The sequence below is a fragment of the Streptomyces araujoniae genome (assembly GCF_050871195.1).
GTDB classification, from domain to species: Bacteria; Actinomycetota; Actinomycetes; order Streptomycetales; family Streptomycetaceae; genus Streptomyces; species Streptomyces bacillaris.
In genome coordinates this window covers 2,461,459-2,519,129 of the sequence record NZ_CP194070.1, presented here as the reverse complement: position 1 = coordinate 2,519,129, position 57,671 = coordinate 2,461,459, and the positions used below count along the sequence as shown (strand labels likewise).

Genomic DNA, 57,671 nt, shown 5'->3' with positions numbered 1-57,671 from the left:
TGAACCTGACCGGCGGGAACGGCAGGGGGACCAAGGCGACGGGCATCTCCTTCCTGGGCCTGGCGACGAACGGCCCGTCACAGGGCATGGCGAGGGTCGAGTACGAGGACGGCTCGACGCAGAACGTGGCGGTGCAGTTCACGGACTGGACGCCCGGCACCAACTACCTCTACGGAAACGTCCCGTTGGTGGTCACCGAGGGCCGCAACAAGGTGAACGGCACGTCGGACACGACCCGTACGGTGGTCTTCGGCACGGTCCCGCAGGTGCTGGACGCGAAGAAGCGCGTACGGTCGGTGGTCCTGCCGCAGGGCACGGACCGCGGCATCATGCACATCTTCGACGTGGCCCTGACGGTGAACCCGGACCTGGAGGCGCCGGGCGTGGCCCCGGAGCGCATCGTCCTCACCCCGACGGCGACCCCCGCCACCTCCCAGGCGGTGACGTGGCGGACGGGCAGCGGGACGACGAGCGGCGAGGTGCGGTACCGCGAGGCGGGCTCCGACGCCGCCTGGCGCAAGGCGGAGGCGGTGACGAACGAGGAGCTGCTGAGCAGCGGGGTCCCGACGCGGACGCACTCGGCGGTGATGGAGGGCCTGAAGCCGGGGACGCGGTACGAGTACCGCGTGGGCACGGGCGACAGGCTGAGCGAGCAGCACGCCTTCACCTCGGCCGGCCGCCCGGGCGAGGAGTTCACGTTCCTCTACTTCGGTGACGCCCAGAACGACCTGAAGGCGAAGTGGGCCCCGGTCGTCGACCTGGCCTACCAGCGCTTCCCGAAGGCGGTCGGCAGCGTCAACGCGGGCGACCTGGTGGACTCGGGCGGCAACGCGGGCCAGTGGGACGAGTGGTTCGGCGCGATGAACGGCCGCAGCCAGACGACGAACGTGATCGCGGCGCCGGGCAACCACGAGTACAACGCGGACCTGTTCCTGAAGACGTGGAAGTCGACGTTCGAGTACCCCGCCAACGGCCCGACGCCCGTCCCCGCGAAGGACGAGACCCCGGCGGAACGCCAACGGGCCGCCTATGAGGCCCACATGGCGAAGTCCCTGACGGAGACGGCGTACTACACGGACTACCAGGGAGTCCGCTTCATCACCCTCAACGCGAGCACGCACGACGCCCGCGAGCTGATGACGCCGCCCAACCTCCCTGCCTGCACGGAGGGTTGCCCGGACCCCCAGAAGCTCTGGCTGGACCTCCAGGCCCGCTGGCTGGACCACATCCTGGCGGACAACCCCAACAAGTGGTCGGTGGCCACCTTCCACCAGCCGGTCTTCTCGGCGGCGGTGGGCCGCGACGAGAAGCCCGTCCGGGACGCCTGGCTCCCGGTCTTCCAGCGCAACGACATCGACCTGGTCCTGATGGGCCACGACCACGTCTACGCCCGCGGCTACGTCGACGCGGACGCGACGGACACCCCGGGCGTGACGACGGGCCCGGTCTACGCGGTGGCGATGTCCGGCCCGAAGTACTACGAACTCTCCCCGGCCGACGACAACGTCTGGACCCGCAACGGCGCCACGCAGGTGGCCCGCGCGGCCCACACGTCGACGTTCCAGGGCATCACGGTCACCAAGGACACGATCCGCTACGAGTCCGTGGTGGCGGCCAAGTGGGACGACCGCTCGACGACGGACAAGGCGGTGGGCGAGGTCCTGGACGCGTTCACGATCACGAAGAGCGACGCGGGGGTGAAGTACGTGACGGAGGACGGCGTGAGGGTGCCGGGGGGTCGGTAGGGGACGGTTCCGGGGTCCGTGGCGCCGCCTCCCTGACCGCCCCGGGCCCCGGGCCACCGGCCGGTGGCCCGGGGCTGCCACCCGCCCCGGGCCACCACGCGCTCCGGGGCGTTCAGGAGCCCGTCCCGGCCGGGCCCGGCATCACGTGCGGCCGCGTCCTCGCCCTGGTCACCGAGCGCGCCGACGCGGAACCGGCGGTACCAGCCGCCCTACCGCTCCTGTTCATCCCCCCGCCGGTGATCGAGGTCATGCGTACTCCTCGGTGCAGGGGAGGGACGGGGCGCTGCCCGGGGCGCTACGTGATCGGCCGAGCGGTGGCCCCGCCCCCGACCACCGGGCGCGGTGGAAGATGACCGCCCCTGCCGCCCTGGAGCGTTCCAAGGCGGCAGAGGCGGTCATGTCGGCACAGCAGACAGCAGACAGCGGACAGCAACCAGCAGACAGCAGCAGGCTCAGCCCGGCAGTCCCAGCTCCCGGGCGATCAGCATCCGCTGGACCTCCGACGTGCCCTCGCCGATCTCCAGGATCTTCGAGTCGCGCCACATCCGGGCCACTGGGTACTCGTTCATGAAGCCGTAGCCGCCGTGGATCTGCGTGGCGTCGCGGGCGTTGTCCACCGCGACCGTGGAGGAGTACAGCTTGGCGATCGCCGCCTCCTTCTTGAACGGTTCGCCCGCCACCAGGCGGGAGGCCGCGTCGCGCCAGCCGATGCGGGACATGTGGGCGCGCATCTCCATGTCGGCGATCTTGAACTGGATGGCCTGGTTGGCGCCGATCGGCTTGCCGAAGGCGTGGCGTTCGGCGGCGTACTTCACGGACTCGTCCACGCAGCCCTGCGCCAGGCCCGTGGCGAGGGCGGAGATGGCGATGCGGCCCTCGTCCAGGATGCGCAGGAACTGGGCGTAGCCCCGGCCCTCCTCGCCCAGGAGGTTGGCGGCGGGGACGCGGACGTCGGCGAAGGACAGTTCGCGGGTGTCCGAGGCGTTCCAGCCGACCTTGGAGTAGGGGGCCGCGACCGTGAAGCCGGGGGTGCCGGAGGGGACGATGATCGCGGAGATCTTCGGGCGGCCGTCCTCCTTGCGGCCCGTCACGGCCGTGACCGTGACCAACTCGGTGATGTCCGTGCCCGAGTTGGTGATGAAGCACTTCGATCCGTTGATCACCCACTCGTCCGTCGCCTCGTCCAACACCGCCGTCGTCCGCGTGCCGCCCGCGTCCGAGCCGCCGTCCGGCTCGGTGAGGCCGAAGGCGCCCAGCGCCTCGCCCGCGCACAGCTTCGGCAGCCACCGGCGCTTCTGCTCCTCCGTGCCGAAGAGGTGCAGCGGCATCGCACCCAGGGAGACCCCGGCCTCCAGGGTGATCGCCACCGAGGAGTCGACCCGGGCCAGCTCCTCCAGGGCGATCCCGAGCGCGAGGTAGTCGCCGCCCATGCCGCCGTACTCCTCCGGGAACGGCAGCCCGAACAGGCCCATCCGCCCCATCTCGCGCACGATCTCGTACGGGAATTCATGGCGCTCGTAGAAGTCGCCGATCTTCGGCGCGACCACGTCGTGCGCGAACTCCTCGACCGTGCGGCGCAGTTCCTCGTGCTCGGCGGTCAGCCGGTGGTCCAGGGGCATGGGGTCACTCACTCCTTGTGGGAGAGGAAGAAGGGGGAGGGGTCAGGGCGCGGACCGTGCGGGATGGGCTCGGCCGGCCCAGGTGTTCGGCCAGCCAGGCGCTGGTGGCGGTGAGGGAGGCCAGGTCGACGCCTGTCTCGATGCCCAGGCCGTTCAGCATCCAGACCAGGTCCTCGGTGGCGAGGTTGCCCGTGGCGCTCTTCGCGTACGGGCAGCCGCCCAGGCCGCCCGCCGACGCGTCCACCGTGGTCACCCCGTGCTGGAGCGCCGCCAGGGTGTTCGACAGCGCCTGGCCGTACGTGTCGTGGAAGTGGACGCCGATCGAGGACGTCGGGACGGCGGAATCGTTCAGCGCTGTCAGCAACTCCCTTACGTGGCCCGGCGTCGCCACCCCGATCGTGTCGCCCAGCGACAACTCGTCGCAGCCCAGGTCCATCAGGGCCTTGGCGACCTTCACCACCCGGGCGACCGGCACCGCGCCTTCCCACGGGTCCCCGAAGCACATTGACAGGTACCCGCGCACGTGGACCTGGTCCGCCTTCGCCCGCGCCACCACCGGCTCGAACATCGCCAGCGACTCGTCGACCGTACGGTTCAGATTCCGGGCCGCGAACGTCTCCGTGGCCGAGCCGAACACCGCGATCGACCGGGCCCCGAGCGCCAACGCCCGTTCCAGGCCGCGCTCGTTGGGCACCAGGACCGGGAGGGCGACCTCCCGCGCCTCCGCGATGTCGCCGAGGAGGGGGAACAGCGCCTCCGCGTCCGCCAGTTGGGGAACCCACTTGGGGTGGACGAAGCTCGTCGCCTCGATGGTCGACAGTCCGGCGGCCGCCAGGCGGTGGATGAACTCCGCCTTCACCTCCGTCGGGACCGTCTCCTTCTCGTTCTGGAGGCCGTCCCGGGCGCCCACCTCGTGGATGCGGACCCGGGCGGGGAGGCCGGGAGCCGGGACCTTCATGGGGAGATCCTGAGCGCTCATGACGGGTCCTGCCCCTCGGCCAGCGGGGCCACGACCGCCAGGATCTGGTCCATCGCCACCGTCGCTCCGGCCGTGACGTCCAGCTCCGTCACCGTCCCCGCGTGCGGGGCCGAGATCACGTGCTCCATCTTCATCGCCTCCACCACGAGCAGGCTCTGCCCCGCCTCGACCTCGTCACCGACGGCCACCTTCACCACCGTGACCGTGCCCGGCATCGGGGCCGCCAGCGTGTCCGCCCCGGCCCGGCCCGCCCCGCTGAGCGACGCCTCCACCGGGTCGTGGTCCTGGACGTGCCAGGTGTCGCCGTCCCGGCCGAGCCAGTCGCCGTCACGGTGGAAGTGGTGGGTCACGCCGTCGAGTTCGACCGTGACCCGGATGGGGGTGACGGTCGCGACAGCCGGGGCGCTCTGCGTGACGGGTTCAACTCCCGCTACGCGCAAGGGGAAGAGCAGCGGCGCCCGCACACCCCCCGTACGCCACCCGCTCGGCACCGAGAACGGGTCCGTCCAGCCGCCCGCGTCCGGCCGGGGCGCCAGCGTGTCGAGGCGGGCCGCCGCCGCGGCCGCGTACACCTCGTCCGGGACGCCGTCCGGCACCAGGCCCTCCGCCTCGCGCGCCACCAGCCCGGTGTCCAGGTTGCCGGAGACCACGTCCGGGTGGGCGAGCAGGCGGCGCAGGAAGCCCGCGTTGGTCGGGACGCCCAGGATCACCGTGTCCGCCAGGGCCGCCCGCAGCTTGCGGATGGCGGTCGCCCGGTCGGGGCCGTACGCGATGACCTTCGACAGCATCGGGTCGTACAGGCTGCCCACCGGCACGCCCTCGCTGAGCCCCGAGTCCGTCCGCACCCCGCCGCCCTGCGGCTCGCTCAGCGCCAGCACCGTACCGCCGGAGGGCAGGAAGCCGCGGGAGGGGTCCTCGGCGCAGACCCGCGCCTCGATCGCCCAGCCGGTGAGGGTGATGTCCTCCTGGGCGTACGGGAGTCGCTCGCCGGAGGCCACCCGCAGCTGCCACTCCACCAGGTCCAGGCCGGTGATCAGCTCGGTGACCGGGTGCTCGACCTGGAGGCGGGTGTTCATCTCCATGAAGTAGTACGAGGACGGGTCGCTGCCCGGGACGATGAACTCCACCGTCCCCGCGCCGACGTAGCCGCAGCTCCGCGCCGCCTGGACCGCGGCCTCGCCCATCGCCGCCCGGGTCTCCTCGTCGAGGAGGACCGAAGGGGCTTCCTCGATGATCTTCTGGTGGCGGCGCTGGAGCGAGCACTCGCGCTCGCCCAGGTGCACCACGTTGCCGTGGGCGTCGGCCAGCACCTGGATCTCGATGTGGCGCGGGCGGTCGATCCACCGCTCGACGAGCAGCGTGTCGTCGCCGAAGGAGGCCCGCGCCTCCCGCCGCGCCGCCGCGATCTCCTCGCCCAGCACCGCCGCGTCCCGGACCAGGCGCATGCCCTTGCCGCCGCCGCCCGCCGAGGGCTTGAGGAGCACCGGTGTGCCGATCTCCCTTGCCGCTTCCTCCAGTTGGGTGTCCGTGAGGCCGCTGCCCGAGGAGCCGGGGACCACCGGGACCCCGTACGCCGCGACCGTCTCCTTCGCCCGGATCTTGTCGCCCATGAGCGCGATCGCGGAGGCCGGGGGGCCGATGAAGGTCAGGCCCGCGTCCGTGCAGGCCTGCGCGAACTCGGCGTTCTCCGCGAGGAATCCGTACCCCGGGTGGACCGCCTGCGCGCCCGTGCGGCGGGCCGCCTCCAGGAGCGCCGGCACGTTCAGATAGCTCTCGGCGGCGGGCGGCGGGCCGATCCGGACCGCCGTGTCCGCCTCCCGTACGTGCCGGGCGTCCGCGTCCGCGTCGCTGAAGACCGCGACCGAGCGCACCCCCAGCTCGCGCAGGGTCCGGATCACCCGGACGGCGATCTCGCCGCGGTTGGCGACCAGCACGGTGTCGAACATCGTCGTCATCTGTTCCTCACATCCGGAAGACGCCGAAGCCGGGCCCGGCCGGGTCCTTCTCGGGCAGCGGGGCGTTGGCGCAGGCGGTCAGGGCGAGGCCGAGGACCTGGCGGGTGTCCACGGGGTCGATCACGCCGTCGTCCCAGAGCCGGGCGGTGGCGTAGTACGCGCTGCCCTGGGTCTCGTACTGGGCGCGGATCGGGGCCTTGAACGTCTCCTCGTCCTCGGCGCTCCACCCGTCGCCCAGCTGGTCGCGCTTGACGGTGGCCAGGACCGAGGCCGCCTGCTCGCCGCCCATGACGGAGATCTTGGCGTTGGGCCACATCCACAGGAAGCGGGGGCCGTAGGCCCGGCCGCACATCGAGTAGTTGCCCGCCCCGTACGAACCGCCGACCACGACCGTCAGCTTCGGGACGCGGGTGGTGGCGACCGCCGTGACCATCTTGGCGCCGTGTTTGGCGATGCCGCCGTGCTCGTAGTCCTTGCCGACCATGAAGCCGGAGATGTTCTGGAGGAAGACGAGCGGGATGCCGCGCTGGTCGCACAGCTCGATGAAGTGCGCGCCCTTCTGGGCCGACTCCGCGAACATGATGCCGTTGTTCGCGACGATGCCCACCGGGTGGCCGTGGACGCGGGCGAAGCCGGTGATCAGCGTCTGGCCGTACTCCGCCTTGAACTCCTGGAAGCGGGAGCCGTCCACGACCCGGGCGATCACCTCGCGTACGTCGTAGGGGGTACGGGAGTCGACGGGCACTGCCCCGTACAGCCCCGCCGGGTCCACCTTCGGCTCCTCGGCCGGCTCGACCGGCCAGGGGAGCGGGCCCCGGTCCGGGAGGGTGGCCACGATGTTGCGGACGATGCGGAGGGCGTGCGCGTCGTCCTCCGCGAGGTGGTCGGTGACGCCGGAGATCCGGGAGTGCACCTCGCCGCCGCCCAGCTCCTCCGCCGTGACGACCTCACCGGTCGCGGCCTTCACCAGCGGCGGTCCGCCGAGGAAGATGGTGCCCTGGTTCCGGACGATCACGGCCTCGTCGCTCATCGCCGGGACGTACGCCCCGCCCGCCGTGCAGGAGCCCAGCACCGCCGCGATCTGCGGAATCCCGGCCGCCGACATCCGGGCCTGGTTGTAGAAGATCCGCCCGAAGTGGTCCCGGTCGGGGAACACCTCGTCCTGCATCGGCAGGAAGGCGCCGCCCGAGTCGACCAGGTAGAGGCAGGGGAGACGATTCTCCAGGGCCACTTCCTGGGCGCGGAGGTGCTTCTTCACGGTCATCGGGTAGTACGTGCCGCCCTTGACGGTCGCGTCATTGGCGACGATCACGCACTCCCGGCCCGAGACCCGCCCGATCCCCGCGATGACCCCGGCGGCCGGGGCCTGGTCCCCGTACATCCCGTCGGCCGCCAGCGGGGCCAGCTCCAGGAACGGCGAACCCGGGTCCAGGAGGGTGTCCACCCGGTCCCGGGGCAGCAGCTTGCCGCGCGCCTCGTGGCGGGCCCGGGCCTTCTCACCCCCGCCCAGCCGCGCCGTGGCGAGGCGCCCCGCCAGCTCGTCGGAGAGCGCCTGATGCGCCGCCTCGTTGGCCTGCCAGGCCTCCGAGGCGGGATCGGCCGCGCTCGCCAGGACCGGTGCCTGCTGCATCGTGTCGAGCCCCCTTGCCCGTACCGCGATCATCTGCGCTCCGTTAATGAGCGTTAACGCGTTTCCCTCAGGTTAACGAGCGCTAACGGCCCTGTCTAGAATGAATCCTCATGAGCACCCATGCCGCCGCCCGCGTCGCGGCCCCCACCCGCCGCGAGCAGATCCTGCGGGAGGCCGCGCGCCTCTTCGCCGAGCGCGGCTTCCACGGTGTCGGCGTCGACGAGATAGGCGCGGCGGTCGGGATCAGCGGCCCCGGCCTCTACCGCCACTTCCCCGGCAAGGACGCGATGCTCGCCGAGCTGCTGGTCGGGATCAGTGAGCGGCTCCTCGAAGGCGGCCGTCTGCGGGTGTCGGAGGACGCGGCCCGGGGCGACGGCTCCCCGGAGGCGCTCCTGGACGCGCTCATCGAGGGCCACATCGACTTCGCCCTCGACGACCGCCCCCTCATCACCCTCCACGACCGGGAGCTGGACCGGCTGCGCGACACGGACCGCAAGCGGGTGCGGCGCCTCCAGCGGGAGTACGTGGAGGTCTGGGTCGGCGTCGTCCGCGCCCTCTACCCCGCCCTCGCCGAGAACGAGGCCCGTGTCACCGTGCACGCCGTCTTCGGCCTGCTGAACTCCACCCCGCACCTGGCCCGGCCGGAGACCCGCCCCGAGGCGCGCCCCGGCCGCGAGGCCACCGCCGCGCTGCTGCACCGGCTGGCGCGCGGCGCCTTCGCGGCGGCCGCCGCGGAACCGGCCTGAGCGGGCGACGGCCGGCCTGAGCGGTACATCCCCGGGCTTGAGCGGGACATCCCCGGCCTGAGCGGGAGGCGCCCGGACCAGGGGGGGGAGCCGCCCGGCCCGAGGGGGAGGGGCCGGCCCGAGCGGGTGGCTCCCGGACCGAGTGGCAGGCGCCCCGGCCGAGGGGGAGGCGCCCGGCCCGAGCAGGAGACGCCCGGACCGAGTGGGGGCCGGCCGCCCGCGCACCCGTTCTGAGCAGGAGTTTCACCCGGCGGGCAACCCTTGTCCCGTTCTTCACGTCTGTCCGGTCAGAACCACGAGGGTGACAGAGAGTGAAGAGAGCACGGGGGAGTTCCGCCATGGCCGTCTCGCTGGGCGAAGAGATCATGCTGCTGTCGCTGGACGACACGACCGGCGCGGCGAAGGGGGAGTCGGCGGCCCGCTGGGGCGTGGCGGCCGGGATGCTCCTGGAGCTGGTGATGGCGGGCCGCGTCACGGTGAAGGGCGGCCGCGTCGAGGTCTTCGACCCGACGCCCACCGGTGACCCCCTCCTGGACGGGCGGCTCGACCGGCTGGTCCGCTGGGTCCACGGGGCCTCCAGCAGCCGCAAGGTCGTCGACTGGCTGACCCGGGAGCATGTGAAGGGCTCCCAGGACGTCGTCGACAGCCTCTGCGCCCGCGGTCTGGTGACCGAGGAGCGGCACCGGGCCCTCGGCCTCTTCCCCGTACGCCGCTATCCGGAGGCCGACGGGTCCGTCGAGCGGGAGCTGCGGGCGCGGCTCGCCTCGGTGGTGCTGGACGGGGCGGTGCCGGACGCCCGGACCAGCGCCCTGGTCGCGCTGGTGCACGCCACGGGGATGCACCCGCAGACCTTCCCCGGGCTGCCGAAGAAGCAGGTGGCCCCGCGCATGGCGGAGATCTCGGACGGTCACTGGGCGGGGGTGAGCGTGCGGGAGGCCATCCGCAACCTCCAGGCCGCCATCTCCACGGTGACCGTGGTGACGGTGCTCTCCGTGGTGCCGTGAGCTGCCGCCGGGCATCGGTGCGAACTGCCCCTGAGTAGAAGAGAATTCTAGAAAATCATTCGACTCCGTGCCGTGCGTGGGGGGATACTTCCGGTACGACGGCTCGCGCGGGTCCCCAGTGCAACGGGGGAGGGACCCGCGCGGGGCCGATCCCTCCGCACGGCCTGCCGCGCGCAGCCGAAGGACCGGCGGGACGACCGGACGAAGCCCTGGTCAGAGGCCTCGACCGACGAGGTCCCGGGGAGAGGGGCCTGCGCTAGGCTCGCCGACATGAACGTGACGGCTCCCGAGCGCGACTCCTGATGCATGACTCCTAAGCAGCAGCGCGGCGAGGCCACCGCCGACCGGCTCCTGACCACGGCCCTCCAGGTGCACACCAGTTGCGGCCGCCAGGGCTTCACGGTGAACGCGGTCACGGCGGCCAGCGGGGTCAGCCTGGGGAGCCTCTACCACCACTTCGGCAGCTTCGACGGGCTCGCCGCCCAGCTCTACCTGCGCTGCATGGGGCAGTTGTGCGACGAGGTGTTCGCCGGGCTGCCCCGTACGCGTACGGTACGGGCCGGCGTACGGGTCATCGTCCGGCACTACCTGAGGTTCACCGAGGAGCACCGCGACGTCGCCCTCTTCCTCCACGCCTCGGCGTACTCCGGCCATCTCACCGCCCACGCCCAGGAGATCCGCTCGTTCAAGGAGACCAGGTTCGCGGCGGTCGCCGACTGGCTGCGCCCGCACGTCGAGTCCGGCGCGGTGCTGCCCCTGCCCGACCCGATCCTCGAAGTGCTCGTGATGGGCCCGGTGGAGGAGACCGCCCGCCGCTGGCTCTCCAGCACGTACGACATCGACCTCCGGCAGGCCGCCCGCATCCTCCCGGACCGGATCTGGGCCTCCCTCCGCCCGCTCCCGGACGGTGCGGAGTCCGAGCCGGTCTGACGCGCGGCGGTGAGCGCCGACCCGGTGCGGCCCGGCACGCGCCGGGCGAGGCCGGCCGTACGACCGTGGCCGTGGCCCGCCCGGCACGGGAACGTGCGAGCCGGGTCCACGGCCTCCGACGGCCGCGCTCAGCCCTCCCTGGTCCGTACGGCGACGTGGTCGACCCGCATCGGTCGGCCCGGCTCGGTGGCGGGTCCCGCCGTCGCGCCGTCCGCCAGCGGGAGCGTGCCGCCGATCGCCACGTTGAGGATCAGGAACACCCCGTGGTCCACGGTCTGCCGCCAGGTCCGCCGGTCCATCTGCTCCGCCCGCACCCGGAAGTACCCGCGGTCGTCCAGGTACCAGCGGACCTCGTCCGCGCCGAGGTCGACCTCCACGGCGTACGTGTGGAACTCCGTACGGCAGGACGCGCACGGCTGCGGACCCGAGGTCAGCCCCACGGGCTCCCGGCACGGGCCGCCCTCCAGCACCCCGCAGTGCATCGAACCGAACACGGAGTCACGGCCGTTGACGGACTCCATGATGTCCAGTTCACCGACGCCCGGCCAGCCGGTGTACCCGTCGCGCAGCGAGGCGCCCAGGGTCCAGAACGCGGGCCAGTACCCCGCCGCCCCGGCCCCGGTCACCTCCGGCAGCGCGATCGACGCCTCGATCCGCAGCACCCCGCCGGGCGGTGGCGCGAAGTCGGAGCGCACGGTCGTGATCCGCCCCGAACTCCACTGCTCACCCTTCCTCGTGGGGACGATCTCCAGCACGCCCCGGCCGTCCAGGCGCACGTTCTGCGTGGAGTCGGTCATGGTCGTGATCTCGCCCGTCCCCCACCGCGGGGCCGGGCAGCCGGGATAGCAGGTGCCGAGGTCGTACTGCCAGTGGGCGGGGGAGGGGCGGGTGCCCGCCGGGCCGTCGAAGTCGTCCCGCAGCAGCTCGGTCCAGCCGTCGGGCCCGGGGGCGGGGGCGGCCGGGGGCGTCGTGGTGGCGGGCAGCGCGCCCGCCTCCGTCAGCAGCCGCTCCAGGCGCGGGGTGAGCACGACGGCCGCCGCGTTGGTGAGGTGGGCGTCGTCCCGGTAGAGCAGGATGCGCTCCCGGACCGCCGGGCAGGTCGGGCCGTCCCCCGGGCACAGGACCTGGTTCACACCGATGGTCCGCACGCCCGGCACCGCGCCCGCCGCGATCCGCCGGGCCAGCGGATCGTCCCGGACCGCCTCCGCCCGGTCGAACGCGCAGGCGGCCGCGTCGGCCGGGGCGCCGGAGACGCAGGCCGGGATGTCCGAGCCGGGGACGGGGGTGTCCTCGATGTAGACGATCGGGGCGCCGGTCTCCCGCAGCGGCCTGAGCGTCTTCTCCCAGGCAGTGGCGAGGAGTTCACGGTCGGTGGTGTACCGGTTGAGCGAGGCGATCACGATGAGCCGGGGCTTCGGCCCCGTACGCAGCCGGTCCAGGGCGTCGGCACGCCAGGTGTCGCACTCCCGGTAGGCGCGGCCCAGTTGCGGGCTGGTCACCGCCAGCTCCGGGAGCGGGCAGCCCTGCTTGACCAACTCCTGCAGCGCCCAGCCGCGTCGGGCTGCCAGCGCCAGCATCGGGGAGAACCACTGGCCCGCGTGCGAGTCACCGAGCAGCACGATCCGGTCCGGGCTGTCCACCGCCCCGAACAGGCACTTCGGGCTGCTGGTCACCTCCGGGGCGACCTGGCAGTCCCCGTCCGGCGGGAAGTCCTCGCGGGCCTGCACCGGGTTCGGCACCACCGGGCCGTCCGCCGCCGCGCCCCCGAGCAGCGAGGGGCCCGAAGCGGCCCCCGGCGGCAGCCCCTTGACGTCGACCGGGGTGGCGGGGCCCATCAGGTGCAGTGTCGCGGTGCCCACGACCAGGGCGAGCGCGACCGGCAGCACGATGGCGGAGACGCCCACCGCCAGTCCGCGCCGGGGGAGTTCGGAGACCGTACGGCTGCGGCGCAGCGGCTGCTCGACCCAGCGCATGGTGGCGATGGCGGGGAGGACGGCCGCCAGCGTCCACGCCGTCCGCGCGGGCCAGCCGAGCGTGCCGAGCCGGGCCTCCGCGAGGACGAGCACCGGCCAGTGCCAGAGATAGAGGGTGTAGGAGAGCCGGCCGATGGCCCGGGGCGCCCGTCCCGCGAGCAACCGGCCCACCCCGTAAGCGCCTTGGGCCTCCCGCTCGCCCCGCCCCGGTATCGCGGCGAGGATCACGGCGGCGGTGGCCAGGGTCGGGACGAGCGCCGCCCGGCCGGGGTACGGCGTCGACGCGTCGTACGCCACCACGCACCAGCCGATCGCCACCGCCCCGCCCCAGCCGCACAGCAGCCGCAGTGGACGCGGCCCGCGCAGCAGATGCCAGGGCAGCAGAGCGAGCAGCGCCCCCACCCCGAACTGCCAGACGCGCGAGGGCGTTCCGAGGTACGCGAGCGAGGCCGAGTCCGCCGTCCAGCGCAGCGAGAGGGCGAACGAGCCGAGGACCAGCGCCCCGGTGGCCACCGCCACGACCGCCCGCACGGCCCGCCCCCGCCGCACGGCACGGGTGGTGAGGAGGGCGGCCACCGCGAGCAGCGGGGCCCAGAACAGATAGAACTGCTCCTCCACGGCGAGCGACCAGAAGTGCAGCAGCGGGCTCTGGTCGTGCCCGGCCGCCAGATAGTCGGTCTGCTGGGAGACGAAGCGCCAGTTGGCGACGGAGAGCGCCGCCGCGAGGACGTCGTACTCCAGGTCCGTGCGGCGCAGCGGTACGGTCAGCCAGGCCCCGGCCACCGCGACCGCCGCGAGCACCACGGCGGCCGAGGGCAGCAGCCGCCGGGCCCGGCGGGAGAAGAAGTCGCCGAGCCGGATGCGGCCGGTGGAGACGGCCTCCCGGACCAGCAGCCCGGTGATCAGATAGCCGGAGATGACGAAGAAGACGTCCACGCCGACGAACCCGCCCGCCAGGCCCGGGATTTCGGCGTGGAAGGCGAGGACCGCGAGGACGGCGACCGCGCGCAGCCCCTCGATGTCGGGCCGGAAGGCGGAGCGGTGCGGGCTCGGCCCGGACTCACCGCCCGTGCGTCCGGCGGGCGGTGCGGGCGGCGGCGGGGCGGCGGGGCGCTTTGGGCGGGGGCCGGGAGCGAGGAGGAAGGGCATGGTGGTGAGGCCTTTCGAGGCGGCTCGGGGCGGCGCGGCTCAGCTCGACCAGGGGAGCATCGGGTTGACCCATCCCGAGGCGAGCAGCCCGGTGAGCAGGAGGAGGGCGGAGGCGGCGAGGGTCTCGGGCCAGCGGCGGGGGAGCACCCCGGCGGGGGAGGAGCGGAGCCGGTCGAGCAGACCGCTCGCCCCCGGTCCGGTCCCCGGCCCCGTGCCCGCCACCGCCCCCGTCGGGGCCGCTGCCTTCGCCTCCGCGCCGGTTCCCGCTCCCGGACGCAGCTCGGTCCACAGGTCCCGGATCAGCGGCACATTGATCTGGAGCTGCACCGCCAGGTAGAGCAGCAGCCCCCAGTTGGGCTCCCAGCCGTTACGGGCCACGGCCAGCGCGAGCCCGGCCGCGGCGGCCCCGTTGGAGAGGGCGAGCCAGACCAGCGAGACGCCCACCACCCGGCGGGCCATCGACCCCGAACTCCCCCTGGTCCGCACCCCCGTGGGCACCCACGCGGCGCTGCGGCCCCGCAGGGTGTGCCAGAACGCGGTGGCGGCCGCCACGCTGGTCAGCACGTTGGCCCGGATCACCTCGAGACGCCAGCGGGTCCGGCTGATCCGGGGCAGCAGCACGTGCCAGAGCCAGAGCGGGGCGAGCAGCGGCAGCACGTGCCAGGGCCGGATGTGGTCCGGGTACCAGAACATCATCACCAGCGGCGGCAGGGGCGCGGCGAAGGTGTTCACGGCCGTGGTGAGGTAGCCGACGACACCTTCGTAGAAGCAGAGCCGCATCCGCCAGGGCGCCCGCATCCGCTTCAGGACCGGCGTCCCGAGGAGGTGGAGGTTGCCCATCGCCCACCGGTACTGCTGGTTGACGTAGGAGGTCAGCTCGTCGGGCGAGGTGCCCTTGGCGACCAGGACGGGGACGTACAGGGTGCGGAACCCCTGCTCGTGCAGGGCGAGTCCGGTGTACAGGTCCTCGCTGTGGTCGAGCCGGGCGAAGCCGCCCGCCAGGTCGATCGCGGTGCGCCGGTAGACGGCGTTGGAGCCGCAGCAGATCGCGGCGTCGCTGGCGTCCCGGGACGGCTGGATCCAGCGGAAGAACCACTCCTGGGCCGAGCCGGCGGCGCGCTGGATCCACCCCATCGTCCCGTCGGTGTCGAAGCACTGGGGACTCTGCACGATGCCGACGGCGGGGTCCGCGAGGTACGGGACGAGGTGGCGCAGGAAGTCCGGGCGGGGTGCGAAGTCCGCGTCCAGGATCGCGATGAACTCCGAACTGCTCAGCTTCAGCGCGTGGTTGAGGTTGCCCGCCTTCTTCAGGTGCCCCCGGTCGGGGCGGACGACGTAGGTGTAGCCGTGCCGGGAGGCCAGTTCCGCGACCTCGGGCCGGTCGCCGTCGTCCAGCACCCACACGGTCAGCGCGCCCGGCCAGTCCAGGGCCGCGACCGCGCGGTAGGCGTTGTCGAGCACGGGCAGGGGTTCGCCGCAGGTCGGCAGGTACAGGTCCACGGTGGGCATCTCGGCGGGCTGCCAGGCCCGGACGAGGACCTCGTGCGAGGCCCGGGTCAGCCGCCGCTGGCGGAGGCTGTTGACGGAGGAGAGCGCCAGCGCCACGACGTTGAGGGCGAGGACCGCGAGGAACGCCCAGAGGGCCGGGGTGCGTAAGGCGAAGGCGAACATCGTGGCGGCCGTGAAGACGAAGGCCAGCGAACTGCTCACCAGCACCCAGCGGCGCTGCGGCCCGAAGTACCAGTACAGCTCGTCGTCGGACGGAGGTTGCGGAAGGTGATGCACGGTCATATAGCCCCCCACGGCTGCGTATGTACCCGTTTCAGGTGGCCCACCCTACTGCCAAAGGTATAGACCACTTGCGCGAGACCGAGGCGGTGAACGGGAATGAGACAGCGGATTGGCGTATCTCAATTGGTCCAGACCTCTTGGTGTTCCCATTCGACCCGCCCCGCCGTCCGGCCGGGGAAGGGCCAGGTCACACGTGGGTGAACAGACCCGGAAGACTTTCCGGGAGAGCCCCCGGAGGGGTTACGGGCCCCGGCGGGCGGGGTGGGGCCGGACCCGGGCGGAGGTGTCCGCCGTACGGGACACCGGGCACACCCGGCACCCCGGACGGCACAATGGACGCATGCCGATACCCAGCCGCGCCGCACTCGTCGACCACCTCGTCCGTACGCGTATCGCGGGGGACGTGGCCACGCCTCGCGACAACAACCTCTCCCACTACCGCAAGCTCGCCAACGGCGACCGCCACTACTGGCTGGGCCTGGAGCTGGGCGACCGCTGGACCGACGAGCAGGACGTGCTCGCGGTGATGGCCGAGCGGTGCGGGGTGAACGACGACCCCGCGCACCGGGCGGGCCAGGACACCATCGACCCCGAGCTGACGGTCGACGCCCTGGAGCGGATGGCGGCCCGGCTGCGCAAGGCCGCCGGCGCCCGGGAGCGGGTCCTCTTCGCCACCGGCCACCCCGGCGGCCTGCTGGACGTGCACCGGCGCACGGCGGACGCGCTGCGCCGCGCGGGCTGCGAGATCGTCCGCATCCCGTCGGGGCTGATCGCGGACGAGGGGCTCGTCGTCCAGTTCGCGGACGTCGCGATGCTGGAGCGCGGGGCCACCCTCTGGCACACGCACTCCCCGGCCCCGATGGCGGCCATCCTGGACGCCATGGCCCACCGGGGCCGCCCGCTGCCCGGCCTCGTCGTCGCGGACCACGGCTGGGCGGGGTGCGCGGGGCAGCGCGGGCTGGACGCGATCGGTTACGCGGACTGCAACGACCCGGCCCTCTTCCTCGGCGAGTCGGAGGGCACCCTCCAGGTCACCGTCCCGCTGGACGACCACGTCACCGACCCGCGCTCCTACGAGCCGATGACGGAGTACCTGCTGCACGCGGCGGGGCTGCTGGAGGACGGCGACGCGCCGGTGCGGGAGGAAGCCGAGCCGGCCGCGTAAGGACCGGGAGCCCGCCCTCAGCGCGCGGGGGGCCGCCGCTGTCCGCGCCCCGGCGTCGGGTCCAGATAGACCCGCCGCACCGACGGGAACCGCTCCCTCAGCCGCGCCTCCGCCTCCTCGCAGGCCCACTCGACCTCCGCCGCCGTGGCCATGTCCCGGAAGTCGACCTTCGCGGCGATCAGGATCTCGGCCGGCCCCTGGATGAGCGTGGTCAGCTCCAGTACGTCGACGATCTGCGGGACCGACCGCAGCTCCTCGCGCACCCCCGCCCGCATCGCCGCCGGCAGCGGGCGCCCGATGAGCAGCTGCGCGTTGGACCGGCCGAGCACCCAGGCCACGTACACCAGGAGCAGCCCGATCAGACAGGACGCGATCCCGTCCCAGACCCCGGACCCCGTCAGCTGCCCGCCGAGCAGCCCGCCCGCCGCCAGCAGCAGCCCGATCAGTGCCGCCGAGTCCTCCATGACGACGGCCTTCACCGCGGTGTCGGGGGTGTGGCGCAGATAGTACGAGTCCGGCACCCGCAGCCGGGCCGCCTCGCGCCGCACCTGTCTGACGCCGGTGCGCAGGGAGAACCCCTCCAGCAGGAAGGCGATGCCGAGGACGACGTACGAGGCGAGCGGGTCGCCCAGCTCCTCGCCCGCGACCAGCGTGTGCACCCCGTCGTAGACGGCGAAGACCGCGCCGCCGACGAAGGTGGCGATCGAGGCGAGCATGGCCCAGATGTACCGCTCGGGGCCGTAACCGAGCGGATGGTCCTCGTCGGCCGGCTTCCCGCTCCGCTTGAGCGCGGCGAGGAGCATGACCTCGGTGACGGTGTCCGCGACCGAGTGGGCCGCCTCGGAGAGCATCGCGCTCGATCCGCTGATCAGCCCGGCGACGGCCTTCGCCACGGCGATGCCGAGATTGGCGAGGGCCGCCACGACCACGGTGAGGGTGGACTCCTCACCGTCGGCTGTCCCGTCCGCCCCGGCCGCCTTCGTGTGGCTCATGGTGCGGAGTATGTCCGAAAAGGGGCGTCAGATGGCGCTCATCCCCGGGGCACGCGGACGACACCCTCCTGGATGACCGTGATCGCGAGGCGCCCGTCGGCGGTGTAGATCCGGGCCTGGCCCAGCCCGCGCCCGCCGGAGGCCGACGGCGACTCCTGGTCGTACAGCAGCCACTCGTCCGCCCGGAACGGCCGGTGGAACCACATCGCGTGGTCCAGACTCGCCCCGACCACGTCCCCGACCGCCCAGCCGCCCCGCCCGTGGGCCAGGAGCACCGAGTCCAGCAGGGTCATGTCCGAGACGTACGTGGCCATGCAGACGTGCAGCAGCGGGTCGTCCGCCAGCTTGCCGTTGGTCCGGAACCAGACCTGCGAACGCGGCTCGCGCGCCTCGCCCACGGTCCCGAACGGCGGCTCGTCCGCATACCGCAGATCGACGGCGGCCCGCGCCTCGCTCAGCCGCTCCGCCATCCCCGGGTCCGCGAAGAGGTGCGCGTACCGGGGGAGCATCTCGGCGGCGGTGGGCAGGGTCTCCGGATCGGGCGACGCGGGCATGTCCGCCTGGTGCTCCAGCCCCTCCTCGTAGGTCTGGAAGGAGGCGGAGAGGTGGAAGATGGGCTGCCCGTGCTGGACGGCGACGACCCGGCGGGTGGTGAAGGACTTCCCGTCGCGGATGCGGTCCACGGTGTAGACGATGGGCGCGCCCGGATCGCCCGCCCGCAGGAAGTACGCGTGCAGCGAGTGGGCGCCCCGGTCCGGCGGGACCGTCCGGCCCGCGGCCACCAGCGCCTGGGCCGCGACCTGCCCGCCGAACACCCGGGGCACGACCGCGCTGCGGCTCGTGCCCCGGAAGATGTCCCGCTCGATCCGCTCCAGGTCGAGCAGATCGAGCAGGGAATCGAGTGCTGCGCTCATGGAGAGAACGCCGTCCTTACCGAACCGATTTCCGGAGCGTTCACAGCCCCATCGACTTGGCGATGATCGACTTCATGACCTCGCTGGTGCCGCCGTAGATGCGGTTGACCCGGTTGTCCGCGTACAGGCGGGCGATCGGGTACTCGTTCATGAAGCCGTAGCCGCCGTGCAGCTGGAGGCAGCGGTCGATCACGCGGTGGGCGACCTCGGTGCAGAACAGCTTGGCGGAGGCGGCCTCGGCCGCCGTCAGCTCACCGGCGTCCAGCGCCTCCAGCGCGCGGTCCGCGACGGCCTGGGCCGCGTCCACCTCGGCCTGGCAGGCGGCCAGCTCGAACTTGGTGTTCTGGAAGGAGGCGACGGTCTTGCCGAAGACCGTGCGGTCCTGCACGTACTCCTTGGCGAACCGGACGGCCGCGGCGGCCTGGGCGTACGCGCCGAAGGCGATGCCCCAGCGCTCGGAGGCCAGGTTGGTGCCGAGGTAGCCGAAGCCCTTGTTCTCCTCGCCCATCAGGTCCTCGACCGGGACCTTGACGTCGACGAAGGCCAGCTCGGCGGTGTCGGAGGTGCGCAGACCCAGCTTGTCGAGCTTGCGGCCGACCGAGTACCCCTCGGACTTCGTGTCGACGGCGAAGAGGGAGATGCCGAAGCGGCGGTCGTCCTCGCGCGGGGCGGCGGTACGGGCGCAGACGATGACGCGGTCGGCGTGGACACCACCGGTGATGAAGGTCTTCGCGCCGTTGAGGACGTAGTGCGTGCCGTCCTCGGAGAGCTTGGCGGTGGTCTTCATGCCCGCGACGTCGGAGCCGGTGCCCGGCTCGGTCATCGCGAGGGCCCACATCTCCTCACCGGTCGCGAACTTCGGCAGCCAGCGCTTCTTCTGCTCGTCGGTGGCGAGCATCTTGATGTACGGGAGACCGAGCAGCGTGTGCACGCCGGAGCCGCCGAAGGTGACGCCCGCGCGGGCGGTCTCCTCGTAGATCACGGCCTCGTACTTGTGCGAGTCGATGCCCGCGCCGCCGTACTCCTCGTCGACCTCGATGCCGAAGACGCCCAGCTCGCCCAGCTGGAGGTAGAAGTCGCGCGGCGCCTGGCCGGCGGCGAACCACTCGTCGTAGACCGGCACGACCTCGGCGGCGATGAAGGCGCGGATGGTCTCCCGGAACGCCTCGTGGTCCTCGTTGAATACCGTACGGCGCACGGGGTGCCTCCCTGATCGGCTGGTGTGTCGGTCGCTCGCGCACGCCCACCGGAGATGGCTAAGCGCTTGCTCATTCCCCATCGAAGTTACCGGTCGGTCACGGAGCTGTCCAGGGTGATGCCGAGCACGCGCGAGCGGCACTGTACCGGCTTCCCGGAGGGGTGGCCGGGGAGCGGATCGAGAGGGCGGGGCCGGAGGGGTGGCCGAGGAGCTTCGCCGCCCGGACGCACGGCTTCGCGGACGCGGGCGGGCGGGAGCGCGGGCCGGGAGCGGTGGGGGAGTGGGGGTGCGCGCGTGTGGGGGTGGGCAGGGGACGTGCGCAGGGGTAAGTGCGCGGGGGAGTTGCGCAGGGGTGGGTCTCGGACGAGGGCGGGCTGCGGGCCGGGGGCCGGTCCGGGCCTGTCATGCGGTGTTCGGATACGTGCTGCCCGGGGAAGGGCCGGTGTCGTGCCGGCTGTGGTCGGCCGCTTCTCCGTCACGTCGGCCCGAGGGGGTCGGATCGGCGCCCGTGCGGCCCGCGCGGTGCGGTTCCGGGTCGCCGGGGGCGTAGGAGTGCGTCTCCTTCCCGCCGGGGTCCGGGGCGGGCCGGGCCGGCTGTCCCCGGCTGCCGTCGGGCGGGTCGTCGGCTTCCCGGACCCGCCGCTCCGGCCCGCCCCGCCCGCGTGGACCGAGGCGGCCCTGCTGCCCGGTGCCGGGTGCGGGACCGCCGGCCCGGGCCATCACGAGCGCGGACCGGATGACCTCCACGGCATCGGCGAGCCGGCTCCGGGCGTCCGGGGCTATCCGCGCCAGGACGAGGGCGAGCCGTTCCTCCCGCCGGGCCCGCAGCCGGTCCAGGTGCGCCCGTCCCTGCGGAGTGAGGCGCAGCTCCACCTCGCGCCGACTGGCCGCGCTGGAGGAACGCTGGACGAAGCCGAGCGCTTCGAGCCGGTCGCACAGCCGGCTCACCGACGAGGGCGCCGCGGCGAGCTCCGTACCGAGCTGCCGCAGATTGATGCCCTCGCGGTCCTCCAGCACGTAGAGCACCCGAAGCTGCGGGGCGGACACGGTGACGGGGGACGACCCGTCGGGGATGCGCGTCCAGTAGACCTCCAGCAACTCGATCACCCCGCGCATGGCCCTCGCGACATCGTGAAGCCTCTTGTCAGGGCCGGAGTGCTCTACGCCCATGCTGGGACACCCTTGGTCGAGCTCGGTCGGCTTGCAGGCCCTGAGCGCACCGCGTCGTCCGGCACTGCGGCGGCCACCACCGCGACGGCGCAGCTCAGGGCACATCTTTCTTAGCGTTCACGCTTACGGCGTTCCGAAACCCATCAATTTTTCCGGCCTCAAATGGTCTACACCAAGGTTCGCGCCCCCGGGGCGGGCGGGCGTGTCGAATTCCCGCGAAATGGTTTGAAAAACACATGACTTCGCGGACATGCGCCCGATGACCAGGGGCACGAGGCTGTCAGCGGTTGCTCAGGAAGAGGGCAGCCCGCCGGGATCGCAGGTCAGCCTGCCCGGCATGCGGCGCCCGATCTTTCGGATACCCGGAAATGGGCACGGTGGATGCCGCCTTTTCGGAGGCGTGCGGGCCGCCGGACACAACCTCATCTGTCCGATATTTCTCATGCTTCCCATGTGAACGAAGCGAACGAAGGAGCTTTCCATGAGCGAGAACCTGTGGGGCTACCAGCCGACCGCCGGCCACACCGTCGGCACCGACCTCATCGGCTACAAGGTCGAGGCCACCGACGGCAGCATCGGCAAGGTCGACAAGCACTCCGACGACGTCACGTCCTCGTACCTGGTGGTCGACACCGGCGTATGGATCTTCGGCAAGCACGTCCTGCTCCCGGCGGGCACGGTCAGCCGGATCGACGCGGGCGAGAAGAAGGTCTACATCGACCTCACGAAGGACCAGATCAAGGACGCCCCGGAGTTCGACAAGGACAAGCACATCGGCGACGCGGACTTCCACCGCACGACCGGTGAGTACTACGGCCGCCACCGTCGGGTCTGATCCGACGGCCTGACGCCGAACGGGCGGGGGCGGGACGCGCATCAGCGCGTCCCGCCCCCGCCCGTGTGCGCGTGTACGGGGCGCAGGCCGGTCAGGGGGCCAGGGCCCCGTTCCGTACGGCGGTGACGAAGGCGGACCAGCCGGGGGCGGGGATGAGGAGCGTGGGGCCGTCGGGGATCTTGGAGTCGCGGACGGGGACGGAGGTGGGGTGGTGGTCCTGGACCTCAAGGCAACTGCCCGACTCGCTGCCGCTGTAGGAGGACTTGCGCCAGCCACTGCGGGGCGACGTCGCGTGGGTGGTCTTCCTAGCCATGTCCTCTGTAGCCCTTCGATGTCGCTTTCAGCGCTGCCAGAGACTCCTGCAGAGGCAGTGCGTCGCTCAGGGCCAGAGTGTAGTCGGCCTCGAACGCCTCGACCACGGACGGCGAATCGTGCAGCCTGCCTACCCGCAGCCCTTCGCTGTAGGCGACCGGCGGCTGGTCGTCGAACCACATCGGCGTCAGCATGCCGTCGAGTAGCGGGTGATATCCGAGTCCCAGCGGGATCACATGCGCGCGGATGCGTTCGGACTCGGTCAGAGCCACGATGTGATCGATCTGCTCGGCCATGACTTCGGCTCCGCCGATCGGACGTCGTAGCACCGCTTCGTCAAGCACCGCCCAGACCACGGGGGACGCCTGATTCTTCAGGATCCGTGCACGCTCCAGCCGTGCGACAACTGCCCTGTCACGTTCGGCTTGACTGAGAGAGGGGAACGACCGGCCGAGAACAGCCCGTGCGTACGCCTCGGTCTGGAGAATGCCCGGAACCAGGGAGGGTGCGAATTCACGGATCGCGGTGGCCTGCTGTTCGAAGTGCCGCACCGGTGCGAAGTAGTCCGCGATCGCGTCGCCGTCCGCGCCGGGCCGGAAACTCGTGAGTACATTGCCCGTGCCCAGCGCCAAATCCAGTCGCCGCGCGTCCTCCTCGCTCGGCACGCGGCGCCCGGCCTCGATGTGAGAGATGTGCGACCGAGTCATGAGAGCCAACGTCGCCAACTCCTGCTGGGTCAGGCCCGCCGCTTCACGCTGTGCCTTCAACCATTTGCCATAGGTGTTACTCACAGCCAACTCCCGTGCGACAAGGGCGATATCACTCCGAACCCTCTGGCGAGCCTATCCGCGCTCGTCTCACTCTGTGAGTGGATCGCTACGCAGCGAAGAATTCACCCTCACATGTCACGGAGTTGACTTCTCATGAGCGAAAAGGCGCCGAACGAAGCCCGTCTGCTTCCCTGGACCGGCCTGGGAGGCCGGCCCTGCTACGTCGTCGGCAACGGCACGGGCAAGGTCTCGCGGTCCGCCGACAAGGTAGAGGCCCTCCAGCTCGGGATGGCCCTCGAACTGCTGGACCACGCCGACGACATGCTGGCCGACGCGCAGGCCACCGAGCCCCAGCTCCGCCATGTCGGCGAGGCTCTGGTCCACTCGCTGCGGGACGTGCACCGGGTCGCCCGGAGCCGGGGGCTCAGGCTGGGGATCCCCGACGACTCCGGGGAGGAGCACCCGTCAGGGCAGGGGCTTGTCCGGCTGCTGCCCTGACGGTCCCGGCGGGGGTTCGTGGCCGGCCGGTTCGGTGAGGCGGAGGACGGAGCGGTGCTGCCCGGGGGAGAGGCCCGTGGGGTTCTGGCCGGCCATCCGGTCCCGCTCGTGGCGCTGCCGCTGCTCCTCCGCGTACGACCGCATCGCGCCGCGGGCCTTGGCGTATTCCGCGCAGTGGGAGCAGGGCGGCGAGCGGACCGAGGACGGTCGGTGCGGTCCGGTACAGGCTGTGCCGACCCGGCGCCCCGCCGTAGCCGTAGGGGTGCAGGCCGTGCCGTCCGCCTGGTCCCCCTACTCCCGCCGCAGCGCGAACCACAACTCCGCCCGTACGTCCATGTCGTCCAGGTCCATGCCCAGCAACTCCCCACACCGCCGGATGCGTTGGCGCACGGTGTTGCGATGGACGGCGAGGGCCACCGCCGTGCGGTCCCAACTGCCGTGCAGGGAGAGCCAGCAGCGCAGGGTTTCGGCGAGGGGCGGGGTGAGCGGGGCGAGCAGGGCGCGGGCGTGGGCGGCGGCCTGATCGGGCGGGATCAGGGCGGCCAGGCCGGTGACGGGGGCGTCCACCGCCAGAGGGGTGCGGGTCGCCTCCGCGTGGGCCAGGGCGCGGGCGGCCCGGAGGTCGGCTGCTGCCAGGTCGGAGAGGAGGGTGGGGGAGGACGCGCCCAGGGTCCAGCCGGGGTGCGGGGCAAGGGAGGGGGTCTCACGTACAGAGTTCCCGGGCTCCCGTGCCGCGCCCTGGGACCCACGTACGGCGTTCCCGGACTTCCGTACCGCGCCCTGGGGCTCCCGTACCGCGTCCCCGGGCTCCCGTACCGCACCCTGGGGCTCACGTACAGCCTTCCCGTGCTCCCCTACCGCACCCTGGGACTCCCGTACCGCGCCCCCGGGCTCCCGGACGGCCCCCGGGAGCAACACCCGTACCGCTCCACCCTCCTGACCCGCGTCCACCAACACCGATCCCAGCGACGCCCCCAGCGCCCCGGCCGTGAGCGGGTCCGCCCTCGTGCCGTCCGTGCGGCGGGCGTGCACCACGGTCCAGTGGGTGCCCTCCTCCCGGCGGGCGTGGACCACGGGCCGGGAGGTGTCCCCCTTCTTGGGCCCCGCGCCCGTACCGTCCAGCAGCGGGGCCACCTCGGCGGGCGGGGCGCCGAGCAGCAGCCGGACGAGCGCGGCCGAGCGGTCCGCCGCGTCGGCCCCCTGGTGCGGGGCCGTCAGCAGGGAGAGCAGCACCACCGCGATCCCCGCCACCGTGTGGTCGCCCGGCTCCCGCCGGCCGGTCGCCAGAGCCAGTGCCAGGCCCTCGCCGCCGCCCAGCGCGTACGCCGACAGGTGGGTGCCGCCCGCCGCGTCCGTGTCCGTGGCCGAGGCGGGGGCGCCGGGGCGGTCGCGGGTGACCAGACCGGCCAGCCGTACCAGCGCCGCCGCCGTCTCCGGGGACGGGCCGCGGCCCGCCGCGTGGAGCTCCTCGCCGCTCGCCGTCAGCAGGACCGCCCGGCCGTCCAGGTGGGCGGCGAGCTGGTGGAGGACCGCCGGTACGGGGCCGGGGCGGGCCGCCGCCGTCGCCAGGGCCTGCTGGGCGCGGGTCACCCGGCGCAGCTCCCGGTGGCGGGCCTCGGCCATCAGCCGCCACACCGCCCGGGCGATCGTCGTGAACGGGGTCTCCGGCGGCACCTCCAGCAGCGGCAGGCCGTGCCGGTCGCACGCCTCGACCAGCGCCTCCGGGACGCTCTCGTGCACCGGCCGCACCCCGAACCCCAGCGCCGCCGCCCCCGCCTCCACCAGCCGCGCCACATAGCGGTCCGGGTCCGTGAGCAGCACCCCGGCGCTCAGCAGCAGCTCACCGCCGAGGAGGTACGGATAGGGGTCGGCCATCTCCGAGGTGTGCACCCAGAGCAGATCGGCGTCGGCCGGGCCCGCGATCCGGCGCAGGCCCAGCTCCTCGCGGGCGAGCAGGGCGGCGAGCGGGACGGGGGGTGTGGGCGGGCCCGGGGCGGCCACGGAGGGCGATGGCATGGATGATTCGTCCATTCGGGACGGTGCTGGTGGAGGAAACGTACACTTCTGCCCCGCCCCCGGGCCACCTACCGTTTTCCTCGCACCCGTGTCCGCCCGCACCCCGCACACTGGACACCGTACGAACCCGAAGGAAGGCGCACCCTCCATGAGCAGCAGCACCGCATCGCCGCGCGGCCCCGTCGACTCCTCCCGCGTCCCGCGGTACGCCGGGCCCGCGACGTTCGCCCGGCTGCCCCGGCTCGACGAGGTCGGCCGCACCGACGTCGCCGTCGTCGGCGTGCCCTTCGACAGCGGGGTCTCCTACCGGCCCGGCGCCCGCTTCGGCGGCAACGCCATCCGTGAGGCCTCCCGGCTGCTGCGCCCGTACAACCCGGCCCAGGACGCCTCCCCGTTCGCCCTCGCGCAGGTCGCGGACGCCGGGGACATCGCGGCCAACCCCTTCAACATCAACGAGGCCGTGGAGACCGTCGAGGCCGCCGCCGACGACCTGCTGGACACCGGCGCCCGCCTCATGACCCTCGGCGGCGACCACACCATCGCCCTGCCGCTCCTGCGCTCCGTCGCCAAGAAGCACGGGCCCGTCGCCCTGCTCCACTTCGACGCCCACCTGGACACCTGGGACACCTACTTCGGCGCCGAGTACACCCACGGCACCCCGTTCCGCCGGGCCGTCGAGGAGGGCATCCTCGACACCTCCGCCCTCTCCCACGTCGGCACCCGCGGCCCGCTCTACGGCAAGCAGGACCTCACCGACGACGAGAAGATGGGCTTCGGCATCGTCACCTCCGCCGACGTCATGCGGCGCGGGGTCGACGAGATCGCCGACCAGCTGCGCCAGCGCATCGGGGACCGGCCGCTCTACATCTCCATCGACATCGACGTCCTGGACCCGGCGCACGCCCCCGGCACCGGCACCCCCGAGGCCGGCGGCCTCACCTCCCGCGAGCTGCTGGAGATCCTGCGCGGCCTCTCCTCCTGCCATCTGGTCTCCGCCGACCTGGTCGAGGTGGCGCCCGCGTACGACCACGCCGAGATCACCTCCGTGGCAGCCTCCCACACCGCGTACGAGCTGACGACGATCATGTCCCGCCAGATCGCGGCCTCCAGGAGCCCGAAGAGCGCCGAGGACGCCCGGTGAGCCACGACCACGACGACCGGCCGCAGCTCACCGCCGCCCAGGCCGCCGCCGTACTGACCCCGCCGCCCGGCCGCACCGGCGGCGACCTCGTCGTCGAGTCGCTCCAGGGGCTCGGCGCCACCACCGTCTTCGGCCTGCCCGGTCAGCACGCGCTCGCCATGTTCGACGCGCTGCGCCGCTCGTCGCTGCGGTACGTCGGACTCCGCGTCGAGAACAACGCCGGGTTCGCCGCCGACGCGTACGGCCGGATCACCGGCGAGGTCGCCCCGCTCCTCCTCTCCACCGGGCCCGGTGCGCTCACCTCGCTCGCCGCGCTCCAGGAGGCGGCCGCCGCCTCCGCGCCCGTCCTCGCGATCGCCAGCCAGGTCCCCACGGCGGGGCTCGGCGGCGGACGCCACGGCTATCTCCACGAGCTGCGCGACCAGCAGGCCTCCGTCCGCGACATCGTGAAGTCCGTGCACACCGTGCGGGCCGCCTCGCAGATCCCGTCCGCGATCGCCGCCGCCTGGGAGTCCGCGCTGACCGCCCCGCACGGGCCGGTCTGGGTGGAGATCCCGCAGGACGTGCTGCTGGCGGAGACCACGCTGCCGGTCGTCAGCGCCATGGACGCCACCCCGCGCGAGCTGTACCCGCGCCCGGAGCTGACGATCGCCGCCGCGCACCTGCTCTCCGACGCCGAGCGGCCGGTGATCATCGCGGGCGGCGGAGTCGTGCGCTCCGACGCCTCCGGCAAGCTGCGCGCGCTGGCGGAGCGGATCGACGCCCCCGTCGTCACCACCTTCGGCGGCAAGGGCGCCTTCCCCTGGGAGCACCCGCTCTCGCTGCGCTCCTGGCTGGAGGACCGGCACACCACCGACTTCCTGGAGGACGCGGACGTCCTGCTCGTCGTCGGCTCGGGGCTCGGGGAACTCTCCTCGAACTACCACACCTTCCGCCCGCGCGGCCGCGTCATCCAGATCGAGGCGGACGCCGGGAAGCTGGAGTCCAACCACCCCGCGCTCGGCATCCACTCCGACGCCCGCGAGGCCCTGTCCGACCTGCTGGAGACGGTCGGGCGGCGCGAGGACCCGGGGGCGGCGGAGCGTGTCCGTACGGTGCTGGAGAAGGTACGGGCCCGGATCGACGCCCAGGAACTCACCCTGGAGCAGCAGGTCCTCGCCGCCGTCCGCCAGGCGCTGCCGGACGGGTCACCCAGCTTCTGGGACATGACGATCCTGTCCTACTGGGCCTGGTCCGCCTTCGACGCCCGGCGCCCCAACACCATGCACTCCGCCCAGGGCGCTGGCGGCCTCGGCTACGCCTTCCCGGCCGCCATCGGGGCCGCCGCCGCCGACCCGACGACCCCGGTGCTCGCGGTCTCCGGGGACGGCGGGGCGATGTACTCCCTCGCGGAGCTGGCCACCGCCCGTCAGTACGACGCGCCGCTGACCTGGCTGATCGTGGACGACGGGGGGTACGGCATCCTGCGCGAGTACATGACGGACGCCTACGGCGAGACGACCGGGACCGAGCTGACCCGCCCGGACTTCGTCGCCCTCGCCGAGTCCTTCGGCGTACCGGCCGTCCGTACGACCCCGGAGTCCCTCGCCGCCGACCTCACCAAGGCCCTGGCGACCCCCGGACCGTCCGTCGTCGTGCTTCCGGCGCTGCTGCGGATGTTCGAGCCGACGCATCTGTAGGACGCCGCCGCGTCTGCCGTGCGCCGACGCGTCCGCGGGGCGCGGGGGAAGCCGGCACGCACCGCCTGCCGGCTACCCCTGTGCCACCCGCGGAGCCCGGTCCTCGACTGCCTCCGGCTCCTCCGGGCCCCGTCCCGCCGCCTCCGGTGCGTCACCGTCGAGATCGGTGAACCTCACGCGGGCGCTGCTCCCGAACAGCTCCATCCGGAACACGGCGTCCATGGCGCGGGCCAGCCGCGCCAGCAGCGGCACGGTGGGGACCGTACCGCCGAGTTCCAGCTTCGACACCTGAGGTTGAGTCATTCCGGCCCGGCGGGCCAGCTCAGTCTGGGAGAGCCCGAGCGCGACCCGACGGTTGTACACGGCCTGTCCGAGGTCGAACGCGAGAGAGATCTCCTCGCGGCGCCGCTCCACCTCGGGGCTCTCGGCGATCCCCTGGGCGACCTTCTCGTCGCGGGCGAACTTCCAGCGTGCGTGGCTGACCATTACCGCTTCTCCTTCTTCTCCTCGTCGGCTGTGCGCGTGTACACATCGTGAGCCGGTCGGTGCTCGGTCTCGCAGAGCACCTTGGCGCGCTTGGCACGGGCGACCTCGGCGGTCTCCCGCTGACGGGTCTTGCGGAAGACCGTAAGCAGAACGATGCGGCGGTCCGGAGCGAGCCAGTACGGAATCCGGGTCGCGAGCCCCTGCCTTCCCAGGCTGAACCGCAGCTCGCGCACGCCGTCGCCGAGGTGCCGGGAGTAAGGCTCCCCGAGCGTGGTGGGGCGCTCCCGCAGCAGCTCGGCAACGTGCTCGACCACCAGGAAGTCGTTGTACGGCAGGTTCATCAGCCACAACCGAACCTCGGGTTCGATCTCGATCACATAGGGCGCATTCATACGTCGAAACGTATAGATGCTCCAGTGTATGACCCTGGCCTTCATCGCGCAGCCACCCGGACGAGTGGCCCTGCCCGGACGGTTGTCACGGGCCCCTTTTGTTGCGGAGGGATGAAATCCGCTCCTCGCCGCGTTGGTGCCTTCCGGAAGATCAGGCAGAGCAGCTGGATCAGCGGAACGGGAGGCGACGCGTGGCGGGCGCAGAGGGACAGGGGTGGGGCCGGCGGCTGACCGGGTACGCGTGGCGGTACCGGCGCAACGTCGTGCTCGCCCTCGGCTCCTCGCTCGCCGGGATGGCGGTCATGGCCCTCGTCCCGCTGATCACCAAGGTGATCATCGACGACGTCGTCACCGACCGCTCCCGCTCGCTCCTCCTGTGGACCGGCCTCCTGGTCGGCGCCGCCGTCCTCGTCTACGTCGCCACCTACATCCGCCGCTACTACGGCGGCCGGCTCGCCCTCGACGTCCAGCACGACCTGCGTACGGACATGTACGCGACCATCACCCGGCTCGACGGCAAGCGTCAGGACGAGCTGTCCACCGGGCAGGTCGTCGGCCGGGCCACCAGCGACCTCCAGCTGATCCAGGGGCTGCTGTTCATGCTCCCGATGACCATCGGGAACGTCCTGCTCTTCGTGATCTCCCTGGTGATCATGGCGTGGCTCTCCCTGCCGCTCACCCTCGTCGCCCTCGCCGTCGCCCCCGCCCTCTGGTTCATCGCCCGCCGCTCCAAGGCCCGCCTCTTCCCCGCCACCTGGTACGCCCAGGGCCAGGCCGCCGCCGTCGCCGGAGTCGTCGACGGGGCCGTCTCCGGGGTCCGGGTCGTCAAGGGGTTCGGGCAGGAGGACCAGGAGACCGGGAAGCTCCGCGAGGTCAGCAGGCGGCTCTTCGCCGGGCGGCTGCGCACCATCCGGCTGAACGCCCGCTACACCCCCGCCCTCCAGGCCGTCCCCGCGCTCGGCCAGGTCGCCATGCTCGCCCTCGGCGGCTGGCTGGCCACCCGGGGCGAGATCACCCTCGGCACCTTCGTCGCCTTCTCCACCTACCTCGCCCAGCTCGTCGGCCCGGTCCGGATGCTCGCCATGGTCCTCACCGTCGGCCAGCAGGCCCGCGCCGGTGTGGAACGCGTCCTGGAGCTGATCGACACCGAGCCCTCGATGCGGGACGGTACGAAGGAGCTGCCGGCCGACGCCCCGGCCGGGATCGAGTTCGACGACGTACGGTTCGGCTACGACGACGACCGGCCCGTACTCGACGGGTTCTCGCTCACCGTCGAACCCGGCGAGACCGTCGCCGTCGTCGGCGCCTCCGGCAGCGGCAAGTCCACCGTCTCGCTCCTGCTGCCCCGCTTCTACGACGTCTCCCACGGCGCCGTCCTCATCGGCGGCCACGACGTCCGCGAGCTGACCCAGGCCTCCCTGCGCGCCGCCATCGGACTCGTCCCCGAGGACAGCTTCCTCTTCTCCGACACCGTCCGCGCCAACATCGCCTACGGCCTCCCCGGCGCGACCCGGGAGCAGATCGAACAGGCCGCCCGCGCCGCCCAGGCCCACGGGTTCATCACCGAACTGCCCGACGGCTACGACACCACCGTCGGCGAGCACGGCCTCACCCTCTCCGGCGGCCAGCGCCAGCGCGTCGCCCTCGCCCGCGCCATCCTCACCGACCCCCGGCTCCTCCTCCTGGACGACGCCACCTCCGCCGTCGACGCCCGCGTCGAGCACGAGATCCACGAGGCGCTCAAACAGGTCATGGAGGGCCGCACCACCCTCCTCATCGCCCACCGCCGCTCCACCCTCCAGCTCGCCGACCGCATCGCCGTCCTGGACGGCGGGAAGCTCGCCGCCCTCGGCACCCACGAGGAGCTGGAGCGCACCTCCGCCCTCTACCGCCGCCTCCTCACCGACCCCGACGAACTGGGCGGTACGTCCCCGGGCCACCGGCCCCCGCGCGGGGAGACCGACCCCGACGGCGACCGGGCCCTCCAGCAGGAGCTGGACGCCGAGTTCGACGCCGAGCGCGGGGTCACGCCCCAGCTCTGGATCCGCGAGGAGGAGGAGCGGGACGCCTCGGTCGCCGGGATGCCCGCCACCCCCGAGCTGATCGCCCAGGTCGAGGCGCTGCCGCCCGCCTCGGACACCCCGCAGATCGACGAGGCCCGTGCCGTGCGCCCCGAGGGCTCCTACGGGCTGCGCCGGCTGCTGCGCGGCTTCGGCGGGGCCCTGCTCGTGGCCCTCGGGCTGGTCGCCGTCGACGCCGGGGCGGGCCTGCTGCTGCCGGTCCTCATCCGGTACGGCATCGACGAGGGCGTCAACCGGGTGGCGATGGGCGCGGTCTGGGCCGCCTCCGCGATCGCCCTGGCCACCGTGCTCGTCCAGTGGGTGGCCCAGACCGGCGCGATCCGCGTGACCGGCCGGACCGGCGAGCGGGTCCTCTACTCGCTCCGCCTCAAGATCTTCGCCCAGCTCCAGCGGCTCGGCCTCGACTACTACGAGCGCGAGCTGACCGGCCGGATCATGACCCGGATGACCACGGACGTGGACGCGCTCTCCACGTTCCTCCAGACCGGCCTGGTCACCGCGTTCGTCTCCGTCGTCACCTTCTTCGGCATCATGGTCGCCCTGCTGGTCCTGGACATCCAGCTCGCCCTGGTCGTCTTCGCCACCCTGCCCGTGCTGGTCGTCGGGACCTTCTTCTTCCGCCGCAGCAGCGTCAAGGCGTACGAACTGGCCCGGGAGCGCATCAGCGGGGTCAACGCCGACCTCCAGGAGTCCGTCTCCGGCCTCCGGATCGTCCAGGCCTTCGGCCGGGAGCACGACGGCGCCGCACGGTACGCCGAGCGCAGCGACGGCTACCGCCAGGCCCGGGTCCGCGGCCAGTGGCTGATCTCGGTCTACTTCCCCTTCGTCCAGCTCCTCGCCTCGATCGCCGCCGCGGCCGTCATCATCGTCGGCGCGGGCCGGATCGAGGCCGGGACCCTCACCACCGGCGCCCTGGTCGCCTACCTCCTCTACATCGAGCTGTTCTTCGCCCCCGTCCAGCAGCTCTCCCAGGTCTTCGACGGCTACCAGCAGGCCACCGTCTCCCTCGGCCGCATCCAGGAACTGCTGCGCGAACCCACCTCCACCGCCGACCCGGACGAACCCCTCGACGTGCCCTCCCTGCGCGGTGAGATCGCCTTCGAGGACGTCTCCTTCGCGTACGGTGGCGACGAGGAGGCCCTCACCGGCATCGACCTCCGCATCCCGGCCGGACAGACCGTCGCCTTCGTCGGGGAGACCGGCGCGGGCAAGTCCACCCTGGTCAAGCTGGTCGCCCGGTTCTACGACCCGACCGGCGGGCGCGTCACCGCCGACGGCACCGACCTGCGCCGGCTCGACATGACCGCCTACCGCCACCGCCTCGGCGTCGTCCCGCAGGAGGCGTACCTCTTCCCCGGCACGGTCCGCGACGCCATCGCCTACGGGCTCCCCGACGCCACCGACGCCCGGGTGGAGGCCGCCGCCCGCGCGGTCGGCGCCCACGAGATGATCGCCACCCTGGAGGGCGGCTACCTCCACGAGGTTGCCGAGCGCGGCCGCAACCTCTCCGCCGGGCAGCGCCAGCTCATCGCGCTGGCCCGCGCCGAGCTGGTCGACCCCGACATCCTGCTCCTCGACGAGGCCACCGCCGCCCTGGACCTCGCCACGGAGTCCCTGGTCAACCAGGCCACCGACCGGCTCGCCGGCCGCCGCACCACCCTGGTGGTGGCCCACCGCCTGACCACCGCCGCCCGCGCCGACCGGGTCGTGGTGATGGACCAGGGGCGCGTCGCGGAGGACGGCACGCACGACGAACTGCTGGCCCGGGACGGACGGTACGCCCGGCTGTGGCGCACGTTCATAGGGCAGGACATAGGCGAGGGCGAGACGGCGGACGTCTGAACCGGGGGAGGCCTGAACCGGCCGAGGTCCGAACCGGGCCGTGGCCGGTCCGGTCCGGTGCCGCGACGGGTGACGACCGACGGCCGGCGGGTGTCGGGTGACGACCGACGGGTGGCGGCTGGCGGCCGACACCAGGACCGGCCCCTCACCCGCCCCGTGCAACCCTCCAGGGCTCCGCTGCGTCGTAGGCAGAGACGCACCGGTGCGTACGGATGTCAGGTGGGGGCGGAAGTGTTCGACAGGACGGTCAGATCCGGGCAGCGGCAGCGGGGGCATCGGCGGCGGCAGTCCCGGCCCTGGCCCCGGTCCCGGCCCGGAGGAGTGGCGGCACGCCTGCTCGTCCTGCCGCTGCTGGCCGGACTCGTGCTCCTCCTCGGCACTCCGGCGACCGCCGCCCAGGCCGCCCCGGGCTGCTCCGGCCGCCCCGCGAAGACCGTCGCGTTCGCCACCGGTGAGCTGCGCGTCTACAAGAGCCGCACCCAGGCGTGCGCGGTCGCCGTGGCCAAGGCGCCGGGCAAGAAACGGGCCATGAGCGTCACGCTCCAGCCGCGCGGCGGACGCGTGGTCAAGGACAGCGGCTCGTTCACCACGATGGCCGGTCCGGTGACGGTGGACGCCCTCAACCGCTGCGTACGGGCCACCGGAGCCGTCGCCGGGAAGTCGGCCTCCACCGGCTGGATCCTCTGCTGACCCGCCACCGGTTCGCCCGTACGGGAATCGTGTGAGCGCGCAGGACACACCCAACCGGGTCTGGCGCCCGGCACGTTGACCTCGCTAGGTTCACCGCGACTGTTGTGAATCAAGGGGAGGGTGTATGCGCAAGGCGCTCACAGGGGTTCTCTCGCTCGCGGTGCTCATCGGCACCGTCACGGCGGCGGGAGCCTCGGCCGGTGCGGCCACCGCCGCGGAACCGGACGCGAAGAGCAGCGGCACCGCCGCCGTACGCGGTGGTGACACGAGCGGCAAGGACATCAAGGACCGCATCCTGGCGATCCCGGGAATGAGCCTGATCGAGGAGAAGCCGTACTTCGGCTACCGCTACTTCGTCCTCAACTACACCCAGCCGGTGGACCACCGGCGCCCGTCCAAGGGAACGTTCCAGCAGCGGATCACCGTGCTGCACAAGGACACCGCCCGCCCGACGGTCTTCTCCACCGGCGGCTACCACGTCTCCACCAACCCCAGCCGCAGCGAGCCGACGCAGATCGTCGACGGCAACCAGGTCTCCCTGGAGTACCGCTTCTTCACCCCGTCCCGCCCGGCGCCCGCCGACTGGTCCAAGCTCGACATCTGGCAGGCGGCCACCGACCAGCACCGGGTGTTCACGGCGCTCAAGAAGATCTACCCGCAGAAGTGGCTGGCCACCGGCGGCTCCAAGGGCGGGATGACCGCCACGTACTTCGAGCGGTTCTACCCGAAGGACATGGACGCCGTCGTCGCCTACGTGGCGCCCAACGACGTGGACGACCGCGAGGACTCCGCGTACGACCGGTTCTTCCGGAACGTCGGGACCAAGGAGTGCCGCGACAAGCTCCAGGCGGTGCAGCGCGAGGGGCTGATCCGCCGGGGTCCGCTCCTGAAGAAGTTCAAGGAGCACGCCGCCGCCAACGAGCTCACCTACACCACCCTCGGCTCCTTCGACCGCGCCTACGAGGCCGCCGTCATGGACTACATCTGGGGGTTCTGGCAGTACAGCACCCTCGCCGACTGCACCGAGATCCTGCCCGACGCCAAGAAGGCCACCGACGAGGAGATCTGGGACGCCGTCGACGCGGTCTCCGGGTTCGGCTTCTACTCCGACCAGGAGCTGGAGGCGTACACCCCGTACTACTACCAGGCGGGCACCCAGCTCGGCTCGCCGGACATCAAGCAGCCCTGGCTCGGCAACCTGAGCCGCTACGGCTACCAGCCGCCGCGCAACTTCGTGCCCCGCTCCATCCCCATGAAGTTCGACCGGGGCGCGATGCGGGACGTGGACCGCTGGGTGCGGAACAACGCCCGGCAGATGCTGTACGTGTACGGGGAGAACGACCCCTGGCGCGCGGAGCCCTTCCGCCTCGGGCGCGGAGCCAAGGACAGCTACGTCTACACCGTGCCGGGCGCCAACCACGGGGCCCGGATCTCCGGACTCCCCGACGCCGAGCGGGCGAAGGCCACCGCGGACATCCAGCGCTGGGCGGGCGTCGCCCCGGCGGCCGACCAGGCGGACCCGGCGAAGGCGAAGCCGCTGGCGAAGTTCGACACCCGGCTGGACCAGCTGAACGGTGAGATCGAGCGCGGCGACGAGGTCCTGCGCCCGTAGCCCCCGCGGCCGACGCGACCGGTGCCCGCCGGCTCCTCGGAGACGGCGGGCACCGATGTGTGGCTGAGCGTGGCGGGGTGGTGCGCGGTCAGTACGTCAGTCCGTGCCCCACCGGGTACAGCACCCGCGCCGGGTCGTCCGCCCGCTGGACCGGGACCGGGAGTCTGCCCCGGGGCCGGGTGCGTCCCGCGATCACCCGGGCGGCGGCGCGGAGTTCGACGTCCGTCCAGGAGTAGGAGGCCAGGACCGCGCCGAGCCCGCGACCGGTGAGGTGCGCGGCGTCGTACGGGTTGCGGATCGCGACGGCCACCACCGGGACGCCGGTCGCCACCAGGGCGTCGACCAGGGCGAGTTGGCTGCTGGTCGCGGTGAGGTTGTACGTGGCCACGATCACCGCGTCCTTGTCCCGTGCGGCGGCGACGGCTTCGGCGGTCCGCGCCGGGTTCGGGGCCGTACCGGTGGACAACGCCGTTGCGGAGAAGCCCAGTTCGGAGAAGGCCTCCGTCAGGGTGGTGGTCGGCGGGCCCGTCGTGCCGGACGGGGACGCCGGGTCGGCGCCCACCACCAGCAGCCGCCGGTGGCTGCGGCGGGAGAGCGGGAGCAGGGCGCCGGGGTCGGCGAGCAGGGTCGTCGTCCGCTCCGCGATCCGGTCGGCCTCGGCGCGGTGCGGCCGGCTGCCGACCGTGCGGTCGACGCCCCGGGCGCTGACGAACGGATCGCGGAACAGCCCCAGTCCCGTCTTCAGCCGCAGGATGCGCAGGATCGATTCGTCGATCCGGGCCTCGCTGATCTCGCCGCCCTTGACCGCCTCCAGGACCGCGTTCCATGCGACGGACAGGTCGGGAGGGTTGAGCAGCTGGTCCACGCCAGCCAGCAGCGCCAGGACCGGGACGCGGTCGTCGCCGTACTTCGTCCGCACGCCCTCCATGCCGAGCGAGTCCGTGACGACCACCCCGTCGTACCCCAGCTCCTCGCGGAGGATGCCGGTGAGGATCGGCCGGGAGAGGGTGGCCGGGTCCTCGGACGGGTCGAGCGCCGGGACCACGATGTGGGCGGTCATGACCGAGTCGATACGGGCCCGGACCGCGGCCCGGAACGGCGGCGCGTCCAGCTCCTCCCACTCCTGCCGGGTGTGCTGGATGACGGGCAGCCCGGTGTGGCTGTCGGTGTTGGTGTCGCCGTGGCCGGGGAAGTGCTTGGCGGTGGCCGCGACCCCGGCGCCCTGGTACCCCTTCACCTGCGCCGCGACCAGCTCGGCCACCGACGCGGGGTCGGAGCCGAAGGAGCGCACGCCGATCACGGGGTTGGCCGGGTTGACGTTGACGTCGGCGTCGGGGGCGTAGTTCTGCCTGATGCCGAGCGCGGCCAGCTCGGTGCCCGCGATCCAGGCCGCCCGCCGGGTGTCCGAGCGCGAGCCGCCCGCGCCCAGCGCCATCGCGCCCGGCAGCAGCGTCGCGGGCTCCCCGACCCGGCAGACGATGCCGTGCTCCTGGTCGGTGGAGATGAGGAGCGGGATGCGGTGGCGCCCGGCCAGGGCGGCCCGCTGGATGCCGTTGGAGAGGGCGGCGATCTGGTGCGGGTCGCGGGTGTTGTGGGCCCAGGTGAAGTAGATGATCCCGCCGACGTGGTAGGCGGAGACCAGCTCGGCGGCGGTACGGACCCCGATCTCGCGGAGGTTGGCGTCGATGTCGGCCTGGTCGGGGTCGGTGGCGGAGTGCCCGTACACCCGCATGACGAAGAGCTGGCCGACCTTCTCCTCCAGGCTCATCCCGGCGATGATCCGCCGCAGCCGGCGGTCGGTGGAGGCGTCGTGGCGGCCGGACGCGGGGTGGTGCCCGGAAGCGGCGTGAGCGGAGGCGGGGCCCGCGGAGGCGAGGGCGCCGGTGGCCGCGGCCACCGTGGCGGCGGCGGTGACGGTGAGGAGGGTGCGTCGTGAGGTGCGGTGGGGCACGTGTTAGCTCCTTCCTTGCCTGAAAGAAACTTCCAAGATGATACGGATATAGGGGAAGTAACTTTCGGTCAAGGGGGCGGGGGTGCACCGGGAGCGACACGCGCGCGAAGGAGTGGCCGCCGAGCGGTCCGTGTCAGACGGCCGTGAACGCCAGCACCGTGTTGTGCCCGCCGAAGCCGAGCGAGTGGCTGAGCGCGAGGCGCACGCGCTGCGGCCGGGCGGCCCCGTGGACGAGGTCGATGCCCGCCGTGGCCTCGTCCGGGGCCGTGAACCCGGCGGTGGGCGGTACGGTCCCGCGGACGACGGTCAGCACGGTGAGCGCCGCCTCGATCGCCCCGGCCGCGCCCATGGTGTGCCCGAGGGCCCCTTTGGCCGAGGTGACCGAGGGGGCTTCGGGGGCGGTGCCGTCGCCGCCCGTCCCGTACAACTCGCGGATCGCCGTGGCCTCCACGGCGTCGTTGAGCGCGGTGGAGGTGCCGTGCGCGTTGATGTGGTCGACCTCGCCCGGCGTACGGCCCGCCCCGGCCAGCGCCAGGGCCGTCGCCGCCCGCAGCCCGGCGCCTTCCGGGTGGGGGGCGGTGGCGTGGTGGGCGTCGCCGGTGGCCCCGAAACCGGCCAGGAACGCCAGGGGCCGGGCCGTACGGGCGGTGGCGTGGGCGGTGCGTTCCAGGACGAGCACCCCGCACCCCTCGCCGAGCACGAACCCGTCCCGGTTCCGGTGGAGCGGGCGCGAGGCGCCGCCCGGATCGTGTGCGATGCCGCCGTGGCGGGCGGTACGGATGCGATGATCACGCCCCTGTGCGCCTCGGCCTTCGCCAGGCTGGGCGCGCTGTCGCGGCGGGAGGGGAAGACCTCGACCCCACCACCGGAACAACCAGCATCCGCCGCTCGATCCAGCGCGCCCGCCCCGGGTCTCACACATCTGCCCACCAAGACCCGAGCGCCCGAACGGCGCATCGCCCTCCCGGCCGAATGCCTCCATTCCCTTAGGGCGCACAAGGAACGGCAGGACAAGGAACGCGAGACCGCAGGACTGGTCTGGAGAGATAGCGGCCTCGTCTTCTCCACCCCAACCGGCGCACCTCTCGGCCCGGCCAACCTCACTCGCCGCTTCCGCAGCTTCCTCGACCGCGCCGGACTCCGGCGTATCCGATTCCACGACCTTTGCCACTCGACTGTCACGCTGCTCTTGGTGCAAGGCGTGGACCTCGTCGTGATCAAGGAACTCCTCGGCCACGCCCACATCGGCGTCACCGCCACCGTCTACGCCCACGTCCGACTCCGCCTCCAGCGAGACGCCATCGACTCCCTCGGCCGCGCCCTCGACCACCCCTGACATACGTAGGCAACGGCGGCGGACACCTGGGTGTCCGCCGCCGTTGCCGTCAACTACTGCCGTCAACCCGGCCAGAAGCCCCGTTACGTGAAGCTCTATGCGGCCGAGATTCACTAACGAGAATCAGGACTCGGCCAAGGATCGAGTCCCGGATCGGAGTGCAGACAGTTCAGTGGGCGATTCGCGCAGACCGCCAACTCTAGGGAGTCTTCAAAGGTGGAACCAAGCTCCCAAATCCAGCCCATGCCGGCAGCAACCACCCTCCCCCCAGCTTCGACGAAAACGCTTGAATAACTGAGCCATTCACCGATGGGGAAATAGACCCCACCGAGAACACTCTCCACCTCCGCTGCTAGATCACGCTGCCCTGATCCAGCGGCGATGGGATCGAAATTGTAAGGCTCGTCATTACTGAAGTTCGGGCCAACTCGATCGACCGGCTCGATGGAGAGCCCTCCCACCGCCGCGAGGATTTCCTCTGCCAATGGATGGGACCGGTACCCTTCACTCTCCAGTGGCGCGACCCATTGGCCTGGGTCGACCTTCCTTCCTGCGCTCCATCCGGACGCAACAAGTGCCCCAAGCAGATCCTCGCTGAGCGAGTCAAAGCGAATCAGGGACATCAGTTGATCTCCAGGTCTTCCAGCAGTCGGCCACAACGACCGCAGGGGTGAGCCGGTTCCCCATGCCCATCCGTATTCGATGTCGGCATGGAGTTGTTTCGCGTCCTTACCGTTCGCATCGTTCCACCCCCGATGGCCTCGGGGCCCTCTGCCGCCTGGGCCTGAATGAGACAGTGCACCTCTGCGCATCCTCCATGATGCCCTGTCCGTTCGAGCGCATCCGCCAACGGCCCTTCCGCCTGCTGGCCATGCTTGTTGCGGCCGTAGTACTTCGCTCCTGAAGGAGACGTGTACTCGGAGGCAAACTTCACCCCAGGTTCGTTGCGAACACTGTCGGCATAGTCACCCAGGTTGCAGTTGTGAACGAGTGCTGGCGTGGCCCCCGCCAGCACATAGTACGTGTGGATGTTCGCGACGGTGAGGTTGTGGACGGTGGCGGTCTGGGTCCAGCGCTTGACTGCGGCGATCTGGACGTGGGTGCCGGCGCTCGTGCGGAGCCACTGGCCCGGCTGGAGGTCGGTGGCGTCGATCCATTCACCGAGTTCGGGGACCCAGAAGGGGTGGCCGTCGGTTGCGGTGATCTCGGCGGTCTCTGTGCCGCGGGCGCCGTCGGTGTCGACGGTGATCTTCACCAGGTTCTTGGTGCCGGTGCCCTGGATTTCGGCGGTGATCTTCTCCGCCCGCGTTTCACCGGTTTCCGGGTCGGTGGCCAGTACTTCGTCGCCGATTCTGACGTCTTCGATCGACTTGGTCGTACCGTCGGCGAGGACGACCTCCGTTCCCGGGGTGAAGCTGTTGCCGGTGCCGCACCTCTTCGCTGCCTTCCTCGCGCCCGACGAGAGCGCACCCACCCCGCCGATTACGCTCGCGATCTCCATGACGCCTTCGCCATCGGCGTAGGCCCGGGAGTCAACATCCACCCCCAATTTGCTGACGAGTTTGTCGTACATGGGGGCGGCCGACGGTGTGGGCAGAGGAGAGATCGACGACACATAGAAGTCCAGGGTGGAGATTCCATAGCGCGCCATGCCGGCGATGAGATTCTTGCCCCAGCTGGGGTCGTAGTGGGGGTTCTTCCAACTGGTGACCTTCTTGGCCTTGCCGAAGGCGGGAAACTTACCGAGCCCGTCTGCCCCCCACTGGGCGATGGTCGCTCCCGGGACGTTCTTCTGGTAGTGCCGGGCGACGGTGCTGACGTCCTGGTACTTGGTGGTCTTGCTGGTGATGACCTGGCTGCCGCCGCAGCGGTACAGCGACCCGCACTCGTCACTCTTGAGACCCGTGGGGTCCCAGTTCAGGACCGGATTGTCGTTGCCGTAGTTGTAGCCGTTCATCTGCTGCGGGTCGGCCGGATCAAGGATCGGGTCGACGGAGACGAAGCGGCCGAGGTCGGGGTCGTATTCGCGGGCGCCGAGATGGGTGAGGCCGGTGGAGTCGCTGTCGTCGGTGCCGCCGACGAAGCCCTTGGTGCCGGGCCAGGTGGTCGGGGTCGTGCCTCGGAGGGCGCCGAACGGGAGTGTGCGGCGCTGGGTGAGGGCGAGGTTGGTGGCCTGGACGGCCAGTTCGCCGGTGCCGTGGTGGTCGGCGATGGTGAAGGCGATGGTGCCGTCGTCGTTGCGGATGGCCGTGTGGCCGCCGCCGAGGGGGATGTAGCGGGTCGCCTTGGGCTCGTCGGAACCTGCGGCGAGGGTGATCTCGGTGTGGCCGAGGTAGAGGGTCGTCTCCGTGGGGGTGCGGGCGATGAGCCGGTTGCCGGTCGTGTCGTAGAGGTAGGAGGTGGTCTTGCCGTCCTCGGTGACCGTGGCCAGGTGACCCTCGGCGTCCCAGGTCAGGTCCTGGCCCGGGCGCGTGGTGGTGTTGCCGGTCGCGTCGTAACCGTAGGACTCGGTCCTGCTGCCCGCCGCGTCGGCCGTGGTGAGCGAGGTGAGGGCATGGGGACGCGCCGAGCCGGGTGCGGGGTAGCCGTACTGCCTGGTGACGTCCTTGGCGGCATCCCCTGTGGGGTCGTGCCGGACCTCGGACTTCCGGTTGCCGTTCTCGTAGGTGAAGGACTGCCAGTAGGGAGCCGGGCCGCCGAGCTTGTCGCCCGCCGGAGCCGACGCGCAGGTGGTCACGGGCTGGGCCCAGGCCTCGGTGAGCCGGCCGAGGTGGTCGTAGGCGAAGCACTGGTTGTCGGTGCCGGTACGGGACACGTCCGCGATGGACAGGATGTTGCCTGCCTCGTTGTACCGGTACGTGGCGTGCCGGTCGACCCCGGGCTGGTCCTGCCGGTCGACCCGAGAGGTGGAGAGCCTCTGGGTGCCCCACTCGTAGGTATTCGTGACCTGGGTCTTCTTGGCGCTGTCGGCCAGGCCCATGCTGTGCTGCAGGGGCTTTCCGGTGTAGCTGTAGGAGGTGCTGGACGTCATGCCCGCCCCGGATACCGCGATCGGCCTGAGCGTGTCCTTCTCGTAGGTGTAGCTGAAGGTGTCCCCCGGCAGTGACCCCGCACGGGAGTAGTTGACTCCGCCCTGCAGCCCGGAGGGGAGGTAGGAGCTGTTCGTCTGGTAGGTGCCCTGGAGCTTGCCTTCGACCGCCGGTATGACCACGGAGGCTCTGAACGGGCGGTACAGCTGGTCGTAGGCGTCGACCCTGGTCGTGTACGCCTGGCCGCCCACGTACCGGACGGATTCGGCGAGTTGGCCCTTGGCTCCGGGGAAGGTGTCGTACACCTGCTTGGTGCGGAGCGGTCCGCTGTCCGATCCCTCACGGGCTTCGGTCCGGCGCCCGAGCCCGTCGTAGACGTAGGCGAGCCCCGGAACGCCTGTGCGTGCGTCCTTGCTGAGCGTCAGCTGGCCGCGGTCGTCGTACGTGCTGGTGGTGGTGCCCTTGTCGGGGTCCGTGGCCTTCGTCTGGCGGCCGAGCTGGTCGTACTCGTAGAGCCAGTTGTTGCCCGCCGAGTCGGTGACCTTGCTCAGTTCGCCACGAGGAGTGTGCTCGTAGCGGGTGCTGTCGAACGCCGAGTCCGCTGCGCGGGTGTGGTGCTGGCGCAGCTCGGTGGTATTGCCCCGGGCGTCGGTGAGCGCGGTGGTCGTGGTGCCGCCCACGGGTGGGACGGTCGTGGTCCGGTCGCCGCCGTAGACGGCCCTCGTGATGTCGAGGGCCGTGCCGCCGTCTCCGTTGCCGGCGATCCGGCGGGTCTCGACGGGGCGGTTGAGGCCGTCGTAGGTGGTACGGGTCTGTGTTTCGACGGACAGGGCGTTGTCGGGCTTGAAGAGCGTGGCGGACGGCTTGCCGACCACGTAGTAGGGCGTGAACGTCGTCGCGATCAGGCCACGCTCGTCGTAGAAGCTGTCACCGATGAGGGCGCCGTCCTCAGGTCCGGGGACCTGCGTCTGGCGCTCGCGGAGGAAGCCGTCGTACAGGGTGTACGAGGTCGCCGTCTGGCCGCCCGAGTTGTTCAGCGTCCAGGTGGTCACGGACACCGGCTTGTTCTCGGCGATGGTGTAGCCGAACTCCTGGGTCGGCGTCTGGCTGGTCCGACGGTCGGCCAGCCACACCTTCTTCGTGCGGCCGAGCGCGTCGTATCTGACGTCGGTGACCTTGCCGTTGGTGTCGGTCAGCTTCGTCGCCAGGTCGCGGCCCGGCAGGACGTCCGTGGTCGAGGTCTGGGCCGTGGTGGCGTCGCCCTTCTTCGCCGGCGGAGTCGTGGTCTTGACCTGCGTGGCGAAACCCGTCGCGGGGAGGTAGGCCACGGTGCCGGTACGGCCGTCGTCCCGCGCGGTGCGTACGGGGGCCGCGCTGCCGGTGACCGTCACATCGGCCGTGAGGTCGGTGGTGGTCAGCTGCCGCCCGTACGTGTCGTAGGTCGCCCCCGACTCCAGGTACGCGGCCTTGGAACCGTCGTGGCTCTTCAGGGTGGCCGTGGCCGTGACGTCACCCTTCACCGGTGCCGCGCCGTAGGCCCCGCCGTCGTAGACGGACCGGGTGTCGCTCAGTACGTCCTTGGCGCGGTTCACGGAAGCGGAGCACGCCTTGGCGACGGTCTCCACGCGGACGGGAAGGGTGATGATGCCGCTGGTGTTGGACGGATAGGTCGTGCGGGTGCACTGGTCGTCGGCCGCCGTGGCGTCGTCGCCGAAGTCGTCGGCCTCGGTCAGACGTCCGGCGACGGTGTCGTACGTGAGGGACGTCGACGTGGTGCGCCATGAGCTGCCGGCGCCCTCGTCGAGGGAGATCCAGTTCTTCCCACTGCTGATGCCGGTGAAGTTGGCCGTGACGGTGCCCCAGTCGCGGACCTTCTTCGCCGTTTCGTGGTACCAGGGCCGCTTGACCGACTTGCTGAGGACCTTCCCGCCGGGCTTGTCGAAGGTGACGGTCTTGTACGCGAAGCCCGCCGCCGCCTCGTGGTCCGTGATCGCGGCCCCCTCGCCCGTGGCGAGGGAGACGGAGACGGACTTGGTCCCGCCGGACGCGTTCTTGCGGTCGCCGTGCATCCCGCGCAGGAAGTAGGAGTCCTCCTGCGTCTTCAGGGCGGCGTCGCCGCCCTGCCCACCGGTCTTGACCCTGACCTGCCCGTAGCCGCGCCACTGGGACCAGGTTTTCTCCTTCTCCTTGGTCAGGCCGTCGTCGTCGGCGTAGTGCCAGGCGGCGTCACCGAGGTACTGGTAGCTGGTCACCTGGTCGGGTGAACCGCCGGTGCGGTCCGTCAGGGTGACGGACGTCGCCACGTACTTGTTGAACCAGTGCACGGTCGCGGGGTCCGTGTCGCTGCCGCCGATGAACTGGGGGAAGCAGCGCGTGGTGTTCGTCTCAGGAGTGGGCAGCGCGTTCCAGTCGCAGGTCGCCGCCGAATAGTTGGCGCTGATCTGCCCACCGGACTCGTCGTCGACCCCGGAGAGCCGTTCCTTGATGAAGGGGGCGAATCCGTCGCCGGTCCTGTCCAGCCGGTTGGCAAGCTGGGTGTACGCGAACGTCGTCTTCGGGAGGGTCACGGCCGGGACGGCGGGCTCGCCGGTGGCCTGCGGGGTGGTGGACTCACCCGTGCGCTGGATGCTCGTCAGGAGCAGCTGGTAGTCGGTGTCCGCCATGCCCCATCGGTGGGCCAGCTTCCAGGCGTCGACCTTGGCGTAGGTGCCGTCGGACTTGAGTACCTGGGTGGTGATGTCCGTCAGCCGCTTGCGCGTCCAGAAGGACGGGGAGAACCGCCCGTTGTCACAGGTGGCCCCGGTCTTGCAGTTGAGGTCCCAGGGGGTGTCGTACCAGTGGAAGGCGTTGGAGTCGATGGTGTCCGCGGCGCAGGTGACACCGGACTGCGGGAGGCAGCGCTCGGCACTGCCGAAGACCACCTGGGAGAGGGGCTTGGTGCTGTAGAGGTCGTTGGACCGCTGTCCGTAGTCGATGCGCTGGAGGGTGCCGCCACGGGTGTACGGGGTGTTGTCCGCGGCCTTGAGGTTGCGGCCGTAGGAGTTGGTCTCCTTGGCGTAGTGGTAGCTCATGGCGTTGCCGTGGGGATCGACCACGTAGTCGACGTTCCACCGCCAGGCCTGCTGGCACCAGGAGTTGGCGAAGGTCGAGCCGTTGCAGTCCTCCCCGGAGTTGTTGCCGAAGACCGGGAGGGTCCAGGTGGAGTCCGTGGTGGGCTTGCCGCTGGTCCAGCCGGGCAGACGGTTGTAGCCGAAGTAGTACTGGGTGCCGTCGGGGGAGGTGAGGCGCCAGTACTCGTTGTCGTTGTCGCCGTTGGCCCGGTCGGCCGACTTCAGCCGGGTGATCCGTGTGCCGTCGTCGCGCTTGAGTTTGAACTCGTCCTTGCTGACGGGGATGAGCTCGCCGCTGGCGCCGTTGAAGGAGATGAACGCGTTGTCGTACGCCCAGCACATGTCACCGGGCTTGCTCCCGTCGGCGTTCTTCACGCCGTCGTCCGCGCAGGGTTTGTAGCGGCGCTCGATGAAGCCGGGCCACAGGTCGAAGCCGTCGCCTACCCAGGACGCCTGGTTGTTCGTCCCGCCGGTGCGGCCGTCGATGGACCCGGAGGAGTACGAGAGCCCGAGGCGGGGCTTCAGGCTGCCGGGCACCTCCGGGACCTCGATGCCGTACGACCAGGTGAAGTCACCGGTGTTGAGGCTCGTGCTCCAGCTGGAGGAGGGGGACAGCGAGGTCGCCTTGTAGTCCCCCCGGTCGCCCGCAGCGGCGGCCGTCGCGGCCAGGACCGTGGCCGTACCGGACCGCAGCGCGACGGCGTCCGCGGTGAGTGTCTGTGCGGCCGTGTCGTTGGTCGCGTCGACCGGGGTGCCCTCGCGGCACTCCTCACGGTCGGGGGTGGTGAGCGCGCAGGAGGGCAGTCGGAACAGCCGCATGCGGGAGGCGTACGCACCCCCGTAGGACTGGGCGAATGCCGAGTAGTCGACCGACAGGGCGACGGGCGCCTCGCCGCCGTTCCCGGCCGTACGGCTCGTGACGTCCGGGGCGTCCGGGGCGTCCGGAGTGTGCGGTGTGAGCGCGAAGAGCAGCCCGTTCACCCCGGCCCGCTTGGCCTGCTTGCTGTCGAGGATCTGTGAGGTGACGTCGGTGGGGGCGGCGGGAAGCGCACGAGCTGAGCGTCGGGTTCCGTTCCCCTCCTTGTCGGAGCCCCGGCTCGCAGCGGTACGGCCGATGCCGATGGGCTGGTCCTTGGGCCGGGCGAAGCGCGTCCTGCCGTCGGCGGTCGCGGACGGCACCGCGATCGTCGCCCGGCCGGGAGGGGGCACCGTCGCCCGCGGGGCAGCGGCGGGGGAGGCGGGTCCCTTGTCCACCGCGCGGGGTTTGACCTCGCTGATCCGCCGGCCTTCGATGGCCTTCTCGGATGCGGGCAGGCCGGGGAGGTCGCCGGCGGCTGCGACGGCCGGGGCCGGGGTGGCCGTGGCCTGCAGCAGGGTCGCCACCATCACGGTGGACACGGCCAACGAGATGCGGCGGGCCAACCGGAGCCGCGTCGGAGGTATACGTCTGGATTTCATGGGGTGAGGTAATCCATCGCTGCCGGGTGCTGTGCCCGACAGCGGGCACAGCAACGAGAGTTGAGGACGGGAAGGCGCAGGGCGGGCCGCCCCGTCGAGGCGGCCCGCCCTCCGGATGTGGCGGTGTCAGCTGCCGTCGGGGACCTCGGTCGGAATATCGACAAACCCTTCGAAGAGGTAGCGGATCTGGCTGTCGTTCAACGCCCCCTGAAAGGTCCAGACATCGTCGATCGACCCGGCGAAGTACTGGTCGGCGACCGTACTCTGGGCCCGTCCGATCCGGAGCGAACCGGTGGCCTTGAAGGTCAGGACGTCCTCGGCCCAGGCGATGAGGTCCTGGCAGCCGTCTTGGTCCGGCTCGCCGTCCCCGTCCGCGTCACTGCAGGCGACCTCCTGGAGCACGCCGTTGACGTAGAGGCGGGCTTCCTTGGCGAAGCCGTCGTAGACCACGGCGATGTGGTTCCAGAGGCGGACGTCCCAGAAGTCGTTGCTGCTCAGCTGCTTGACCGTGGCAGCCGCGTCGTCCCTGTCGGGCAGAGTGAGCTGCCAGCTGCCGGGCCCGTTCGGGTCGGCCGGATCGGGGCGGTAGCGGACCTCGAGCGCGCTGCGCTTCGAGCCGCCCGCACTGAGCACGGTCATGTCGTGTTCGGGCAGAGCCGCTGCCTGGGCCCAGGCCGTCATCGTGAAGCTGGTGCTGGTGTCGACGGGCATCTTCGACGTCTCCGCGTAGCCGCTCGTACCGTTCAGCTGGAGGCCGCCGCTGTCGACCCAGCCCATGCCCAGCTCGGCAGCTCCGCGGAGGGTCAGGTCGTTCTTCTCCACGGACGAGTCCGGTGTGCCCGAGGGCGTTCCCGGCGTCGTCTCCTCGAAGTTCCATCGGCTCTTGACGATGGGGCGCTGCCGGAACATCTGCTGTACCTCCTCGGCCGAGACGGGGCGTTGGAAGAGGCGGACGTCGTCGATCAGGCCGGGGAAGTGGCAGTCGGTGGTTCCGCTGTAGATACCGGCTCCGATGGTCATGGACCGGTCGGCGTGGAAGGGGTTGGTGATCGGGGCGGAGCCGGCTTTCTGGCCGTTGACGTAGAGGGTCAGGGTCTTGGCGACGGTGTCGTGGACGCCGGTCAGGTGGACCCATTCACCGGCCCGTGCCGTCGTGCCGTCCGGCTGCATCGCGCGGATGGGCTGGGCCTGTGCGGTGTCGGTGGCGTACTGGTTGAAGACCCAGCGGTCGAAACCGGCCGAGTAGTACAGCTCGAACCCCGGTTTGTGGGTGCCGGTCTGGGCCGCGATGATCGCGGCCTTGCCGGGCTTGGTGGTGTCCATCTTGGCCCAGGCGCTGACGGTGAAGCTGCGTGAGGTGTTCACGTGCGGGCTGCCTGCCTGGCCGACCCGGGCATATCCGGTGGTGCCGTCGAAGTCGGCGGCCTTTCCGGCGATGCCCGGGACGCCGGTGGTGACCCCGCCGCTGTACTTCGCGGGCAGGACACCGCCATGGCCCCGGATCTCCGTGGCACCCGCTTCCTCGTCCAGCGGGAAGAGGGCCAGGGCGGGGCTGCCGGGGTCGCCGACGGGCTGCTTGGCGTAGAGCTTGGTGATCTCCCCCTGGGCGAGGGTCCGGTCGAAGATCTGGAGCTCGTCCACGGTGCCGGGGAAGAACGACTTCTTCACTCCGCTGTAGGAGCCGGCCCCGATCATCAGACCGCGCCGGGCGTTCCACGTGCTCGGCAACGGCGCCTCGCCGACGAGCTGGCCATTGACGTACAGCCGCAGCTTCTTGGCGGCCTCGTCGTACGAACCGGTCAGGTGGGTCCAGGTGTCCGTGCTGACCCCACCTGGCTGGGCGGCCATCGCCCGGACGAGGTTCGCGTTCGGTGTGTCCGCCTCGTACTGGTTGAACACCCAGCGGTCGTAGGCGGCCGAGTAGTACAGCTCGAAGCTCGTCTTGTGGCTGCCCGGCTGGGCCGCGATGACCGCCGTGCCCTCCGGGATCCTGGACAGCTTGACCCATGTGGAGACCGTGAAGCCCCGGGTCGTGTCGACCACCGAGAGGTCGGAGGAGGCGTAGGCGTCGGTGCCGTCGAGTTCGAGGGCGGTGCCCTTCGTGCCGGGCGCGCCGGTGGTCGCGCCCCCGTTGAGGGTCAGGGTGCGTGGTGGGGTCGTTCCCTGTGCTTCGGTGGCGCCCGCTTCCTCGTCGAGCTGCCAGGTGGCTCGTTCGGGCTGTCCGGCCTTGACCCGGAACTGGTACGTACGGATCTCCGACCCGTTACCGGCCGCGTCGAAGGCCTGGGCGGTGATGAAGTTCAGCCCCGGCTTGGAAGGCAGGAACGGGATGCTCTTGGCCGCGCCGCCCGTGGTGGTCAACTGGCGTGCCGAAGAAGGGTCGTTGTTGATGCCGTACCAGTAGCGCGTCACGTCGCTGGACGACGACTTGAAGGTGAACGTGCCGTACTGGCCCACCCCGTCCAGCCACGGATCGTTCGGATCCTCGGGCTGGGATGCCGGGTACTCCGGCGACGTGATCGTCGGGGCCGCCGGGACGGTCTTGTCGTAGACGAAGTAGCACGACGTCGGATCGCCCGCCCACGACCAGGGCGAGTACTGGGCACCGTCGTACGACCGTACGCGCCAGTCCACCACTCTGTTCTGCGGGATGTTCGTCGGCAGGCTCAGGGTGAAAGCGGAACCCGACTTCTTGTACGAGGTCAGAGCGGGGTTCCACCGAGTGATCAGGCCCTTGCCGTCCCCCGCGTCCCAGGAGGCCTGCACCTGGACCGCGACGTTGTCACCGTCCGGGTCGGTCACCCCGGCGATATTGATCTTGCCCAGGGTGCGTACCCGCGGAGCACTCGCGGGGGGCTTGCACACGCCCCCGTACTCCATCGACAACTGCGACATCTTCACCTGGCCGGGCGGCCGGTTGTACTTCACGCGCAGGAACGCCTTGTCGGAGAACCGCTTCCAGCCCAGCCCGTCCGACTCGCTCTCCGCCTGCAGGCCGAACGTCATCGTGGACCACTTGCCGTTCGCGGCCTCCTGCACCGACGACTTCACATCGAACTCGGCGTCCTTCGCCGCACAGCCCGTATATCCATGGGCGAAAGACCTCGTAGCGAGCCTCTTGATCCAGAAACCGGATGCGTTCTGCGAGTTCCACGTCGTCGAGGACGAGATGCCCTTGGTCCGCCACAGCTCAACGCCCTTGGCCGTGCACGAGGCCGACCAGGTGTTCCGCACCACGAACTCCGCCGACAGGATCGTCTGACCGGCGAACCGGGAGGTGGGGATCTGGTACAGCAACCGCTTCGTGTCGTGAGGCTGGCAGTAGTTCCAGTTGCAGTAGCCCATACCGGCGTCGGGCTGGCCGTTGAACTTCCACTGCGGGGAGGACGCCCAATACTTCGACGCCATCGTCCACGCCGCGGCCTTCGGCGAGTACCACTGCGGATCGATGAAGACGGGGTACGTCGTGTCCTCACCCCGCAGCACCTCCGCGTCCGGGGTCAGCACCAGCTCCTCACCCCCGGCCGGAAGCGCCACCCCCACCGGAGCCAGCTTCCCCGACTCGGTCGGAGCCGCCTCGTCTCCGCTCTCCTGGGCTGCGCCCGCGGCCCCCCGTGCCGCGGGCGCCGACCGGGCGGACACGCCGCCGGGCTTCCCCGCCGCGGTGCCGGCCTTCTCCGCCGGAGTGCTGGAGTCCCACATCATCGGGCGCGGGGCCTCGAACACCGCACCCCTGGCACCCTCGTCGACCGCCTCCAGGCCGCCGCCGGACGTCTCCCGCACCTCCATACCGTCCGCGGCCAGCCTCAGACGCAGCTCCGAGAGCTTCTCGTTCGCCGCCGCCTCCGCGGACTTGACCACCAGCAGCTGCGTGAAACCGTCCTCCTGCGCCTCCATCCGCAGATCCACATCCGGAAGCACATTCCGGTACGTGGCCCGGGGACCATCCGTCTCCGGCACGGGCAGCTTCTCCGGCCAGGACAGCGCCAACTCACGGCCCGCCTTCCGCATCCGTACGAGCGGTGCCTCACCGCCCCCGGAGAACGCCAGATCCACCGTGGCCACCTTCGGCACCACAGAGCCGTCCGCCGCACGGACCAGATCCGTCTCGACGGGCTGCCACACGCCCTTGACCCGGGCCCGGACGGGGCGCAGATACTCCCGCGCCTCCAAGTTGCCCTCGGGCGTGGCGAAGACCTCGCTGCTCTCACCGCGCAACGACGTCACCTCAACCGACTTACCGGTCTGTTTGGCGATGGCCTGCGCGGCATCCGCGCCTCCGCCGGGTCCCCCGGCCTCACTCGGTGCAGAAGCCTGCCGGACGCCCGGCGCGGCGACCGCCTGGGGCGCCAGACCTGCCAGCAGGGCGAGGCCGACACCCCCTGCCACCAGCCCTGATGCTCTTCGGTAACGCCGTCTCCCCGACACAGTCCCCACCCCGTCCACGCATACTGCTCCCCATCGCAAATGAGGAGTCATGCGGGACTCTATGAAGATCCTGTGTGAATGACCAGGGAGTTATGGAGGCGGTAAGCGACCAAAACCGGGCATCCGGTCTGTGAAAAGTGTCACTGGTGGGGGCGTACGGGGCCGCCCCTCTACCCCTTCGGCGCCCCCAGCCGCAGCAGGTGCTCCCGGCCCGCGCTGAGGAGGCCCGGGAGGTCGGCCGCGTCGGGGTGCCAGCGCTTCTCGTACTCCCAGCAGACCCAGGTGTCGGGGTCCAGCGGTTCCAGGCAGGCGGCCAGGGGGAGGGTGCCCGTGCCCAGGGGGAGCGGGGTGAGGTCGGTCGGGGAGGCGACGTCCTTGACCTGTACGTAGCCGAGGTGCGGGGCCAGGATCGCGTGCGTGGCGGCGGGGTCCTCGTCGGCGAGCCAGGTGTGCAGGACGTCCCAGACGGCGCCGACCCTGGGGTGGCCGACCGTGCCGGCGATCCGGGCCACGTCGGCGCCCGCGCGGTGGGAGTCGTGGGTCTCCAGCAGGAGGGTGACGCCCATGTCGGCGGCGGCCGGGGCGGCCGAGCCCAGGCGGCGGGCGGCCGTGGCGTCGGCGTCCGCCGGGTCCTGGTCGCCGCCGCCGGGGAAGACCCTGACATACCGGGCGCCCAGGTCCCGGGCGAGCTTCAGCAGCTCGGCCAGTTCGGCGGAGACGGACTCGTCGTCGCCCTCGGCCGCCACCTGGACGTACCCCGCGACGGTCAGGATCTCCACCCCGGCCGCCTTGAACGCCTCCACCACATCGGCCCGTTCGAGGGAGGAGAGCCCCGGATGTACGGGCTCCTCGGGGTGGGCGCGCAGTTCCACGCCCTGGTACCCGTGCTCGGCGGCGAGCCGGACGACGTCGGGCAGCGGCATGCCCGGCACCCCGAGCGTGGAGAAAGCGAGCTTCACGTGTGCGTCCTTCCGTCGTCGCCGCGCGGGAGCCCGGCGCCCTTCCCCCGGCTCCTGCCCGCCGCCCGGGACGCTATGCGGTGCCCCGCAGCACCTGCTCCAGGCTACCCAGCAGCCGCAGCGCCTCCTCCCGTTCGGTCGCCTCCAGCGGACGCGCCGCCGGAGCCGCGGCCGCAGGTTCCGGGGTGATCACCCGCAGGGCCGCCGCCGCCTGCCGGGCGAACATCGCCAGCAGGTCCAGCTCCCGCACGCTGCTCCTGGCCTGCGGCGACGCGTCCAGCACCTCCAGGACGCCGAGGACCCGGGAGTCGCTGATCAGAGGGGCCGCCATCAGGGAGTCGGGGACGTACTCCGTGGACTCCGCCAGCGAGCGGTCGAACGACGGGTCGTCGGTCAGGTCGTCCACCACCATCGGCTCGCCCGAGGTCGCCACCCAGCCGGCGATCCCCCGCCCGGCCGGGAACCGGCGGCCCACCAGGAACTCCTGGCCCTCACCGGAGACCGCCCGGAAGACCAGCTCGTCCGCCTCCTCGTCGAGCAGCAGCACCGAGCCCGCCGCCGCGCCGAAGATGGCCCGGGCGACATCGACGACCGACTGGAGCAGTTCGTCACGGTGCGCGTCGGAAGCGGAAACAGCGGGGGAAGGGGCGGCGGGGGAGGGGGCGGACAGCGAAAGGGCGGAATCAGATTTCGGCGTCATCGTGGGTGTCTCCTGCCGCTGTTGAAGGACGCGGGGCATGGTCGGCTGTGCTCGGGTCGTGGCGGACGTTGGCCGCCGACAGATAGAGCGCGTTCTTGAGCTGGAAGGCCGTCATCCGCGGGTGCGCCGACAGCAGCCGCGCGCAGAGCCCGGCCACGTACGGCGTGGCGAAGCTGTTCCCGGTGGTGCGGATCGTCCGGCCGCCCAGCCACGGCACGGTCACGTTCTGGCCCGGTCCGAAGAACTCCACCGGCGGGGCCGGGTTGTAGAGGTGGAGATCGGGGTCGTCCTCCTGGTGGCTGCCCACGGAGATCACGGAGGCGAACCGCCACGGGAAGCTCTCCACCGGGGTGTTGTGGGCCGAGGCGACGATCACCGTACGGGCGAAGTAGGCGCTGTCCGCCAGCGAGTGCAGCTCCTGCGCGAACCGGGTCCGGGTGGTCGACAGGCTCAGGTTCACCACGTCGAAGCGCTGCTCGACCGCCCACCGCAGCCCGGCCATCAGGATGTCGCCCGTGCCGGAGAACCGTTCCCCCAGCACCCGTACGCTGTGGATCTCGCACTCCGGCGCGGTCCGGCGGATGATGCCCGCGCACGCGGTGCCGTGGCCGCAGGTGTCGCCGGTCGTCGTCGGCTCGACCGTGATCTCCCCGCTCTCCCCGTCCTTGACGACCACCCAGGACGAGGCCGGTTCGCCGACCAGCGGATGGTCGCGTTCCACGCCCGAGTCCACCACGCAGACGCGTACGCCGCGGCCGGTGGCGGGGGCCGCGGGCTGTCCGCCCGGCGGCCCCGGATCGCCCAGTACGAGGACGTCCTCGGGGCCGCGTCCGCGCAGGCTCCAGGTCAGGCCCAGCCCCGGGGCCGTACGAGCCGCAGTGGCCGCGGGGGCCGCAGGGGCCGCATGAGTGGTCACTGTCGTCGTCTCTCCCGTGGTGCCCATCGGGTCAGCTCCCCTCCCTCGCCGTGATCGTCGTGGCCAGGTCGGCCGTGGTCAGGTCGGCCGTGGTCAGGTCCACCCCGGCCGTGTCCGTCGTGCCTCTGTCAGTCGTGGCCGTGTCCGCCGCGACCGTCCCAGCCGTGGCCGTGTCCGTCGTGGTTCTCGTCCTCGGGCGGTGCAGCGCCGTGCGGAACGCGGTCGCCCGGCGCGCCCCCGGCAGATGGCCCTTGCCCGTGAAGTGGTCCGCCGCGCTCCGGGCCGCCGCCTCCGCCGCCGCCGTGAGCCCCAGCGTGGCGAGCGTGCGGGCCCGGTCCAGTTCGGCGGTGGCCTGTACCAGCGGTGAGTCGGTGAGCAGGGAGGCGCGTACGGCCCGGTCGGCGTGGTGGAGCGCCTCGTCCGGGCGCTCCCGGGCCGCCAGCCGGGCCCGCAGCCCCTCCAGGTCGACGGCGTCCGCCCCGCTCAGCCCCGACGGTTCGGCCACCGTCGCCAGCCACTCCACCGCCCGGTCCTCCGCGCCCGCGTCCAGCTCCAGCCGGGCCGCGTCCAGCGCGACGGCCGTCCGCATGCCCGCCGCCCCGATCCGCCGGGCCGCCGCGTCCGCCCGGGCCAGCAGCTCCAGGGCCTCCGCACCCCGGCCCAGCACCGCCTCCACGGTCGCCCGGAACACCGGGAGGAACACCTCGGACTCCGCGAACCCCAGCTTCCCGGCCAGCCGTTCCGCCTCGGCCAGGCACGCGTACGCCTCGTCGGACCGTTCCTGGAGCCCGTACAGCACGGCCAGCGGGCAGTTGAGCGTCACCCGCACCGTGGGACGGCCCGCGCCGTGGGCCGTCAGCAGGGTGCGGCAGCGCTCCACCGCCTCCGGCACCGGGACGGGACCGCGCCAGAGGGAGATCCCGATCGCGCCCAGCGCCCCGGCCCGCTCCGGCTCCGCCCCGGCCGCCACCGCGTGCTCCAGCGCCCGAGCGTGGTCGCGCTCCGCCTCCTCGTGGCGGCCCGACTGCTGGAGTCGCTGCGCGAGGCGGAGGTGGGCCCGCGCCCGGCCGACCGCGTCCCCGGCGGCCTCGAAGACCGGCAGCACCGCGCGGGCCGTGGCGGCGGGACCGGGGGGCGCCGTCGGGTCCAGCACCGCCAGCGCCAGCCGGGCGTGCGCCGACTCCACCGGGGCGGTGGTCAAGTCCCTTACCTTACGCAGCAGTTCAGCGCCCTCCTCGGTCCGGCCGAGCGCCACCCGTACCTCACCGAGCCCCAGCACCGCCCGCGCCGCGTCCGGCCGCAGCTCCACCGCCCGCTCCAGCAGCCCGTGCGCCCAGTGCAGGTCGGACCGGGCGGCGGCCTGCGCACCGGCCCGGCCCAGCGCGGCGGCGGCGCGGTCCCGCAGCTCCTGGGCCCGGTCGTCCAGCAGCCCCAGCTCGGCGCGGTAGCGGTAGGCGCGCTCCAGATGGCCCCCGACCGCGCCGTCCCCGGTCCGGGCCACGCTCGGCAGATCGGCCGCCCACGCGTGGCGCTCCGCCTTGGCCCGCTTGGAGAGCGAGGAGTAGGCGACCTCGTGCACCAGTCCGCTGCTGAACCGGTACGCCGACGGGTCCCCGTCCCCGGACGGCCGCGCGGGCTCCACCAGCCGCCGCCGGGCCAGCTCCGCCAGGGCCTCGTCGACGCGGTGCCGGTCCTGGGGGGTGGCGGCGGGGCCGTCGCCGCCGTCGGCCGCCGCACCGGGCCCGTCGACCGTCCCCCCGGGGCCGTCGGCAGCCGCACGGGCCCGGTCCGGTGTCCGTGCCGACTGCTCCGTCCGTACCGTCTGCTCCAGGCGGACCAGCTCCGCCGCCGCGAACTCCCGGCCGATCACCGCCGCCAGGTCCACCACCCCGCGCTCGGGCCGGGCGAGCGCGCCGATCCGGGCACCCAACAGGGCCTGGAGCGTGGGCGGTAGCTCGCGGTCGGGCTCGGACGGGGTGGCGGCCGTGCCCGGGTCGCCGTCCGGGAGCTGTTCGCCGACCAGGAGCTGTTCCAGGTAGAGCGGGTTGCCCTCGGCGCGGGCGAGGAGACGCTCGTCGGCCGGGGCGGCCCTGCCGTCCAGCCGGGCCAGTCCGGCGGCCAGTCGGGCCGCTTCCTCGCGGGGGAGGCCGGAGAGGTGGAGGTGCGCCCGGCCCTCGGGCATGCCGTCCGGGCGGCCCGCGCAGATCACCAGGGTGCGGGCGGGTCCGGTGTCGCCCGCCAGCCGCTCCACCGTCCGCACGAGCAGGGGCGCCGCCGCATGCCAGTCGTCGAGGACCAGGACCGCGGGCCGGGTGCGGGCCGCCCGCTTCAGGACCGCGGTCAGCGCCGCGCACATGTCCTCGAAGGGGGCGTTGGGCGTGCCGTCGCGCAGGAGCCCCCCGGAGAGCAGGGCCATCGCGTCGGCCGTCGCCTCGTCGTCGGGTGCGTCGGCGTCCTGGGGCGAGCCCGTATGCGGGTGGGTCTCCGTATGCGGGTGGGTGCCTGTGGGTGGGGCGGCGTCCCTGTGCGGATGGATGCCCGTGAGCGCGTCGGCGTCCCTGTGAGGGTGGGCGCCCCTCTGCGGATGGGCGTCCCCGTGCGGGTCGGCCGGGTCGTCGGTCTGGGAGAGCAGGGAGCGTACGGCGTCGGCCAGGGGAGCCAGCGTGCCGTGGTCCCCGTAGGTGCGGCAGCGGCCCGCCCCGTGACGGAACGCGCCCTCCCCGCCGTGGTGCGTCAGCCACTCCCGTACGAGCCGGGTCTTGCCGATGCCCGCCTCGCCGGTCACCCGCAGCAGACCGGGGCGGCCGTTCCGTACGGTCTCCGCCAAGGCCTGGTCCAGCGTGGTGAGTTCGGTGGTACGGCCCACGAAGGGCGCGTCGAAGCGGCGCAGCAGCTCGGGGTCGTCGGCGCCCAGCGCGAGCAGCCGGTACGCCTCCACGCTCTCCCGCTTCCCCTTGAGCCGGAGCGGGCCGGTGGGTACGGCCTTCACCGTGGGCCCGGCGGCGAGCAGGGTCTGCGGGCCGATCAGGATCTCGCCGGGGCCCGCGTTCTGCTCCAGGCGCGCGGCGATGTTGACGACCTCGCCGGAGACCAGCGCCTGCCGGGCCGTGGCGTCCGAACCCGCCACCACCTGACCGGTGTTGACGCCGACGCGGGTGGTCAGCCGGATGCCGAGCGAGGCGTCCAGCTCCTCGTTCAGGGCGTCCAGCGCCCGGCGCATCCCGAGCGCCGCCGCCAGCGCGCGCCGGGCGTCGTCCTCGCGGACCACCGGCACCCCGAACACCGCCATCACCGCGTCCCCGATGAACTTCTCCGGGGTGCCGCCGCGCGCCACGATCTGGGCGCTCATCGCCTCGAAGTACCGCAGGGTCACCGTGCGCAGGGTCTCCGGGTCCAGCACCCCCGACAGCGCCGTCGACCCGACGAGATCGCAGAACAGCACGGTCACCGGTTTGCGTTCGTCCTCCGGGGGAGGCGCGACGGGGGCGGGCGGAGCCGCCGCTGCCGGACCGGCGCACGGTGTCCCGCAGGACGAGCAGAACCGGGCCGTGGCGGGAAGGTCCTGTCGGCACGAGGGGCAGATCATGGCGGGTCCTCAAGGGGTCGTGGTCCACGTCGTCGGTCAACTCGGGCCGGTCCAGGCCGGATCCGGTGCCAGTTCCGGGGCCGGGGTCAGGTCCGGGGTCAGGGTCAGGGTCAGGTCCGGGGTCAGGGGCGGCTCCGGGGCCGGGATCAGGTCCCGGTGGGTCTGGCTCCGGCGCTGGCTCCGGCTTCGGTTCCGGCTTCGGGTCCGGGGCCGGAGTGGTGCGGCCGGCCGTCGTGGCCGGCCGCACCGGCCCCGCCGCGCCGGACCCCCGTCCTGGCGCGGACACCCGGGGGCCGCGGCGGTGCGCTCAGAACAGGGCGCCGCCCGCGATCTCGCCGTGGGCCTGGACCTCGGGGCCCACCGCGTCCAGCCGGCTCTTGACGTCGAGCAGCAGGGTCAGCTCCTCCGTCGTCAACTCGCCCAGTACCAGGCGCTGTTCGTCGGTGAGCAGGTCCACCGGGAAGCCCGCCGCGTGCAGCGTCGCCTCCAAAGGGGACGTATCCGGGGACGACGTGACCAGGGGGTGCGTGGTCAGGGGGGACGTGTCCAGGGAGGGCGTGTCCAGGGGGGACGTGCCCGAGGGAGGTGTCCCCAAGGACGGCATGTCCGGGGAGGGTTCGGGGGTGGGTGGTGGTTGTCCGGTCATCGGGTGACTCCCGTCGGTGGGGTGGGTCCGGCTCCCCGCAGCGACGGCGCCGGTGCGGAGCGCCCGAGCCGGACGAACAGCCGGGTGAGCGCGTCGAAGGAGTGCAGGGCGCTGACCGCGACGGCCGCCTCCTGGCCCCGGGCCAGCGGCAGCCGGTCCAGCAGCGCGTACAGCTCGTCCAGATGCCCGGTGTCGAGCGCCGCGTGTTCCCGTACGGTCCGCAGGGCGGCGGCGGGCA

37 protein-coding genes and 2 pseudogenes (2 of these 39 only partly in view) are annotated in these 57,671 nt (G+C 72.1%); 13 read left to right on the top strand and 26 right to left on the bottom strand.

All coding sequences use genetic code 11. The annotated features are described in order from the left end of the window. Nucleotides 1–1,745, top strand: partial view of a GH92 family glycosyl hydrolase gene (locus tag ACQ9ZG_RS10655; RefSeq protein ID WP_499280369.1) — the 3' end only. It extends 2,608 nt beyond the left edge of the window; 1,745 of the gene's 4,353 nt are visible here — the last part of the coding sequence; the start codon falls outside the window, past its left edge; its stop codon occupies nucleotides 1,743–1,745. Between the two features lie 452 nt (nucleotides 1,746–2,197). On the opposite strand, the gene ACQ9ZG_RS10650 is transcribed toward ACQ9ZG_RS10655, so the two are convergent. Genes ACQ9ZG_RS10650 through ACQ9ZG_RS10635 form a run of 4 tightly spaced genes read right to left on the bottom strand, consistent with a single transcriptional unit; the run spans nucleotide 2,198 to nucleotide 7,928 of the window. Continuing rightward, nucleotides 2,198–3,364, bottom strand: a complete 1,167-nt coding sequence (locus tag ACQ9ZG_RS10650; protein WP_109917243.1) for an acyl-CoA dehydrogenase family protein — start codon at nucleotides 3,362–3,364, stop codon at nucleotides 2,198–2,200. 4 nt (nucleotides 3,365–3,368) lie between these two features. Further along, nucleotides 3,369–4,343, bottom strand: coding sequence for a hydroxymethylglutaryl-CoA lyase (locus tag ACQ9ZG_RS10645; RefSeq protein WP_181398387.1), 975 nt, complete (start codon nucleotides 4,341–4,343; stop codon nucleotides 3,369–3,371). Then, complete coding sequence (locus ACQ9ZG_RS10640; protein ID WP_499280367.1) at nucleotides 4,340–6,298, bottom strand: acetyl/propionyl/methylcrotonyl-CoA carboxylase subunit alpha; 1,959 nt, start codon at nucleotides 6,296–6,298, stop codon at nucleotides 4,340–4,342. The genes ACQ9ZG_RS10645 and ACQ9ZG_RS10640 overlap by 4 nt, the downstream gene beginning before the upstream one ends. Before the next feature lie 7 nt (nucleotides 6,299–6,305). Beyond that, on the bottom strand, nucleotides 6,306–7,928 hold the full coding sequence (locus ACQ9ZG_RS10635; RefSeq protein WP_109916919.1) for a carboxyl transferase domain-containing protein: 1,623 nt from the start codon (nucleotides 7,926–7,928) through the stop codon (nucleotides 6,306–6,308). A 110-nt stretch (nucleotides 7,929–8,038) separates the two neighbouring features. Here ACQ9ZG_RS10635 and ACQ9ZG_RS10630 point away from each other — a divergent pair, with 110 nt between their 5' ends. The 3 genes from ACQ9ZG_RS10630 (at nucleotide 8,039) to ACQ9ZG_RS10620 (ending at nucleotide 10,608) form a co-directional block, all read left to right on the top strand. Further along, entirely contained in the window at nucleotides 8,039–8,674 is a 636-nt protein-coding gene (locus ACQ9ZG_RS10630; protein WP_028418473.1) for an SACE_7040 family transcriptional regulator, read from the top strand. 338 nt (nucleotides 8,675–9,012) lie between these two features. Beyond that, on the top strand, nucleotides 9,013–9,678 hold the full coding sequence (locus ACQ9ZG_RS10625) for a GOLPH3/VPS74 family protein (protein WP_028418474.1): 666 nt from the start codon (nucleotides 9,013–9,015) through the stop codon (nucleotides 9,676–9,678). A 306-nt stretch (nucleotides 9,679–9,984) separates the two neighbouring features. Next, on the top strand, nucleotides 9,985–10,608 hold the full coding sequence (locus ACQ9ZG_RS10620) for a TetR/AcrR family transcriptional regulator (protein ID WP_499280366.1): 624 nt from the start codon (nucleotides 9,985–9,987) through the stop codon (nucleotides 10,606–10,608). A 128-nt stretch (nucleotides 10,609–10,736) separates the two neighbouring features. Here the strand turns inward: ACQ9ZG_RS10620 and ACQ9ZG_RS10615 are convergent, their stop codons facing one another. Both ACQ9ZG_RS10615 and ACQ9ZG_RS10610 read right to left on the bottom strand, forming a co-directional pair. Continuing rightward, the gene (locus tag ACQ9ZG_RS10615; protein ID WP_499280363.1) at nucleotides 10,737–13,730 is read right to left on the bottom strand and encodes an SGNH hydrolase domain-containing protein; all 2,994 of its coding nucleotides are present in this window, start codon (nucleotides 13,728–13,730) and stop codon (nucleotides 10,737–10,739) included. A 39-nt stretch (nucleotides 13,731–13,769) separates the two neighbouring features. Further along, nucleotides 13,770–15,521, bottom strand: a complete 1,752-nt coding sequence (locus ACQ9ZG_RS10610) for a glycosyltransferase family 2 protein (RefSeq protein WP_499280361.1) — start codon at nucleotides 15,519–15,521, stop codon at nucleotides 13,770–13,772. Nucleotides 15,522–15,861: 340 nt separating this feature from the next. Between ACQ9ZG_RS10610 and ACQ9ZG_RS10605 the strand changes: the two genes are divergently transcribed. Next, a complete protein-coding gene (locus ACQ9ZG_RS10605; protein WP_499280360.1) occupies nucleotides 15,862–16,686 on the top strand; it encodes a phosphatase in 825 nt (274 codons plus the stop codon). Nucleotides 16,687–16,703: 17 nt separating this feature from the next. Here the strand turns inward: ACQ9ZG_RS10605 and ACQ9ZG_RS10600 are convergent, their stop codons facing one another. From ACQ9ZG_RS10600 to ACQ9ZG_RS10585, 4 genes are all read right to left on the bottom strand, one after another. Next, on the bottom strand, nucleotides 16,704–17,678 hold the full coding sequence (locus tag ACQ9ZG_RS10600; RefSeq protein WP_109916865.1) for a cation diffusion facilitator family transporter: 975 nt from the start codon (nucleotides 17,676–17,678) through the stop codon (nucleotides 16,704–16,706). Nucleotides 17,679–17,716: 38 nt separating this feature from the next. Next, nucleotides 17,717–18,592 (bottom strand): acyl-CoA thioesterase, encoded by an 876-nt coding sequence (locus ACQ9ZG_RS10595; protein WP_109916864.1) that lies wholly within the window; start codon nucleotides 18,590–18,592, stop codon nucleotides 17,717–17,719. A gap of 40 nt (nucleotides 18,593–18,632) precedes the next feature. Then, nucleotides 18,633–19,790, bottom strand: a complete 1,158-nt coding sequence (locus ACQ9ZG_RS10590) for an acyl-CoA dehydrogenase family protein (protein WP_018488875.1) — start codon at nucleotides 19,788–19,790, stop codon at nucleotides 18,633–18,635. Nucleotides 19,791–20,192: 402 nt separating this feature from the next. After that, complete coding sequence (locus ACQ9ZG_RS10585) at nucleotides 20,193–20,960, bottom strand: MarR family winged helix-turn-helix transcriptional regulator (RefSeq protein ID WP_499280357.1); 768 nt, start codon at nucleotides 20,958–20,960, stop codon at nucleotides 20,193–20,195. A gap of 481 nt (nucleotides 20,961–21,441) precedes the next feature. On the opposite strand from ACQ9ZG_RS10585, the gene ACQ9ZG_RS10580 reads away from it, so the two are divergent. Continuing rightward, nucleotides 21,442–21,795 (top strand): PRC-barrel domain-containing protein, encoded by a 354-nt coding sequence (locus ACQ9ZG_RS10580; protein ID WP_018488877.1) that lies wholly within the window; start codon nucleotides 21,442–21,444, stop codon nucleotides 21,793–21,795. A 91-nt stretch (nucleotides 21,796–21,886) separates the two neighbouring features. On the opposite strand, the gene ACQ9ZG_RS10575 is transcribed toward ACQ9ZG_RS10580, so the two are convergent. Together ACQ9ZG_RS10575 and ACQ9ZG_RS10570 are read right to left on the bottom strand one after the other, a co-directional pair. Next, nucleotides 21,887–22,108: a DUF397 domain-containing protein gene (locus ACQ9ZG_RS10575; RefSeq protein WP_109916760.1), complete on the bottom strand. Its 222-nt coding sequence runs from the start codon at nucleotides 22,106–22,108 to the stop codon at nucleotides 21,887–21,889. Beyond that, entirely contained in the window at nucleotides 22,101–22,898 is a 798-nt protein-coding gene (locus ACQ9ZG_RS10570; RefSeq protein ID WP_109916759.1) for a helix-turn-helix domain-containing protein, read from the bottom strand. Before ACQ9ZG_RS10570 ends, ACQ9ZG_RS10575 begins: the two co-directional genes overlap by 8 nt. A 132-nt stretch (nucleotides 22,899–23,030) precedes the next feature. Between ACQ9ZG_RS10570 and ACQ9ZG_RS10565 the strand changes: the two genes are divergently transcribed. Then, a complete protein-coding gene (locus tag ACQ9ZG_RS10565; protein WP_099218972.1) occupies nucleotides 23,031–23,375 on the top strand; it encodes a hypothetical protein in 345 nt (114 codons plus the stop codon). Nucleotides 23,376–23,666: 291 nt separating this feature from the next. Here ACQ9ZG_RS10565 and ACQ9ZG_RS10560 read toward each other — a convergent pair whose 3' ends face one another. Then, on the bottom strand, nucleotides 23,667–25,406 hold the full coding sequence (locus ACQ9ZG_RS10560) for a PucR family transcriptional regulator (protein ID WP_499280356.1): 1,740 nt from the start codon (nucleotides 25,404–25,406) through the stop codon (nucleotides 23,667–23,669). Between the two features lie 133 nt (nucleotides 25,407–25,539). Between ACQ9ZG_RS10560 and speB the strand changes: the two genes are divergently transcribed. Further along, entirely contained in the window at nucleotides 25,540–26,532 is a 993-nt protein-coding gene (gene speB, locus ACQ9ZG_RS10555) for an agmatinase (RefSeq protein ID WP_109914423.1), read from the top strand. Next, nucleotides 26,529–28,211 (top strand): thiamine pyrophosphate-binding protein, encoded by a 1,683-nt coding sequence (locus tag ACQ9ZG_RS10550; protein WP_109914422.1) that lies wholly within the window; start codon nucleotides 26,529–26,531, stop codon nucleotides 28,209–28,211. Before speB ends, ACQ9ZG_RS10550 begins: the two co-directional genes overlap by 4 nt. A 72-nt stretch (nucleotides 28,212–28,283) precedes the next feature. Here the strand turns inward: ACQ9ZG_RS10550 and ACQ9ZG_RS10545 are convergent, their stop codons facing one another. Both ACQ9ZG_RS10545 and ACQ9ZG_RS10540 read right to left on the bottom strand, forming a co-directional pair. Next, nucleotides 28,284–28,697, bottom strand: a complete 414-nt coding sequence (locus ACQ9ZG_RS10545) for a helix-turn-helix domain-containing protein (RefSeq protein WP_258311966.1) — start codon at nucleotides 28,695–28,697, stop codon at nucleotides 28,284–28,286. Then, nucleotides 28,697–29,089: a type II toxin-antitoxin system RelE/ParE family toxin gene (locus ACQ9ZG_RS10540; protein ID WP_109914421.1), complete on the bottom strand. Its 393-nt coding sequence runs from the start codon at nucleotides 29,087–29,089 to the stop codon at nucleotides 28,697–28,699. Before ACQ9ZG_RS10540 ends, ACQ9ZG_RS10545 begins: the two co-directional genes overlap by 1 nt. A gap of 191 nt (nucleotides 29,090–29,280) precedes the next feature. Here ACQ9ZG_RS10540 and ACQ9ZG_RS10535 point away from each other — a divergent pair, with 191 nt between their 5' ends. The 3 genes from ACQ9ZG_RS10535 (at nucleotide 29,281) to ACQ9ZG_RS10525 (ending at nucleotide 35,314) form a co-directional block, all read left to right on the top strand. Then, nucleotides 29,281–33,012 carry an ABC transporter ATP-binding protein gene (locus tag ACQ9ZG_RS10535; RefSeq protein ID WP_109914420.1) on the top strand — a complete coding sequence of 1,244 codons (3,732 nt, stop codon included), beginning with the start codon at nucleotides 29,281–29,283 and terminating at the stop codon, nucleotides 33,010–33,012. A 321-nt stretch (nucleotides 33,013–33,333) separates the two neighbouring features. After that, complete coding sequence (locus tag ACQ9ZG_RS10530; RefSeq protein WP_018488888.1) at nucleotides 33,334–33,702, top strand: hypothetical protein; 369 nt, start codon at nucleotides 33,334–33,336, stop codon at nucleotides 33,700–33,702. A 124-nt stretch (nucleotides 33,703–33,826) separates the two neighbouring features. Next, nucleotides 33,827–35,314 carry a S28 family serine protease gene (locus ACQ9ZG_RS10525; RefSeq protein ID WP_109914419.1) on the top strand — a complete coding sequence of 496 codons (1,488 nt, stop codon included), beginning with the start codon at nucleotides 33,827–33,829 and terminating at the stop codon, nucleotides 35,312–35,314. An 88-nt stretch (nucleotides 35,315–35,402) separates the two neighbouring features. Here the strand turns inward: ACQ9ZG_RS10525 and ACQ9ZG_RS10520 are convergent, their stop codons facing one another. After that, nucleotides 35,403–37,265: a glycoside hydrolase family 3 protein gene (locus tag ACQ9ZG_RS10520; RefSeq protein ID WP_028418491.1), complete on the bottom strand. Its 1,863-nt coding sequence runs from the start codon at nucleotides 37,263–37,265 to the stop codon at nucleotides 35,403–35,405. A 133-nt stretch (nucleotides 37,266–37,398) separates the two neighbouring features. Continuing rightward, nucleotides 37,399–38,013 (bottom strand): annotated as a pseudogene (locus ACQ9ZG_RS10515) (beta-ketoacyl synthase N-terminal-like domain-containing protein); the annotation flags it as partial. Nucleotides 38,014–38,063: 50 nt separating this feature from the next. Here ACQ9ZG_RS10515 and ACQ9ZG_RS10510 point away from each other — a divergent pair. Continuing rightward, a pseudogene (locus ACQ9ZG_RS10510) lies at nucleotides 38,064–38,601 on the top strand (site-specific integrase); the annotation flags it as partial. A gap of 113 nt (nucleotides 38,602–38,714) precedes the next feature. On the opposite strand, the gene ACQ9ZG_RS10505 reads toward ACQ9ZG_RS10510, so the two are convergent. From ACQ9ZG_RS10505 to ACQ9ZG_RS10465, 9 genes are all read right to left on the bottom strand, one after another. Next, nucleotides 38,715–39,224 carry an SUKH-3 domain-containing protein gene (locus ACQ9ZG_RS10505; protein WP_181398368.1) on the bottom strand — a complete coding sequence of 170 codons (510 nt, stop codon included), beginning with the start codon at nucleotides 39,222–39,224 and terminating at the stop codon, nucleotides 38,715–38,717. Next, nucleotides 39,224–46,198, bottom strand: a complete 6,975-nt coding sequence (locus ACQ9ZG_RS10500) for a polymorphic toxin-type HINT domain-containing protein (RefSeq protein WP_109917107.1) — start codon at nucleotides 46,196–46,198, stop codon at nucleotides 39,224–39,226. The genes ACQ9ZG_RS10505 and ACQ9ZG_RS10500 overlap by 1 nt, the downstream gene beginning before the upstream one ends. Before the next feature lie 126 nt (nucleotides 46,199–46,324). Continuing rightward, nucleotides 46,325–50,587 carry a LamG-like jellyroll fold domain-containing protein gene (locus ACQ9ZG_RS10495; RefSeq protein WP_499280353.1) on the bottom strand — a complete coding sequence of 1,421 codons (4,263 nt, stop codon included), beginning with the start codon at nucleotides 50,585–50,587 and terminating at the stop codon, nucleotides 46,325–46,327. A gap of 209 nt (nucleotides 50,588–50,796) precedes the next feature. Then, entirely contained in the window at nucleotides 50,797–51,585 is a 789-nt protein-coding gene (locus ACQ9ZG_RS10490) for a sugar phosphate isomerase/epimerase family protein (RefSeq protein WP_499280352.1), read from the bottom strand. A gap of 73 nt (nucleotides 51,586–51,658) precedes the next feature. After that, a complete protein-coding gene (locus tag ACQ9ZG_RS10485; RefSeq protein ID WP_109914005.1) occupies nucleotides 51,659–52,285 on the bottom strand; it encodes a GAF domain-containing protein in 627 nt (208 codons plus the stop codon). Beyond that, entirely contained in the window at nucleotides 52,269–53,228 is a 960-nt protein-coding gene (locus ACQ9ZG_RS10480; protein WP_258311855.1) for a S8 family peptidase, read from the bottom strand. The genes ACQ9ZG_RS10485 and ACQ9ZG_RS10480 overlap by 17 nt, the downstream gene beginning before the upstream one ends. A 4-nt stretch (nucleotides 53,229–53,232) precedes the next feature. Then, entirely contained in the window at nucleotides 53,233–56,787 is a 3,555-nt protein-coding gene (locus tag ACQ9ZG_RS10475) for an adenylate/guanylate cyclase domain-containing protein (protein ID WP_499280351.1), read from the bottom strand. Between the two features lie 307 nt (nucleotides 56,788–57,094). Beyond that, nucleotides 57,095–57,277, bottom strand: coding sequence for an aroma-sacti cluster domain-containing protein (locus tag ACQ9ZG_RS10470; RefSeq protein ID WP_028418510.1), 183 nt, complete (start codon nucleotides 57,275–57,277; stop codon nucleotides 57,095–57,097). Nucleotides 57,278–57,429: 152 nt separating this feature from the next. Further along, nucleotides 57,430–57,671 carry the end of an iron-containing redox enzyme family protein gene (locus ACQ9ZG_RS10465; RefSeq protein WP_084997160.1) on the bottom strand. The gene runs 472 nt beyond the window's last position, so 242 of the gene's 714 nt are visible here — the last part of the coding sequence; its start codon lies beyond the right edge, outside the window — the gene reads right to left on this strand; the stop codon is at nucleotides 57,430–57,432.

Coding starts and splice junctions, on each gene's coding strand:
- ACQ9ZG_RS10630 (WP_028418473.1), top strand. CDS start 8,039: ATGAGCACCCATGCCGCCGCCCGCGTCGCGGCCCCCACCCGCCGCGAG.
- ACQ9ZG_RS10560 (WP_499280356.1), bottom strand. CDS start 25,406: ATGGACGAATCATCCATGCCATCGCCCTCCGTGGCCGCCCCGGGCCCG.
- ACQ9ZG_RS10545 (WP_258311966.1), bottom strand. CDS start 28,697: ATGGTCAGCCACGCACGCTGGAAGTTCGCCCGCGACGAGAAGGTCGCC.
- ACQ9ZG_RS10540 (WP_109914421.1), bottom strand. CDS start 29,089: ATGAATGCGCCCTATGTGATCGAGATCGAACCCGAGGTTCGGTTGTGG.
- speB (WP_109914423.1), top strand. CDS start 25,540: ATGAGCAGCAGCACCGCATCGCCGCGCGGCCCCGTCGACTCCTCCCGC.
- ACQ9ZG_RS10650 (WP_109917243.1), bottom strand. CDS start 3,364: ATGCCCCTGGACCACCGGCTGACCGCCGAGCACGAGGAACTGCGCCGC.
- ACQ9ZG_RS10625 (WP_028418474.1), top strand. CDS start 9,013: ATGGCCGTCTCGCTGGGCGAAGAGATCATGCTGCTGTCGCTGGACGAC.
- ACQ9ZG_RS10505 (WP_181398368.1), bottom strand. CDS start 39,224: ATGTCCCTGATTCGCTTTGACTCGCTCAGCGAGGATCTGCTTGGGGCA.
- ACQ9ZG_RS10480 (WP_258311855.1), bottom strand. CDS start 53,228: ATGGGCACCACGGGAGAGACGACGACAGTGACCACTCATGCGGCCCCT.
- ACQ9ZG_RS10500 (WP_109917107.1), bottom strand. CDS start 46,198: ATGAAATCCAGACGTATACCTCCGACGCGGCTCCGGTTGGCCCGCCGC.
- ACQ9ZG_RS10635 (WP_109916919.1), bottom strand. CDS start 7,928: ATGCAGCAGGCACCGGTCCTGGCGAGCGCGGCCGATCCCGCCTCGGAG.
- ACQ9ZG_RS10565 (WP_099218972.1), top strand. CDS start 23,031: ATGAGCGAAAAGGCGCCGAACGAAGCCCGTCTGCTTCCCTGGACCGGC.
- ACQ9ZG_RS10605 (WP_499280360.1), top strand. CDS start 15,862: ATGCCGATACCCAGCCGCGCCGCACTCGTCGACCACCTCGTCCGTACG.
- ACQ9ZG_RS10620 (WP_499280366.1), top strand. CDS start 9,985: ATGACTCCTAAGCAGCAGCGCGGCGAGGCCACCGCCGACCGGCTCCTG.
- ACQ9ZG_RS10610 (WP_499280361.1), bottom strand. CDS start 15,521: ATGACCGTGCATCACCTTCCGCAACCTCCGTCCGACGACGAGCTGTAC.
- ACQ9ZG_RS10645 (WP_181398387.1), bottom strand. CDS start 4,343: ATGAGCGCTCAGGATCTCCCCATGAAGGTCCCGGCTCCCGGCCTCCCC.
- ACQ9ZG_RS10600 (WP_109916865.1), bottom strand. CDS start 17,678: ATGAGCCACACGAAGGCGGCCGGGGCGGACGGGACAGCCGACGGTGAG.
- ACQ9ZG_RS10575 (WP_109916760.1), bottom strand. CDS start 22,108: ATGGCTAGGAAGACCACCCACGCGACGTCGCCCCGCAGTGGCTGGCGC.
- ACQ9ZG_RS10580 (WP_018488877.1), top strand. CDS start 21,442: ATGAGCGAGAACCTGTGGGGCTACCAGCCGACCGCCGGCCACACCGTC.
- ACQ9ZG_RS10525 (WP_109914419.1), top strand. CDS start 33,827: ATGCGCAAGGCGCTCACAGGGGTTCTCTCGCTCGCGGTGCTCATCGGC.
- ACQ9ZG_RS10485 (WP_109914005.1), bottom strand. CDS start 52,285: ATGACGCCGAAATCTGATTCCGCCCTTTCGCTGTCCGCCCCCTCCCCC.
- ACQ9ZG_RS10475 (WP_499280351.1), bottom strand. CDS start 56,787: ATGATCTGCCCCTCGTGCCGACAGGACCTTCCCGCCACGGCCCGGTTC.
- ACQ9ZG_RS10595 (WP_109916864.1), bottom strand. CDS start 18,592: ATGAGCGCAGCACTCGATTCCCTGCTCGATCTGCTCGACCTGGAGCGG.
- ACQ9ZG_RS10585 (WP_499280357.1), bottom strand. CDS start 20,960: ATGGGCGTAGAGCACTCCGGCCCTGACAAGAGGCTTCACGATGTCGCG.
- ACQ9ZG_RS10615 (WP_499280363.1), bottom strand. CDS start 13,730: ATGCCCTTCCTCCTCGCTCCCGGCCCCCGCCCAAAGCGCCCCGCCGCC.
- ACQ9ZG_RS10640 (WP_499280367.1), bottom strand. CDS start 6,298: ATGACGACGATGTTCGACACCGTGCTGGTCGCCAACCGCGGCGAGATC.